Annotated in this window: 82 protein-coding genes (1 of these 82 cut by a window edge); 10 read left to right on the top strand and 72 right to left on the bottom strand. The window is 50.0% G+C overall.

The window, feature by feature from the left end:
- The first annotated feature begins 21 nt into the window (after positions 1-21).
- Entirely contained in the window at positions 22-336 is a 315-nt protein-coding gene (locus ACI48K_RS19105; protein ID WP_475029214.1) for a putative quinol monooxygenase, read from the top strand.
- 45 nt (positions 337-381) lie between these two features.
- On the opposite strand, the gene ACI48K_RS19100 is transcribed toward ACI48K_RS19105, so the two are convergent.
- The 5 genes from ACI48K_RS19100 to ACI48K_RS19080 form a co-directional block, all read right to left on the bottom strand.
- A complete protein-coding gene (locus tag ACI48K_RS19100; RefSeq protein ID WP_475029213.1) occupies positions 382-618 on the bottom strand; it encodes a YuzB family protein in 237 nt (78 codons plus the stop codon).
- Positions 619-648: 30 nt separating this feature from the next.
- Positions 649-951, bottom strand: coding sequence for an iron-sulfur cluster assembly accessory protein (locus ACI48K_RS19095; RefSeq protein ID WP_475029212.1), 303 nt, complete (start codon positions 949-951; stop codon positions 649-651).
- 131 nt (positions 952-1082) lie between these two features.
- Positions 1083-1322 (bottom strand): hypothetical protein, encoded by a 240-nt coding sequence (locus ACI48K_RS19090; RefSeq protein ID WP_475029211.1) that lies wholly within the window; start codon positions 1320-1322, stop codon positions 1083-1085.
- An 84-nt stretch (positions 1323-1406) separates the two neighbouring features.
- Positions 1407-2306, bottom strand: a complete 900-nt coding sequence (locus tag ACI48K_RS19085; RefSeq protein ID WP_475029210.1) for a M14 family metallopeptidase — start codon at positions 2304-2306, stop codon at positions 1407-1409.
- Between the two features lie 21 nt (positions 2307-2327).
- Positions 2328-2957 (bottom strand): TraX family protein, encoded by a 630-nt coding sequence (locus ACI48K_RS19080; protein ID WP_475029209.1) that lies wholly within the window; start codon positions 2955-2957, stop codon positions 2328-2330.
- A 112-nt stretch (positions 2958-3069) separates the two neighbouring features.
- On the opposite strand from ACI48K_RS19080, the gene ACI48K_RS19075 reads away from it, so the two are divergent.
- Positions 3070-3972: a diacylglycerol/lipid kinase family protein gene (locus tag ACI48K_RS19075; protein WP_475029208.1), complete on the top strand. Its 903-nt coding sequence runs from the start codon at positions 3070-3072 to the stop codon at positions 3970-3972.
- Between the two features lie 82 nt (positions 3973-4054).
- Here ACI48K_RS19075 and racE read toward each other — a convergent pair whose 3' ends face one another.
- From racE to ACI48K_RS19055, 4 genes are all read right to left on the bottom strand, one after another.
- Complete coding sequence (gene racE / locus ACI48K_RS19070; protein WP_475029207.1) at positions 4055-4870, bottom strand: glutamate racemase; 816 nt, start codon at positions 4868-4870, stop codon at positions 4055-4057.
- Positions 4871-5065: 195 nt separating this feature from the next.
- Positions 5066-5455: a YtxH domain-containing protein gene (locus ACI48K_RS19065; protein ID WP_475029206.1), complete on the bottom strand. Its 390-nt coding sequence runs from the start codon at positions 5453-5455 to the stop codon at positions 5066-5068.
- Positions 5456-5595: 140 nt separating this feature from the next.
- Positions 5596-6024: a DUF86 domain-containing protein gene (locus tag ACI48K_RS19060; RefSeq protein ID WP_475029205.1), complete on the bottom strand. Its 429-nt coding sequence runs from the start codon at positions 6022-6024 to the stop codon at positions 5596-5598.
- Between the two features lie 19 nt (positions 6025-6043).
- A complete protein-coding gene (locus ACI48K_RS19055; RefSeq protein WP_475029204.1) occupies positions 6044-6331 on the bottom strand; it encodes a Dabb family protein in 288 nt (95 codons plus the stop codon).
- 182 nt (positions 6332-6513) lie between these two features.
- Here ACI48K_RS19055 and ACI48K_RS19050 point away from each other — a divergent pair, with 182 nt between their 5' ends.
- Positions 6514-6825, top strand: a complete 312-nt coding sequence (locus ACI48K_RS19050) for a hypothetical protein (protein WP_475029203.1) — start codon at positions 6514-6516, stop codon at positions 6823-6825.
- A gap of 228 nt (positions 6826-7053) precedes the next feature.
- On the opposite strand, the gene ACI48K_RS19045 is transcribed toward ACI48K_RS19050, so the two are convergent.
- The 33 genes from ACI48K_RS19045 to ACI48K_RS18885 all read right to left on the bottom strand — a co-directional run bounded on the left by ACI48K_RS19045 (position 7054) and on the right by ACI48K_RS18885 (position 27912).
- Entirely contained in the window at positions 7054-7245 is a 192-nt protein-coding gene (locus ACI48K_RS19045; RefSeq protein ID WP_475029202.1) for a hypothetical protein, read from the bottom strand.
- Positions 7246-7258: 13 nt separating this feature from the next.
- The gene (locus ACI48K_RS19040) at positions 7259-7723 is read right to left on the bottom strand and encodes an ArpU family phage packaging/lysis transcriptional regulator (RefSeq protein WP_475029233.1); all 465 of its coding nucleotides are present in this window, start codon (positions 7721-7723) and stop codon (positions 7259-7261) included.
- A 64-nt stretch (positions 7724-7787) separates the two neighbouring features.
- A complete protein-coding gene (locus ACI48K_RS19035; RefSeq protein WP_475029201.1) occupies positions 7788-8279 on the bottom strand; it encodes a hypothetical protein in 492 nt (163 codons plus the stop codon).
- A gap of 44 nt (positions 8280-8323) precedes the next feature.
- A complete protein-coding gene (locus ACI48K_RS19030) occupies positions 8324-8734 on the bottom strand; it encodes a hypothetical protein (RefSeq protein WP_475029200.1) in 411 nt (136 codons plus the stop codon).
- The gene (locus ACI48K_RS19025; protein ID WP_475029199.1) at positions 8731-8895 is read right to left on the bottom strand and encodes a hypothetical protein; all 165 of its coding nucleotides are present in this window, start codon (positions 8893-8895) and stop codon (positions 8731-8733) included. The genes ACI48K_RS19030 and ACI48K_RS19025 overlap by 4 nt, the downstream gene beginning before the upstream one ends.
- Entirely contained in the window at positions 8883-9281 is a 399-nt protein-coding gene (locus ACI48K_RS19020) for a hypothetical protein (RefSeq protein WP_475029198.1), read from the bottom strand. Before ACI48K_RS19020 ends, ACI48K_RS19025 begins: the two co-directional genes overlap by 13 nt.
- A complete protein-coding gene (locus ACI48K_RS19015) occupies positions 9278-9667 on the bottom strand; it encodes a nucleoside triphosphate pyrophosphohydrolase family protein (protein ID WP_475029197.1) in 390 nt (129 codons plus the stop codon). Before ACI48K_RS19015 ends, ACI48K_RS19020 begins: the two co-directional genes overlap by 4 nt.
- A gap of 293 nt (positions 9668-9960) precedes the next feature.
- Entirely contained in the window at positions 9961-10416 is a 456-nt protein-coding gene (locus ACI48K_RS19010) for an XF1762 family protein (RefSeq protein ID WP_475029196.1), read from the bottom strand.
- A gap of 16 nt (positions 10417-10432) precedes the next feature.
- The gene (locus ACI48K_RS19005) at positions 10433-10702 is read right to left on the bottom strand and encodes a hypothetical protein (protein ID WP_475029195.1); all 270 of its coding nucleotides are present in this window, start codon (positions 10700-10702) and stop codon (positions 10433-10435) included.
- Positions 10699-13206 carry a DNA methyltransferase gene (locus ACI48K_RS19000; protein WP_475029194.1) on the bottom strand — a complete coding sequence of 836 codons (2508 nt, stop codon included), beginning with the start codon at positions 13204-13206 and terminating at the stop codon, positions 10699-10701. Before ACI48K_RS19000 ends, ACI48K_RS19005 begins: the two co-directional genes overlap by 4 nt.
- 14 nt (positions 13207-13220) lie before the next feature.
- Positions 13221-15140 carry a class I SAM-dependent methyltransferase gene (locus ACI48K_RS18995; RefSeq protein ID WP_475029193.1) on the bottom strand — a complete coding sequence of 640 codons (1920 nt, stop codon included), beginning with the start codon at positions 15138-15140 and terminating at the stop codon, positions 13221-13223.
- A gap of 263 nt (positions 15141-15403) precedes the next feature.
- Positions 15404-16279 carry a hypothetical protein gene (locus tag ACI48K_RS18990; protein ID WP_475029192.1) on the bottom strand — a complete coding sequence of 292 codons (876 nt, stop codon included), beginning with the start codon at positions 16277-16279 and terminating at the stop codon, positions 15404-15406.
- Entirely contained in the window at positions 16279-17406 is a 1128-nt protein-coding gene (gene dnaN, locus ACI48K_RS18985; protein ID WP_475029191.1) for a DNA polymerase III subunit beta, read from the bottom strand. The genes ACI48K_RS18990 and dnaN overlap by 1 nt, the downstream gene beginning before the upstream one ends.
- A gap of 408 nt (positions 17407-17814) precedes the next feature.
- On the bottom strand, positions 17815-18165 hold the full coding sequence (locus tag ACI48K_RS18980; RefSeq protein ID WP_475029190.1) for a hypothetical protein: 351 nt from the start codon (positions 18163-18165) through the stop codon (positions 17815-17817).
- Entirely contained in the window at positions 18149-19483 is a 1335-nt protein-coding gene (gene dnaB / locus ACI48K_RS18975) for a replicative DNA helicase (protein WP_475029189.1), read from the bottom strand. The genes ACI48K_RS18980 and dnaB overlap by 17 nt, the downstream gene beginning before the upstream one ends.
- Positions 19480-19821 (bottom strand): hypothetical protein, encoded by a 342-nt coding sequence (locus ACI48K_RS18970; RefSeq protein WP_475029188.1) that lies wholly within the window; start codon positions 19819-19821, stop codon positions 19480-19482. Before ACI48K_RS18970 ends, dnaB begins: the two co-directional genes overlap by 4 nt.
- A complete protein-coding gene (locus ACI48K_RS18965; protein WP_475029187.1) occupies positions 19748-20605 on the bottom strand; it encodes a replication protein in 858 nt (285 codons plus the stop codon). The genes ACI48K_RS18970 and ACI48K_RS18965 overlap by 74 nt, the downstream gene beginning before the upstream one ends.
- A 14-nt stretch (positions 20606-20619) precedes the next feature.
- Positions 20620-21048, bottom strand: coding sequence for an HNH endonuclease (locus ACI48K_RS18960; RefSeq protein ID WP_475029186.1), 429 nt, complete (start codon positions 21046-21048; stop codon positions 20620-20622).
- A 14-nt stretch (positions 21049-21062) separates the two neighbouring features.
- Positions 21063-21728 carry a hypothetical protein gene (locus tag ACI48K_RS18955; RefSeq protein ID WP_475029185.1) on the bottom strand — a complete coding sequence of 222 codons (666 nt, stop codon included), beginning with the start codon at positions 21726-21728 and terminating at the stop codon, positions 21063-21065.
- Positions 21725-21886 carry a hypothetical protein gene (locus tag ACI48K_RS18950; protein ID WP_475029184.1) on the bottom strand — a complete coding sequence of 54 codons (162 nt, stop codon included), beginning with the start codon at positions 21884-21886 and terminating at the stop codon, positions 21725-21727. The genes ACI48K_RS18955 and ACI48K_RS18950 overlap by 4 nt, the downstream gene beginning before the upstream one ends.
- A 12-nt stretch (positions 21887-21898) precedes the next feature.
- Positions 21899-22051 (bottom strand): DUF6906 family protein, encoded by a 153-nt coding sequence (locus ACI48K_RS18945; protein WP_475029183.1) that lies wholly within the window; start codon positions 22049-22051, stop codon positions 21899-21901.
- A gap of 5 nt (positions 22052-22056) precedes the next feature.
- Positions 22057-22332, bottom strand: coding sequence for a hypothetical protein (locus ACI48K_RS18940; RefSeq protein ID WP_475029182.1), 276 nt, complete (start codon positions 22330-22332; stop codon positions 22057-22059).
- A 24-nt stretch (positions 22333-22356) separates the two neighbouring features.
- Positions 22357-23157 (bottom strand): PD-(D/E)XK nuclease-like domain-containing protein, encoded by an 801-nt coding sequence (locus tag ACI48K_RS18935; RefSeq protein ID WP_475029181.1) that lies wholly within the window; start codon positions 23155-23157, stop codon positions 22357-22359.
- Complete coding sequence (locus tag ACI48K_RS18930; RefSeq protein ID WP_475029180.1) at positions 23117-24028, bottom strand: hypothetical protein; 912 nt, start codon at positions 24026-24028, stop codon at positions 23117-23119. The genes ACI48K_RS18935 and ACI48K_RS18930 overlap by 41 nt, the downstream gene beginning before the upstream one ends.
- 238 nt (positions 24029-24266) lie before the next feature.
- Positions 24267-24608, bottom strand: coding sequence for a hypothetical protein (locus tag ACI48K_RS18925; RefSeq protein WP_475029179.1), 342 nt, complete (start codon positions 24606-24608; stop codon positions 24267-24269).
- 59 nt (positions 24609-24667) lie between these two features.
- Positions 24668-24838, bottom strand: coding sequence for a hypothetical protein (locus ACI48K_RS18920; protein ID WP_475029178.1), 171 nt, complete (start codon positions 24836-24838; stop codon positions 24668-24670).
- Positions 24819-24977 carry a hypothetical protein gene (locus ACI48K_RS18915; RefSeq protein WP_475029177.1) on the bottom strand — a complete coding sequence of 53 codons (159 nt, stop codon included), beginning with the start codon at positions 24975-24977 and terminating at the stop codon, positions 24819-24821. Before ACI48K_RS18915 ends, ACI48K_RS18920 begins: the two co-directional genes overlap by 20 nt.
- Positions 24970-25719, bottom strand: a complete 750-nt coding sequence (locus ACI48K_RS18910; protein ID WP_475029176.1) for a hypothetical protein — start codon at positions 25717-25719, stop codon at positions 24970-24972. Before ACI48K_RS18910 ends, ACI48K_RS18915 begins: the two co-directional genes overlap by 8 nt.
- A 17-nt stretch (positions 25720-25736) precedes the next feature.
- Positions 25737-25991, bottom strand: a complete 255-nt coding sequence (locus tag ACI48K_RS18905; RefSeq protein ID WP_475029175.1) for a hypothetical protein — start codon at positions 25989-25991, stop codon at positions 25737-25739.
- Entirely contained in the window at positions 25988-26230 is a 243-nt protein-coding gene (locus tag ACI48K_RS18900) for a DUF7667 family protein (protein WP_475029174.1), read from the bottom strand. The genes ACI48K_RS18905 and ACI48K_RS18900 overlap by 4 nt, the downstream gene beginning before the upstream one ends.
- 231 nt (positions 26231-26461) lie before the next feature.
- Positions 26462-26887: a hypothetical protein gene (locus ACI48K_RS18895; protein WP_475029173.1), complete on the bottom strand. Its 426-nt coding sequence runs from the start codon at positions 26885-26887 to the stop codon at positions 26462-26464.
- Between the two features lie 58 nt (positions 26888-26945).
- Complete coding sequence (locus tag ACI48K_RS18890; RefSeq protein ID WP_475029172.1) at positions 26946-27698, bottom strand: phage antirepressor KilAC domain-containing protein; 753 nt, start codon at positions 27696-27698, stop codon at positions 26946-26948.
- On the bottom strand, positions 27676-27912 hold the full coding sequence (locus ACI48K_RS18885) for a helix-turn-helix domain-containing protein (protein ID WP_475029171.1): 237 nt from the start codon (positions 27910-27912) through the stop codon (positions 27676-27678). Before ACI48K_RS18885 ends, ACI48K_RS18890 begins: the two co-directional genes overlap by 23 nt.
- Positions 27913-28147: 235 nt before the next feature.
- Between ACI48K_RS18885 and ACI48K_RS18880 the strand changes: the two genes are divergently transcribed.
- Together ACI48K_RS18880 and ACI48K_RS18875 are read left to right on the top strand one after the other, a co-directional pair.
- Positions 28148-28537: a helix-turn-helix domain-containing protein gene (locus ACI48K_RS18880; protein WP_475029170.1), complete on the top strand. Its 390-nt coding sequence runs from the start codon at positions 28148-28150 to the stop codon at positions 28535-28537.
- 217 nt (positions 28538-28754) lie between these two features.
- Complete coding sequence (locus tag ACI48K_RS18875) at positions 28755-28973, top strand: helix-turn-helix transcriptional regulator (RefSeq protein ID WP_475029169.1); 219 nt, start codon at positions 28755-28757, stop codon at positions 28971-28973.
- A 155-nt stretch (positions 28974-29128) separates the two neighbouring features.
- Here the strand turns inward: ACI48K_RS18875 and ACI48K_RS18870 are convergent, their stop codons facing one another.
- Positions 29129-29479: a LytTR family DNA-binding domain-containing protein gene (locus tag ACI48K_RS18870; RefSeq protein ID WP_475029168.1), complete on the bottom strand. Its 351-nt coding sequence runs from the start codon at positions 29477-29479 to the stop codon at positions 29129-29131.
- A gap of 97 nt (positions 29480-29576) precedes the next feature.
- Here ACI48K_RS18870 and ACI48K_RS18865 point away from each other — a divergent pair, with 97 nt between their 5' ends.
- Positions 29577-30257, top strand: coding sequence for a hypothetical protein (locus ACI48K_RS18865; RefSeq protein ID WP_475029167.1), 681 nt, complete (start codon positions 29577-29579; stop codon positions 30255-30257).
- Between the two features lie 29 nt (positions 30258-30286).
- Here the strand turns inward: ACI48K_RS18865 and ACI48K_RS18860 are convergent, their stop codons facing one another.
- Together ACI48K_RS18860 and ACI48K_RS18855 are read right to left on the bottom strand one after the other, a co-directional pair.
- Positions 30287-30613, bottom strand: coding sequence for a YolD-like family protein (locus tag ACI48K_RS18860; RefSeq protein ID WP_475029166.1), 327 nt, complete (start codon positions 30611-30613; stop codon positions 30287-30289).
- An 11-nt stretch (positions 30614-30624) separates the two neighbouring features.
- Entirely contained in the window at positions 30625-30903 is a 279-nt protein-coding gene (locus ACI48K_RS18855) for a hypothetical protein (protein WP_475029165.1), read from the bottom strand.
- A 201-nt stretch (positions 30904-31104) separates the two neighbouring features.
- Between ACI48K_RS18855 and ACI48K_RS18850 the strand changes: the two genes are divergently transcribed.
- From ACI48K_RS18850 to ACI48K_RS18835, 4 genes are all read left to right on the top strand, one after another.
- A complete protein-coding gene (locus ACI48K_RS18850; protein ID WP_475029164.1) occupies positions 31105-31323 on the top strand; it encodes a hypothetical protein in 219 nt (72 codons plus the stop codon).
- Between the two features lie 183 nt (positions 31324-31506).
- Positions 31507-32175 (top strand): hypothetical protein, encoded by a 669-nt coding sequence (locus ACI48K_RS18845; protein ID WP_475029163.1) that lies wholly within the window; start codon positions 31507-31509, stop codon positions 32173-32175.
- A gap of 76 nt (positions 32176-32251) precedes the next feature.
- Positions 32252-32644 carry a NucA/NucB deoxyribonuclease domain-containing protein gene (locus tag ACI48K_RS18840; protein WP_475029232.1) on the top strand — a complete coding sequence of 131 codons (393 nt, stop codon included), beginning with the start codon at positions 32252-32254 and terminating at the stop codon, positions 32642-32644.
- 22 nt (positions 32645-32666) lie between these two features.
- The gene (locus tag ACI48K_RS18835; RefSeq protein WP_475029162.1) at positions 32667-32939 is read left to right on the top strand and encodes a hypothetical protein; all 273 of its coding nucleotides are present in this window, start codon (positions 32667-32669) and stop codon (positions 32937-32939) included.
- Between the two features lie 119 nt (positions 32940-33058).
- On the opposite strand, the gene ACI48K_RS18830 is transcribed toward ACI48K_RS18835, so the two are convergent.
- The 27 genes from ACI48K_RS18830 to ACI48K_RS18700 form a co-directional block, all read right to left on the bottom strand.
- Positions 33059-33277: a phage holin gene (locus ACI48K_RS18830; protein ID WP_475029161.1), complete on the bottom strand. Its 219-nt coding sequence runs from the start codon at positions 33275-33277 to the stop codon at positions 33059-33061.
- A 2-nt stretch (positions 33278-33279) separates the two neighbouring features.
- A complete protein-coding gene (locus ACI48K_RS18825) occupies positions 33280-34224 on the bottom strand; it encodes a glycoside hydrolase family 25 protein (RefSeq protein ID WP_475029160.1) in 945 nt (314 codons plus the stop codon).
- A gap of 1 nt (position 34225) precedes the next feature.
- The gene (locus ACI48K_RS18820; RefSeq protein ID WP_475029159.1) at positions 34226-34531 is read right to left on the bottom strand and encodes a hypothetical protein; all 306 of its coding nucleotides are present in this window, start codon (positions 34529-34531) and stop codon (positions 34226-34228) included.
- Between the two features lie 88 nt (positions 34532-34619).
- On the bottom strand, positions 34620-34760 hold the full coding sequence (locus tag ACI48K_RS18815; RefSeq protein ID WP_475029158.1) for a hypothetical protein: 141 nt from the start codon (positions 34758-34760) through the stop codon (positions 34620-34622).
- A gap of 16 nt (positions 34761-34776) precedes the next feature.
- Positions 34777-35172 (bottom strand): hypothetical protein, encoded by a 396-nt coding sequence (locus ACI48K_RS18810; protein WP_475029157.1) that lies wholly within the window; start codon positions 35170-35172, stop codon positions 34777-34779.
- A gap of 12 nt (positions 35173-35184) precedes the next feature.
- Positions 35185-36450 carry a phage tail protein gene (locus tag ACI48K_RS18805; protein WP_475029156.1) on the bottom strand — a complete coding sequence of 422 codons (1266 nt, stop codon included), beginning with the start codon at positions 36448-36450 and terminating at the stop codon, positions 35185-35187.
- 13 nt (positions 36451-36463) lie between these two features.
- Positions 36464-37048 (bottom strand): phage tail protein I, encoded by a 585-nt coding sequence (locus ACI48K_RS18800; RefSeq protein WP_475029155.1) that lies wholly within the window; start codon positions 37046-37048, stop codon positions 36464-36466.
- A gap of 58 nt (positions 37049-37106) precedes the next feature.
- Complete coding sequence (locus ACI48K_RS18795) at positions 37107-38099, bottom strand: baseplate assembly protein (protein ID WP_475029154.1); 993 nt, start codon at positions 38097-38099, stop codon at positions 37107-37109.
- 122 nt (positions 38100-38221) lie between these two features.
- Positions 38222-38542, bottom strand: a complete 321-nt coding sequence (locus ACI48K_RS18790) for a lysozyme (RefSeq protein WP_475029153.1) — start codon at positions 38540-38542, stop codon at positions 38222-38224.
- The gene (locus tag ACI48K_RS18785; RefSeq protein ID WP_475029152.1) at positions 38539-38937 is read right to left on the bottom strand and encodes a phage tail protein; all 399 of its coding nucleotides are present in this window, start codon (positions 38935-38937) and stop codon (positions 38539-38541) included. Before ACI48K_RS18785 ends, ACI48K_RS18790 begins: the two co-directional genes overlap by 4 nt.
- Positions 38934-39347, bottom strand: a complete 414-nt coding sequence (locus tag ACI48K_RS18780) for a phage baseplate assembly protein V (protein ID WP_475029151.1) — start codon at positions 39345-39347, stop codon at positions 38934-38936. Before ACI48K_RS18780 ends, ACI48K_RS18785 begins: the two co-directional genes overlap by 4 nt.
- A 2-nt stretch (positions 39348-39349) precedes the next feature.
- The gene (locus tag ACI48K_RS18775) at positions 39350-40381 is read right to left on the bottom strand and encodes a phage late control D family protein (RefSeq protein WP_475029150.1); all 1032 of its coding nucleotides are present in this window, start codon (positions 40379-40381) and stop codon (positions 39350-39352) included.
- Positions 40382-40383: 2 nt separating this feature from the next.
- Positions 40384-40587 carry a tail protein X gene (locus ACI48K_RS18770; protein ID WP_475029149.1) on the bottom strand — a complete coding sequence of 68 codons (204 nt, stop codon included), beginning with the start codon at positions 40585-40587 and terminating at the stop codon, positions 40384-40386.
- Positions 40584-42977, bottom strand: a complete 2394-nt coding sequence (locus ACI48K_RS18765) for a phage tail tape measure protein (protein WP_475029148.1) — start codon at positions 42975-42977, stop codon at positions 40584-40586. The genes ACI48K_RS18770 and ACI48K_RS18765 overlap by 4 nt, the downstream gene beginning before the upstream one ends.
- Before the next feature lie 200 nt (positions 42978-43177).
- The gene (locus tag ACI48K_RS18760) at positions 43178-43513 is read right to left on the bottom strand and encodes a phage tail assembly protein (protein WP_475029147.1); all 336 of its coding nucleotides are present in this window, start codon (positions 43511-43513) and stop codon (positions 43178-43180) included.
- 11 nt (positions 43514-43524) lie between these two features.
- Positions 43525-44049, bottom strand: coding sequence for a phage major tail tube protein (locus tag ACI48K_RS18755; RefSeq protein ID WP_475029146.1), 525 nt, complete (start codon positions 44047-44049; stop codon positions 43525-43527).
- Between the two features lie 13 nt (positions 44050-44062).
- Positions 44063-45511: a phage tail sheath family protein gene (locus tag ACI48K_RS18750; protein WP_475029145.1), complete on the bottom strand. Its 1449-nt coding sequence runs from the start codon at positions 45509-45511 to the stop codon at positions 44063-44065.
- Positions 45512-45514: 3 nt separating this feature from the next.
- Positions 45515-45814: a hypothetical protein gene (locus tag ACI48K_RS18745; protein WP_475029144.1), complete on the bottom strand. Its 300-nt coding sequence runs from the start codon at positions 45812-45814 to the stop codon at positions 45515-45517.
- Positions 45811-46281, bottom strand: coding sequence for a hypothetical protein (locus tag ACI48K_RS18740; protein WP_475029143.1), 471 nt, complete (start codon positions 46279-46281; stop codon positions 45811-45813). Before ACI48K_RS18740 ends, ACI48K_RS18745 begins: the two co-directional genes overlap by 4 nt.
- A complete protein-coding gene (locus tag ACI48K_RS18735) occupies positions 46281-46871 on the bottom strand; it encodes a phage tail protein (RefSeq protein ID WP_475029142.1) in 591 nt (196 codons plus the stop codon). The genes ACI48K_RS18740 and ACI48K_RS18735 overlap by 1 nt, the downstream gene beginning before the upstream one ends.
- Positions 46868-47221 (bottom strand): hypothetical protein, encoded by a 354-nt coding sequence (locus ACI48K_RS18730; RefSeq protein WP_475029141.1) that lies wholly within the window; start codon positions 47219-47221, stop codon positions 46868-46870. The genes ACI48K_RS18735 and ACI48K_RS18730 overlap by 4 nt, the downstream gene beginning before the upstream one ends.
- Positions 47193-47537 (bottom strand): hypothetical protein, encoded by a 345-nt coding sequence (locus ACI48K_RS18725; RefSeq protein WP_475029140.1) that lies wholly within the window; start codon positions 47535-47537, stop codon positions 47193-47195. The genes ACI48K_RS18730 and ACI48K_RS18725 overlap by 29 nt, the downstream gene beginning before the upstream one ends.
- 10 nt (positions 47538-47547) lie before the next feature.
- Complete coding sequence (locus ACI48K_RS18720; protein WP_475029139.1) at positions 47548-48603, bottom strand: major capsid protein; 1056 nt, start codon at positions 48601-48603, stop codon at positions 47548-47550.
- Between the two features lie 17 nt (positions 48604-48620).
- The gene (locus tag ACI48K_RS18715; protein WP_475029138.1) at positions 48621-49004 is read right to left on the bottom strand and encodes a head decoration protein; all 384 of its coding nucleotides are present in this window, start codon (positions 49002-49004) and stop codon (positions 48621-48623) included.
- Positions 48997-50148: a head maturation protease, ClpP-related gene (locus ACI48K_RS18710; protein WP_475029137.1), complete on the bottom strand. Its 1152-nt coding sequence runs from the start codon at positions 50146-50148 to the stop codon at positions 48997-48999. Before ACI48K_RS18710 ends, ACI48K_RS18715 begins: the two co-directional genes overlap by 8 nt.
- On the bottom strand, positions 50141-51760 hold the full coding sequence (locus tag ACI48K_RS18705) for a phage portal protein (protein ID WP_475029136.1): 1620 nt from the start codon (positions 51758-51760) through the stop codon (positions 50141-50143). Before ACI48K_RS18705 ends, ACI48K_RS18710 begins: the two co-directional genes overlap by 8 nt.
- Positions 51761-51778: 18 nt before the next feature.
- Positions 51779-51966, bottom strand: partial view of a DUF6148 family protein gene (locus ACI48K_RS18700; protein ID WP_475029135.1) — the 3' portion only. Its footprint extends 46 nt past the window's final position; the window shows 188 of its 234 coding nt (coding positions 47-234); its start codon lies off the right edge, out of view; its stop codon occupies positions 51779-51781.

The following is a 51966-nucleotide window of genomic DNA, read 5'->3' as shown; positions in this document are numbered from 1 at the left end:
GCAAGGCCAAAAATAATCGAGGTGAAGAGCTTGGCAAAAACGGGGATGTATGCAAAGTTTACGGCGAAGTCCGGACAGCGGGAAGCCTTGCTGCAGATCTTGCTGGAAGCTTCGGCCGCTATGCAATCCATTGACGAATGCGAGCTGTACGTAGTGAATATTTCGGAGACGGATCCCGACTGCATATGGGTCACTGAGGTATGGAGCGATGCCTCGGCACATCAAGCTTCCCTTGAAATGGAAGAAACGAAGGCAGCCATTCAGAGGGCCATGCCGATGATCGCCGGCGTCGAACCCATCCGCATCGTGCCTGTGGGCGGCAAAGGAATAAAGTAAACAAAACCGCCGGAGAGCGCTTCTCCGGCGGTTTTGTCCTGCCATCTATTGTTCTTTCGGTTTCTTGACGAACGGCGCGGCCTTGGCCAGCACTTCATCTTCCGTAGGAGCGCTGACGTAACGGCCGTTGATATAAACGAATGCCCGTTTGCCGCAAGGGCCGCAGTAAGACTTGCAGCCGATTTTGATGTCGGCGTCCGGGGCGAGCTTTTGCAGCTTCGGCACAAAGGTCTTAATTCGGATATGATTGCATTTATCGCAAATGCGAATATCGTTTGCCATGCTTGGTCCCTTCTTTATAAGGTTGTGCTGTTAGTGGTCACCGTGGTTCCCTTGGGAAGGGTTCGTGATGACAAAACCTTCTTCCGGAAAATACAAGTAGTCGATTTTGATGCCTTGCAGGAGCGGCTCGTTCAAATCGACGATCACGTCGATTTCTTTGTCGGTCGATACGACTTGGTCCTTTTCGCCCGGCTTGACCAAATCAAGGCCATAGTGGGCATGGTCGCCATGGGAATGAGTAATGAAAACCTTCAGCACCAGACCCTTGTTCTCTTCCTTTTCCATTTCCTTCTTTATAACTTTGGCCGCATTGCGGGTAATTTTGACGCTCATATGATCTCTCCTGTCTCTAATGAACTTTACAAACTTTACAAGAGTAACTCGCTAACATTCCTATTGTAAAGAATAGGCGCTCATCGCGCAAGCATAACTCCTCGAAAAGCTCTCAAATCTTAGCTAAACCGTTAGGCCTCAGGATATTTGCGGTCCGCCCGGGCGACAAACCAGTCCATCAGGAGCAAGGTTACCGCCATGTCGTCCAAGGGAATCCAGGGCAAAACATCGGGCAGCACCCAATACAAAAGCGCGGGCGCGATTAAAAGCAGCTTATCGGCGACCGGTACGCGCGAGGAAGTGAGCAGCCTGGGAACCCGGCGAAAAATGCGGGACCACCGCCGCAGCGACCACCAATTTTTCCATTTCATTTTGAATAGATTCCCCCGCTTTCCTTTCTTTCTTATCTATAAGGTACCCGATTTCCCTGATTTCAAAAAGCAAAAAATCCGGGGTTACCCCCGGATAAAATGAACGAGAACCGGCTCCAATTGTTGATAGATCAGCTCGAAATCCCCGTAAGGTAGCGGATTGACTCCTTCTCCGGCTTCTACCGTAAACCCCGGACGCCGGAACTCCTGAATAAACCAGTCTTTGTAACCCGCGTCGCTGCCGCTCAGCTTGACAGCCCGGTATCCTCCCGCCAGAGCCATGCGTTCGGCCAACCCTTCCGCTTCCGGCGGCTCCATATCCCTGTAATTCCAATAGATTTCCTTCCCTTGCGTGTGCAGCGAAAGCACTCTGCTAAATCTCTTTTCGCGAGTCAACCCCGCTAATGCCGCTGCCTCCGGCTCGCTGAGCGGCGCGGTGCCGCCGAAGTCCTGGGGAGAAGGCCCTTCGGCCGCTCGGCGGTTATGCTCCTCTTCCCAGAACGCCGGAAACTGATCGTTCAAGTCCACGCCGCGAATGTTGGCTTTCCATCTGCTGAAATCGCCCGATTCCCCGTTCCATTCGAGCAGCTTATCCGCATACGGACATCCGGACGGAATGCCGTCCTGCGCCAAATTGGCTCCGTCCGGATTGGACAAAGGGACAAACCATAACGAATACCGGGTCAACCAATCGTTTGCACCTTCGATGCTCCGTCCCGCGAGCCGCTCCACAAATCTCAGCAGCAGCGGCGCCGTAATCCATTCATTTGCGTGGACCGCCGCGTTCAAATGCAGCAGTTCCGGACCGCCGCCAAGAACAAGAGCGTGGATCGGTTTCCCAAGCACGCTAAATCCGACTTGCTCGCGGGACATTTTCTTATATCTTTGCAGCAGCCGCTCCGAATCTTCCAGAAAACGTCCATACCTGTAACCGCCCTCAACCTGCACGATAAAAGGCTGGGCCCCTTCCGTTGCCGAACTCAATCGCCTTCCCCCTCTCCGCCGTCAAAGGTTCGCCAAATATACGATTACCGCCAAGATTGCCAAATGAGCCGGGTAAAACGCCCGCCACACCCAACGCGGCAAGCGCCAAGCCTCCAACCTTTTCCACAGTGCCGGACCATAGGCAATAAGTAAGGTCGGAACGATGCTGGCCATCTGCAGCACCCATCCGTACGAGAAAAGATAAGCGAGATTAAGCAGCAGGTGCATGACCGGCATCTCGGCGGGTCTCGCATATTTGAATATAAGCACAAGAAGCAGTCCATATGCCCCGTAATCGAAAGGAAGCACCTCCAAAAAAACGCACATAACCAAAATGATGGCGACCGAGAGAAGCCCGGGCTTTACACCGTCAAGCACCTTAAGTACCAGCGAGGCCATAAAAAGGGTCGCCACGATATTTAAGCCGTTCGTATCAAAGGCGATTTGATAAGGGATTTGCGAAAGTGCCGCAATCAGGAACAGACGGAGCACGTATTTCCCGTAGTTCTTGGTATGGGCATACCCCTGCACAAGCGCATAGGCGTAAATCGGAAAAGCGATCCGACCAACGATCCGCCACACCATCTCACCCGGAAAAAATATCAGACCGATATGATCGATCAGCATCGTGATCATGGCAATCAGCTGCATACGTCCCACTCCTTTTCAACGTTCGCCGGTTAAATTTTTTGATTTTCATTTATTTAAATATTGTTTACACTTAAATCACACCAAATGGCCTGCAAAAAATGGGGGAGTGCCAATGTATTTGTTCATCGTCAATCAAAATTCAGGCAATGGAGGGGGGCTCCGTGTCTGGAATAAAATAAGCAAGCTGCTGCAGAAAAAGGGCATCCCTTATCAGCATGCGATCACGCATAGCGCCGAGCAAGCGCATACATTTTTGCGGGAGCGGCTGTCCGAAGCGAACACTTGGCACGCGGTAGGCGTCATCGGAGGGGACGGAACCATTCACAGCCTTCTGCCTGCGCTGCGCGGTTCGGGCGTACCGCTAGCCGTCTTTCCCGCCGGGTCGGGCAATGATACGGCCCGGGGATTTCGCATCCCGAAACGCACATCCGCCGCGCTGGACGTTATGCTCAAAGGATTGCCCCGGGTAGCCGACTTGATCTCCATTTCCGGACGAAGCACGCTCACCGCCCTGGCCGTTGGATTTGACGCCGAGGTGGCGCACAACGTGAACGCCAGCAACTATAAAAAAATATGCAATTTTCTGCGTTTGGGAAGATTGGCCTATCTGATTGGCATCCTTCATACATTAATCAAATTTCGTCCCGCACCGTTAACAGTAGAATGCGACGGGGTCACTTATACTTATTCCTCCGCCTGGCTAACCGCGGTCAGCAATGTCGTCAGCTATGGAGGCGGGCTTGCCATCTGTCCTGAAGCCAGGCCGGATGACGGATTGCTGGATATCTGCATCGTTCACGATTGCTCCAAGCTAAAGCTTTTGCTGCTTTTTCCGACACTGCTCTACAAGGGACATACCAAACTTTCCTTTGTTTCGATGCTTCGCGGCAAAAACATTTCGGTTCACAGCTCGCTTCCCCGCCTTGCGCTTGGGGACGGAGAGCATGTCGCCTCCACGCCGCTTTACGCCTCGGTTGATCCAGGGGTCCTTAAAGTCATGTGTCCTTTGCCCTGACGCGAATAAACAAGCTCTTGCATTAAAGAATCAAAAAACCTTTGGGGCGGTAACCCGTCCAAAGGTTTTTTGCCGTTTTCGATTAAGAAGGCGTTGACACCTGCCAGACAATCGGCGTCAATTCAATTTGCTCGCCCAGCCAGGCCAGAGCGATTTTCCGGAACATATCGGCGTCCCCGCTGCAGAAAAACTGGTGGATCGGAAGCCTATTTCCTTTTGCCAAAAGCCCTTTTTGATGAAGCACCGTGCTGATTTCCCTTGCCGTTTCGTCAGCTGAACTAATCAGCTTCACCTTGGGCCCCATCACCTGCTGAATCTGGCTCTTAAGATACGGATAATGCGTACAGCCTAGGATCAAGCAGTCCATCGGATGATTTTTGAACTCCGCTAGCGAATCGCGAACGACCTCAAGCGCCTTGGGGGTTTCATACAGTCCTTGCTCCACCAACGGAACAAAATCAGGGCAAGCTTTACTTGTGATTTCAATCGCCGGGTTCAGCTCTCTGAGGGCTGTGGTATAGGCTCCGCTATTCACTGTGCCCACGGTGCCGATGACCCCGATTTTTCCCGTATTGGTTGAGCTGATGGCCGCGCGTGCTCCGGGATAAATCACGCCGATCACGGGGATTCTCACCTTTGCCTTGATATAATCAAGCGCGGCCGCCGTAGCGGTATTGCAGGCTATTACGACCATTTTCGGATTGTACTGAATCAAATAATCTACGATTTGCTCGGTAAACAAGCGGACTTCTTCGGCAGAACGTGGACCGTAGGGAGCTCTGGCCGTATCTCCGAAGTAAATGATTTTCTCTCTGGGAAGCTGTCGCATCACTTCTTTGCAGACAGTGAGTCCTCCCACTCCCGAGTCTAGTATTGCGATGGCTTGCTGCACGAACATACCGCTTCCTTTATGATTATTTTAAATGACTATAACGTACTTTATGTCTCCATTACATAAAGCGTACCTAAATGTTGACCTATTTGGCCATGCCGAGCCAAATCCTCCGCTTCTTTCGCACGTACGCAGAAAAAGACCCGAACCGGGTCTTTTTCGCTTGACTGGCAAAATGCCGCGAATGTAACGATGCCCAAACTACTTGGTTTCTTCTTCGATCTCCGACGCCGCCGCCGCTTCGGCCTCTTCCGAAACCTCCGGCTCTTCCGGCACGGAGGAGACTTGTGCTTCCGCTACTTCGGCCTCTTCCGACGCTTCAACCGCTTCCGTCACTTTTCCGGCTCGACGCGCTTGAAATTCGCTGACTAGGGTTTCGGCCGTTTCCTTCACCTTGTTCACGACCTGAGCGCCCTGCTCGCTGACTTTTCCGGCAACTTCCTGCGTTTTTTCACCGACTTGACGAGCTCCGTCAGCAATATCCTTGCGAAGTTCCTTCCCTGCTTTCTGGGCGAACAATAGCGCCGTTACCGATCCCACGATTGTGCCGATGGCGGCACCCCACAGCCAACCTTTGTTTCCTTTGCTCACGACTCATCTCTCCTTGTCCGGCAATCCTCTAACCTTCGGCAACGAACCGTCGATCAGGGCGAATGCCTATATGATTAATCTATTATAAGCAGTTCTTGGTTGTCCGGTCACACTTAACGGAGCTAATTTTTGATCGCTTGTCAGGAGATCGTCCCTTCACGTTCCAGATAGACGAGCACGCTTCCGGCAAAATCCTCTAGGGCCGCAGCGAGTTCTGCGGAAAGCCGGCGCACCCCGCTGCGATCCCAATCCAAATAATCCTGCACCAGCGGTTTGCGCAAGCGAACCAGCTCGGTCAGGATCAAATAGAGATGGTGATCAATGACCTGCTCGTCCCGCATAATGTCGATGATGTCCTCATAACTGCTCGCATCGCGCATGATAAAACCGTCAATCAAATAGCTGCCGACATCCGTTACAACTTCAATCGCCAAATGCAGCGCGCGTTCTTCGGCGTAACGGTTCAGCAGCGCCTGTTCCTGCGCGGATCCGGTTTCCTGCAGAACCCGAATCAACTCCGGCAGGACTTTAAGTCTGCGCTCGATTTGCTCACGGTTCACATAATACACGGCAATTTAAGCTCCCTTTTCAAAATTCAAAGTCCACCACGGCCTGGCTTTCCCTTGCTTCCTTCATAATTCCGATGACTTTTTGATGCTCCGGATGAACCTGATAGCCGTTCAAATCATCCAGAGAATCAAATGTAGCCACCAAGGCGATATCATAAGAACGTTCGGATTTGACCACATCGGATCCAATTTCGAGTTCCCGAAGCTGTTCCACTTTTCCCTTCAATCCGCGCAAAACGTTCGCTATTTTTTCAATATTTTCCGGAGTTGAATCTTTCAGTTTAAACAAAACGATATGCTTAATCATAACTTCGTTCACTCCTTATAGGTCGAATCGAAAACTCGATATGTACAAAATATAACACACATTAGGGAGACAACCAAATTGCATTTTACACTCCTCTTACCCAAACTCTATAAATCTATGAACATATGATATATTGTCTCTTTTGCTAGAGACGATTCCGGCGGGAAGGGGGTGAACTTTCGATGAGTATGCTGCGCTTCCTGCTGAACGGGCCGATGCGAAAACGTATTCGTACGCTTCACGCCGCTTTTGAACTGCTGTCAAACCGTGTGGATCTTCTCGAACAATCTTATTCCAGCGCTACCTTTCCCGACACCGAGACGAGACGCAAGCTGGCCGAGTCGCTGGAGAAAAACGTTACGATTCATACGAGCGGCGGATCCGTCCTGCAAGGAACTTTGACTTCCGTGCAGGACGATTCCCTGGAGATCAAAGATGAATCCGGACAGCTGGTCATGATTCCGGCCGCAAGAATTACGTCTATCCGCTTTTAAACGGCATCATTTCCGGCGATTTTTGCCGGACTTTTTTTTATAAATTAACAGTTGACATCATGTCCGCGATTTTATACAATATAATAGTCGTCGCTCACGGGGCCTTAGCTCAGCTGGGAGAGCTAGTGAGTTTAATGTACAACCAAAAATCATCGAAGCAAAATTTACACTAAAAATAAATGCTGGTAATATATAAAAGAAGCCCAACTTTGACGTCGGGCTTCTTTCTTATTTTTCTAAATGTTGCCTGATATATTCGTCGGTGAGCTTTTGCAAAAGTTCGTCTTCATCAACCCCATCGCCGAAAGTAATACTGACCCACATTTTCGTGCGTTTATTAAACCTTCGAATGGATTGCTTCTCGGAATCCAACAAGTAGGTATGCTTCCCAATCGTTACCTCATTCCCCGGTGGAAACATTCCTATCTCCTCCCTACACTTGATGTCCTTCGGTTGGTACCGCAATGTCCAGAGCAAGGGCGAGTTTATAAAAGGCTTTCCAGCGAATTTTCACATAATAACCTTCGCTGATAGGCGGATTAAACGTCTGATTGTAGACTGTATAATCTTTGAGGTATTCGGCCTCTCGTGTCATATACCTTTCCGTTATCAGAAACTGTTCCATCCTCGGAAGCTTGTTCACCGCTCGCTCTATCCGTTCACAATACTTTCGTCTCGATTCTTTTGTATCCACGTTGTAAATGGCGATGCTCGCCGTCTGGTCACTTGTAACATTTGTAGGAGCATGCTCCTTGAGCTCATAACCAGCAGTAGTGCTCGCTTCTCTATCGTCAAATGTTATCCATTTATAAATGCGATACTTTTCTAAAGCGTCCTCTACTGCCCACTGCGTCTTTTTCCTATCTAATTCCGGCAAAAAATCATCGCCGAGTCTCATTTGCCCCAAACGCGCTCACCTCCATCGTAGGGGATACCCCGGCCGAAGCCGGGGCCTTTCGTCATCAGAACGGCAGTTCGTCGTCGTCCGGATCCTTATCATCCACGCCATCCATTGGATCGCCATCGTCGTCAAAGTCGAGCTTCGCCTGATTTGGGTCGTCCACGTCCGCCGTGCCGTCCGGGTTGATCTTACCTTTGAGGCCTTCCCGGTAGGACTTCTGGTGCTCCTCAAACTCTTCCAGCGATTCATCAGATTCAGTGATCGTCAACTCCACATCGGAGCCAGCCTTTTTGTAAAACTCGAACGCTTTTTCGGCGGAGGCGTCGCCTTTCACTTCGAAGTCCAACACAGTCTTTTTGGCATCCTTGGATGATTTCTTAAACTCAGCCGTCAGCGTATCTTCCACGCCGTCGATGCTGAGAATGACCACGGATCGCGTAAGCGCGTTGAGCTCCGGCTTCTTCTCGTCGTCGCCCTTTACGTAAAACTGCACAGATTCCTTTTTGCTGTCTTTCGTTTGCTTATTAAAACCGGCTTTTATAGTGATCGACATTTGATATTTCCCCTCTCAGGAATAATTTTGGAATAATTTCGGTGCTAATTGACAACATGCTTTGGCGCCTGGCTCATTGCTTCTGTCCATGCCGGGTTATAGTGATCGCCGCGGGATCGCGCCTGCCAGAGCAGGAATGCCTTGCAGAGTGATTCCTTCCAGTCGGACGTATAAACGAATAGCGGCTCGCCTGACTCATAGCTGGTGTCTCCGATCGTTACGAGGTGACGGATTGGTATCGGTGCGTCCATTCCCATTCGCAGCACGCCGACGCATTCCACGCTTTCAACGATTTCCCATAAATTTAAGGCGTGTTCGTCACTCCCTGAACAATTCCCAACTCCTAACAGATATAACGGGTCTTGATCATCGGTGACAAGTTCGTTGACTGCTGCTTCGACCATCTCATTCAACTTCCGACCGGGAGCCAAATTCATAATTTCGTCACTCGTCATTCCCCGCTCGCCCCTTTAATCACCTTGATAACAACGTCCGCCTGCACCTTATACTTGCGGGCATACCATTTGGAGAAACCTTCATCCGAAAAATCGGAATATATCTTTCGAAGGTCAAGTATGCTTTTACGTATTTCATCCGGAGTGCTTATTCTGGACATTGAGTATCACCGCCCTGTTCAAATCGTTGAATGATCTCTTCAACCACTTCACCAATGCCCAATTCATAGGTCCATTCCGCTTCATATTGACTCTTCGCCCATTCAAGAGCCGACCGCAGCCGCCCAATCTCCTGATTCTGCCGCTGGAACTTAGTCTCGTTGGCATGAAACTTGCAAATCCAGTGAGCGGCGTTTTCGGTGGCCTGGCGGAGCTGCTCTTGCAGGGAGACTATAAGTCGGTTTAATCGGTCAACTTCCGCCCAACCAGCCTGCTCAGAGGTGAACGTGAGCTCCAGCGGATCGCGAAGAACACTCACAAATGGGCGCCATTCGTGGATAAGGTCGCGCACCTCATTTACCTGCAGTTCCGTTAATCTTTCGCTCATCTGACCTTTCCCCCATGCCGATGCGGACGTGTCGCGTTGTACGCCATTTTCTCGGCAATCGCCTTTTCCAAATCAATGCCGTAGTAGCCGCAGGTGTCAAAGATGCGGATTATAGTATCCGCCAATTCGGAAGGTATGCCGCAGGGTTTCCATTCGCTGCCCCACTGTGATTCAGTAGTCACCGTTTCGATTTGGCCGTCATAATTTTTAGCCTCATACCAGGAATCAGTCGGCTTCTTTCCATCCCGATAGTCCTCCCAGGCCTCCGACAACTCCCCGTGCATATTGACGATCATTTCACCAAATGTAGGCTGCTTGCCGTCATACCAGCCCTTTTCCTTTGCCGCTTCGTGTGCTTCCTTCACCAATTCATTAATTGATTTCATGTCCGTTCATCCTCCCTTTTGTGTCGCTCTTTTTTTCGCAATGTTCATCATTGCTTTTTCCAAACTTCTTTTACTTCTGCGGTTCCTCCGCAATTCAAGCATTCATAAGTGGCCGAATACTTGACGGTATTCCCTATTTGTTCCGTGTGATATTCCAATCTGCAAAGTTTAGAAGAGTGACATAGGTCGCATGAACCTATAAGTCCAAATCCGTTAATATTTCTAAGCCACTTCATAAACATGTTGGCTTTATCGAAAACGGTTAATTTCCGTTTGATTGGTATCGCCCCCGCTTAACTGATTTCCCATATCGTTTTTTGTTCAGTCGGGTATCTTTCAGCCATCTTCCGGCGTCTGCTCGGTGTATCCCATCCCTGCGGCCGCGCCTGAGTCTGACCGATCACTCGCCATCCTGCTGCCTTGAGGCTCGTACCCGGCTCCGACTTTAGCGTGTAGGTGATCAGTCGGCAGTATCCGAGGTTGCGAGCTGCGCGCCAAGCTGCTGCATAAAGTTTTGAGCAGGCATCCTTGTAACCATCCAGTACACAAAGTCGGATTACCTCCAGCGTCATACCGTCATCATTGTGCCGGGCCACAGGCCGTCCGACCATTGCAACGCCGATTAACTCATCCCCGCAAGCCAGGCCGATTCGGAACTTATCCCGGTGCGGCGCCACATTATGCCGATGGTGTTTGTTTACAAATGCCTTTGCGTCCTCTAACTCAAGCGGTACAAGGTCATATTTCATGATCCTCCCCTCCTCCTCAAAACAACGTCATTTGCTCAACTGCCTGTGTAACCTGCGGCGCCCGCTGCACCGCGAACCGATCCCAGTTTGCAGCCGGCCATGCACCCGCTCTGTCCGCAGTTCGGAAATAGACCACTTCATGCCCGCTCGGGATTATCACATGATCAATGAACCGCGCAGGCCCGGGCGTAATCGTATGAAGGTCATGCGTCCAGTCGCCGGGTTGCGTTACTCTGATGTCCGCCAGCAGCGACATGCATTGTCCATGGGTAAGCTGCCGAGTCATGCCAATTCCTCAAAATCGAACAACGTTGGCATTTCGACCTCGGCTTCTGCAGCCTTCAGATACCCGATTCCGTCCCGGAAATACTCGGCGTTGAGCTCGATGCCGTACCCGCGCCGCCCCATCTTGACCGCCATGTATGGTACCGTCATCAGGCCGCCAAACGGGTCAAATACGAGGTCGCCGGGATTGCTGTACCGATTGATGATCCGCTCTACAATGTCGAGTTGGAGCGGGCAAACGTGCATTTGCTGGCGCCGCTGGCTTTGCGTAGTGTTGAGCGTCCGCATGCGGTTAATGTCGTCCCATACTTCATCAGTCCAGGATCCAGGGGCGACTACCATAAACGTTGCCGGCAGCTTGTTGTCTTGGTCGAGCTTCTTCGCGAGTTCAACGTGCTCGGCATAGTTGTACACGTTGTCCCTTGAGTATTCGCGATAGACCGCCTGCAGTTTGTTGACCGGTGTCGCGGCGAGCTCATCCTTACTTAGAAGCCGGTCGCCGCTGGATCGCCAGTACCCGTGAGCGTCTATTTGCCACTGCGCCCGAGTATATTCGTCCTTGGTTTTGGAGACAGGTTCGTCGGCGTATGCGCGGCTCGTGTCGCTCGGTAGTTTGCGGAAAAGCAGAATGTATTCCGGGCATCCTACGCCCATCTTGCTGCCATCCTTGCACTGTTCACTCCAACCGAGACGGTACGTTTGGTTGTTTTCTCGGACAACGTCGGTCACAATGGTGATCATTCCGAAATACCGGAAACCGTGCTTTTTATAATGCTTGATACAATCAGCGTGGAAGTCTTCCATCGTCGGCATACCATCGCCGGTTGCGTTACCGAATAGCACCCGATCCTTAACATGGATCGCCGCCACCCGGCCAGGCCGCAGGATCCGGAGCAGTTCCGGCGTAAGATGGTCCATTTGCTCGAAAAACCGCTCCGTGTCCTCGTTGTGGCCGAAGTCGTTATAGCTCGGCGTGTATTCGTAATGGTTTGAAAATGGGATGGACGTATGGATCAGATCGACGCTGTTGGCCGGCATACTCTCCGTTTCCAATACGCAGTCATTATTCACGGCCGTCCACCGCTCGCCTTGTAATTTCACGCGCTCAACTCCAATCGTGCGGGCTAGTTTATCAAGAACCGATGTCCCCGAAAGCCCGTATTTCTTGATGATCTCGACCATTTTGCTGACCAGGTAATCATGCTGCCGCCACTTCTCAAGCAGCGTCTTCATGATCTCGGATTCCGATTCCATGTAAATAAAATGGATGATACAGCGGTGTTGCTGCTGGAAGCGGTGAATCCGGTGAACCGCCTGAATCGTGTCGTTAAAGCTGTAATCTATCCCAGCAAAGATCGCGATATGGCTCTGCTGCAGGTTGGCTCCGGATCCTAATATCTCCGGTTTGGAAAGGAGAACGGTGTATTTTCGGGATTTCCAGTCCAATACGCGCTGCTCTTTCTCGTCATGCGACAGGCTGCCGTAGACAGAGGCGACGGTGATCCCTTCGGCGGTTAATGCCCGCTCGATGGCGTCTTGCTCGTCGTTGAGATGACACCAGACCACGATCTGCTCCGGAAGGTTCGCCTTGACGATCTCCACCACCCGGGCGACCCGCTGCCCGATGCTCTCTCGCTTCTCTCGCGCTGCATCTTTGAGCCCTATCGCCGCATCGCGGAGCAAGATCAGCTGACCATCCCGCTCGGCGCCAGCCTCGCTGTGATCGACTGGCAACTCGTGGTACTGGATGTTCAGCGGTGGCAGATCATAGCCCTCGTCGGAATATCCAAGGTCTGAAGGCTTCGCGATGAACAGCGCCCAGGTCGATACCCATAGCCAAAACTCATCTTCCTTATGCGGGTACAGCGTCAGGTTGTTGGCTTTCGTACTGTCCCGCTGAAAGAATCTCGTCAGCGCCTGGCCAGTGTCCATGACCTCCAAGAATCCGGCGTAATGAATCAGCTCCTTGTATTTGTTCGGGCTCGGCGTCGCCGTGCAGACCAGTTTGAACGGTACGCCTTTGAACTTGTCGAGGAACGTTTGATAGGTCTTGGTACCGTAGCCGCGCAGCACGCTCGCCTCGTCCAGCACACAGGCAGTGAAGTAAGCAGGGTCGATATCACCGTCGCGGACCCGTTCGTAATTCGTCAGGAGGATGGTTCCGGTGGCGGATTCAACCTCAGCCATAGTCCGGACGTACTCCGGTTTCTCCATCTCGAGCAACTTCAACGCATCGCTTTCGAATTCCAACTTCACACCGAGCGGGAGGACGATCAACGCACGGCCACCCCGGTGTTTAACAACCAGCCTGCTGAACTCCAACTCCTGAATGGTTTTGCCAAGCCCAAAGGCTTCGAACAGCGCCCGGCATCCGCCGCGCAGAGCCCAGACAACGCCATCCCGCTGATGTGGCTTTAAAACAGAATTTATTTCATCCGGGGAAACCGCGAATCCGGTCTCCCTGGCTATCTCAATTTTGGTTTTGAGGAAGTCGATGTATTGCATATCCCCCACCCTTCCTAATGCACAATTGCCGGCTGCTCTTCGCCATGCGGTGCCACCCATATCGGGTCCCAACTCATTTGGAATGTTTCTCGGGCTTCTGCCTGCGCCGCCGCCAACAGGACCGTATTTCCCATTGCCTCGGCTGCGTCGCAAGGAACAGCGTTTCCGATGTACTCCCGGGCCTTAGCGTCACTGCATCCCTCAAGTTGAAACGGTCGTCCGTCCGGAAGATACCGCGGGAATGTCTGCAACATCGCGAGCTCATACGTGGTAAGCGGACGGTGCCAAGTTCCATCTTCTGCAATCAGCAACCAAGCGCCACGGTCATTGTCGGCAGGGATTCGTGGGTCCGCCACTGCGGCCGATCCGGAATGAACATCTCCAGAACCAGTGACGGTTTTGCCGGGCGTATTCCATTCCTGAACGCCGTATGATCCTGACCGGGGCGAGCATCCAAGCCTCGAATCTGCAACAAGCGGTGCTCCCGCCTGAACATCCGAAACGCCTGTCACCGTCGCGGCCGCTTCGTCCATCTTCTGCATCCGATATTTGTCTGAATAGCGATTCTTGAGGTCTGATAGGCGCGGGTCGCTAATGCTGGCCGGGCTGTTCATAATGCGACTTGCTCCACGCACCGTCTTGCCTGTTTCGTCCCAACTTTGGACGCCGTAGCTATCCGGCATAAGGCTGGTGTTTACTCTCGGGTCAGAGACAGCCAGGGCGCCGCTTCCGAATCTGGTCCCGGTCACGCATGGCGCCGGTTCATCAGTCCGGACGATCCGGTATACTCCCGGGTGCCTGCCTTCTCTGTCCTTCAGCCGCGGGTCCGAAATCGATATGGCTCCGTTGTTCGGTCCGTGCGCCCCAGTAACGGTCGGCCCGGGTTGATCATTCCGGCAAACCCGGTAAATCGCCCCGTGGGTATTCTCCTTAAAGTTCACTCTGGGATCTGAAACGGCAGCAGCTCCATTACTTCGTCCTGGGCCGGCTGTTCCCGTAACGGTCCGGCTTGTCTTGTCCCATTCTTCGATGGCGAAGGCGCCACCGCGGGGCTCATGGACAATGCGATATTGTTCGTACGGAACGTCCTGCAGGTCTCTCCAATCTCCGCCCGCTTTGATCAGAGCTAACCGCACCCATGTTTTCCACTGCAGGTTTGGCAACCGATGGAGCGGTCCGCCCGCATCCGTGTCCCCGGGCATCGGCAGCGAACCAATAACGTCGCCAATCGTTTTAAGCGGCTTCTCCTCCGGGTAGTAAATGAAGTTTGGCACTTGCTCTTGGTCCCGAGACATAACCAGGAATCGGACTCTATCTGCTCCCAAACCGCCAATTTTCCCGAGGTTGTGATCTCCGCGCATGCTGACCGCAAAGCCGTACTTTTCAAGCATTTTTTTGATTTGCTTGAGAAGGTCTTTCCCACGTGTCCGAATTCGCGGGACATTCTCCAATTGGATAATCGCTGGGATACTGTCTCCGTAAAGTCTGCATGCTTGAAGCACAAGCCATATGCCGCGAACAGTAAGTTCGTTAAGTGCCTGATACTTGGCTGTCTTGGCTGATTTTTCCGGCAGTAAACCGCTCAGTCCTTTGCATGGGGGGCTAGTAAAAAGGAAGTATGGAACCTGCTGCCCCATAGCCACCCACATGTCCCAAGGGGTGACTTCTTTCCACTCGGGCGGCGGCTCTTTTCCATTCCAAGCAATGTACTGCTCTCGGGTGAAGAGGTCCATGCAAATTGAAGTCTTTTCGCCGGTGATTAAATCATGGTTATGACAGGCTACTGGATCGAAATCAACTGAACCAAGAATCTTGAATCGGTATACTTTGCCTCCGTATTCCAATTGAGATTTTTTTAAGCCCTTGCTTTCTCCGCCGATACCGCCGAATAGAATAAATGCCGTTTTATATTGGACTGTCTCTTGAACTTGCAATCTTTGAACCTCCCTTCAATTCTTCCGATCGATGCCGAGCGCGATTGCCATTTTGATCACATCAGATTTGCTCCGACCGAGCTTCTTAGCGACGGCTGTCCGTTTATGCTTCCGATAGTTTTTTATCATCCATTCCCGCTCTTCATCGCTTATTTGGACGCGAATGTTTTGGTTTGGCTTACGCCATGAAATCAGATCGCTGATATCATCAACGAGGCTATATTTTCCGTTCGCATCAGGGTTGACTAAAATGTGCCGCCGTTTCATCCCGGAAATGCTGCCGATTGCTGCCTTCGTTTCCACCCCAGCAGCTGCGGCGATTTCCTTATTTGTGTCGTATAGGAAATATGCTGTGAGAAGGTTGGCTTGAGTCTCTGAAATACATCCTTCGCTATAAAGCAAGTTGATTTTATCCAAATGGTCAGGCTCGTTTTCCGGCATGCTGACCTCTCCTTTCCTCGAAATAAGAACGCCTGTTCCGTCGATTGGGTGTGACCGCCCGCCGCCGCAGGTGTTCCCCGGCGTTTGCTCGTTTTCGGTTTTTGCCTTTTCTTTAGGTACTCTTTGTACCCGGCCGGATCGATGATAGACCATATGACCTCGCGCTGGTAAAGCAGGGGGTAATCGTCCATATTGCCCCCGTTTCGCGCCTTGTAGACGGCCTCGCCGATCTTCGCGATGATGTAGGCGTCCACTACGTCATTGCTAGGGTGCTGGTATCCGAAATGCTCGAGCGCAGCTGCGGCCATTGCTTCCTTTTTGGACTTCCCTTTGATCCGTTCCTTGCTTCCTTTCTCACCAATCCAGTTGCTAACGCCCACAAACTTTTTCACGGCGTCCGGGGCTACTTCATCAAAAGTGAGGCCTTTCCGGGTGATCATACTCTCCAGGCCACCGTGTATTTTTGCGGTAGTAACCACCCGCTCCGTGGCATAGCCGATGCCCTCTTTCATGACCTCGTCCCCGGGCTGTAGGATCCGGAATAGTTGATTTTCGAGTGAGACGCGCTGCTCTTGTGTAATCCCTCCCGGGGCCGACCTGCCTTTACCGACAAGCACCGTTTCAATGATCGGGTTCCCCTCGGCGTCCAGGACCACCACGCCGGTATGCGTCGCCGGATCGATCCCCACGAATCGCATCAGTTTGCCATCCTGTACGGCAGAATCAGGTACAGGCTATCTTGGTCGCCGCCAGGCTTGATGATGATCGGACTCATAGCGCCAGTAAATCCGATATGCAGCTGCTCGCTGTCGATCACCTTGAGCGCGTCCAACAGGTATTTGGAGTTGAAGCCGATTCTGATTGGTTCGCCCGCTATCTTTTCTGCTTCCAGTTGTTCAAAAACCTTGCCGATTTCAGATTGAGTTGATTCGATCCGCATCGCGCCGTCCTCCGCCGCTTCGAGCCGGACGATATTCGTTTTTTCTTCCCGAGCCAGCAGGTACGCCCGATCGATGGATTCCTCGAAAGCTTTCAAGTTAACATCCAGTTCGGTTTTAAACGTGGTTGGGATGATCTTCGACGTGTCCGGGTAGCTGCCGTCCAGCAGCCGGGTGAAGAATTGAACGGAACCGGAGCGGAATAATACTGTGCTGGCGCCAACTGAAATTTCCACGTCCTTATCAGAGATAATCTTGCTTACCTCGTTCAGCGCCTTTCCGGAGATAACGACGTTTTGAAAGCTAATTCCTGCGGCTACTTCGATGTCCGTAGCGGTGCTCGCCAGTCGGTGACGGTCGGTCGCCAGCAACTTCAGACGGCCGTTTTCGAGCCCCCATAGCACGCCGGTAAGGAGCGGACTGTTTTCGTTGGTCGAAATCGCGAACACCGTGGACCGGATCATTTCCTTGATCTTGCTTCCCGGGATGGTAAAACTCAGGTCGTCGTCCACAAGCGGCGTCGCCGGGAACTCTTCCGGATCCATTCCGACCAAATTGATTTTGGACTTGCCCGAAGTAATCAGCGTCGCGAACCCCGGCTCTACTTCAATGTCCACCGTCTCTTTCGGCAGCTTCTTGATGATGTCCACGAAGAACTTGGCCGGGAGAACCACGCTGCCGGCTTCGTGTACCGTGACAGTGTCGGCTTCCGGCGGGATATCTGTCCGAATTGTCGTGTCGATGTCGCTCGCCGTGAGCGTGACGCCCCAACCACTGACATCCATCTTGATCCCGCTGAGGATCGGAATGGTGGTCTTGTTATTGACTGCCTTGGCTACGTGCTGTATGGCTTCGTTCAATGCGTTTTTCAGGATGGTGATTTTCATGCTCGTTTTACCCTCCTTTGCTGACTTTTCGATTTGCGATATGCCAATTTTCGAATTCTCTTGCAACGATTCTTGTAAGATGTGGCCGCCGACAACCATTCCGCTCTGAGTCTTTCAACCTCATCACTAGGCGTTTTGTGGTTATAACTTGCCTCAAATTCCCCAGCAATCAAGTCGGTGTAACCGTACGAAAAATGATTTTTAAAATGAGTTCTGTCAAAAGATCGACCGCATTGGGTTATCGTTTCTACAACGCCCCAATGATCCTCGCTCCATGAGTTGTGATAGAGCTCTCGCCCGCAGATAGGGCAACTGTCATAGCCATACTTACGCCGGTATTTCAGATGGTTGAGGTCATATTGCAACTCAATCCTTTCGTCCTCCGGCTTAGAGCGAAGTTTAATAAGCTTACGAATTGAAACGTCTCTCATCCGTGCACCTTCCTTTCTCAGTCCAGCCAATCAGATATATCGATCTTTTTACCTTCAAGCGGTTCGTCCGGCGGCAGCGTCGTCGCGGGTGCGGTTTCAGGTAGCGGAGAAGCGGAGAAGCGGAGCCAGGGTAAAAGCTCACTCCCCGATCCCGCAGCCGATACTCTTCGCACACCTTCCACATGCGGTCATAGGCAGCGTGATAGGCTTCCCGCTCTTTTGGCGTGGTTAATGGGTCCTCTTCAATGAGCACCGCGCATTTAACCATCCGCGCACACAACTCGTTAAACTCCTCATCGCTGTCGATCCGATCAGGAATTTTTGCCATTTCCACCACCCGCTTTCATCTCAGGATTTTCATCAGAAAATTTTGAGAACTGGCGGAGGAACCACATTTCAACAGTACCTGTTCCGATGTTCCGGCCTTTGGCAACGATCACCTCGGCGATCCCCTTCTTTTCGGAATCCTTGTTGTAGTAGTCGTCCCGGTACAGAAAGGTGATAATGTCCGCGTCCTGCTCGATGGCGCCGGATTCGCGCAGGTCCGAAAGCATTGGCCGCTTATCTGGCCGCTGTTCGACGCCACGGCTGAGCTGGGACAGGGCCACAATCGTAATGCCATATTGCCGGGCCATGAGCTTTAAGCTGCGGCTGACATATTCGACTTCCTCGCGTCGATTCTGGAACTTCATGCCGGCTGGTATGAGTTGCAGATAGTCGATGTAGACCACCATCCGTTTCCCTGGGTGTTCTTTAACCATCCGTTTTATCTCGCCACGGATATGCTGTAGCGTCATTCCCGGAGTTTCGTCGATATAGATAGGCAGTTTGTCGAGTTCATCCAGCGCATAGCTATATTTCTCCCAATCAGTATCCGCAAAGCCGCCTGACCGCATCTTGTGGCTGTCGATGTTTCCCAGGGAACATACAAATCTCTCGGCAACGGTCAGCGAAGCCATTTCCGCCGAAAATATTGGGACGACTGCTCCTGATCGAGCGGCAGCTATTGCGTCGTTTCCCATGTACGCCGTCTTGCCCATACTCGGCCGGGCCGCGATGATCTCGAAATCACCTTTTTGGTGCCCCCCGGTCATCCTGTCGAGCTTCTTTGAAAGCGTGGGCGGTCCGGTCATACCCTTCTTTGCGGCGCGCCCTTGAATATCATCGACATGTCCGTAAAACAAATCGGTCATCTTGACCATTCCGGATCCTTTTGCTTTGGGCGCAAGTTCGGCAAGTTCATCCAGTTGGGCTCGCGCTTCGGCTAGATGTTTCTGGACGTCAATCCCATCCTGTTGACTTTTAGCAGCCATTGCCTCCATCAATTCGGCCGATTTACGTTGGATATAAGAGTTCCGGACAATCGCCTGATACCGTTCAAAGCCCGCAGCGGATGGAACGCCTTGCGTTATGTCCAGCAGATACGGAAGCCCTCCCATACGCTGGAGCTTGTTCCCGGACCGCGCAGCCATAAGCGTTAAATCAATCGTTCCGTCCTGCTCATAGACAAACCGCATGTAACGGAAAATCAACGAGTGCCTGTCATCTGCGAAATCGTCGGCCGTTAGATAGCATTCATCCATCAAGTCTGGCTGAAGAATAAAGCATCCAAGGACCGTCGTTTCTGCTTCATAAAGTCCGTTCATCGCCGCGCCCCCCATTTCTTGACGATGTGATCCGGCGGCGGAGCGGCATTCTCCCACCACTCCTCTTTTAACTCGAGGAGAAGGGTCGTTTCTTGCTTCTGCTGCTCCGAATCGGTTTGCTCTTCCAGGTCAGCGCGGACGATATCGGAGATTTCTGGGAAGAAGTGCTTCGTCTGAATGTAATGGTGCAGGTTTCGAAGCGCTCGTTCCCCGTCGATGCCGGCAAGCATTTCACACCAAAGGCGATGAATGCCGGGGTTCCTGCTAAGATTCGGGGCGCTGTTCGGGAAGGCCGCGGAAGCCTTCGCCAGAATTAAGCTGACCTCGTTCTCCGTCACCGCCGCCACCCCCTATTTGATTTTTTAAAAAGTTCAGATTGTCCGATAGAGTATCGCTATTGCTCAAAGCTAATCCTTCAGGGTCGATTAAACGGTAATCTTTCCATCGTTCTTGGTTTAAATAGGTTGAGGCATGCGGTATGAATTTTTGTCCGGTTTCTAATAGTTTGCATGTCTCAACAAAATTCAGGGTATTAGTGATAACGATGTCTGGATCGAACGATTCGTTTTTGCAGAGCTTACTCCATGTTTTTGATGCGTAGCTCTTATTCGCTTTTCTGGGGTATAAAGAGAAGAAGTTTTCAAACATAATCTCCTTTTCTTTAAAACCTTTCTTTAAATACTTTCTTTGTTGGGTGTCTAATCCGACACCACTAGAAGTCCCTAGAGGTGTCTTTTTAGACATCTCAGGGGTGTCTAATTCGTCATCACTAAATAATTCGAGTTGAGATGTCTGATTAGTCACCTCTACCACCTGCCACGATTCATAGTCTTTGTTAAATCGAATAACTCTTGAACGGGTACCTTTTTGTTCAGAAATAACCTGGACAACATTCATTTCAATTAACTTAGCCAACTCACGGGTAACTTGGCGCTTAATCATGCCGGTTGCCTCAACCAAGAATGAAATTGATATTTCCGATTCCTTCTTCCCGAACCCGTAGGTGTAGCGCCAAATGATTAGCATTATCCGGAGTTGGGACCCATTCAGTTTGAATCTCGGAACTTGCTCCAATAATTCGTTCGATATTTTGGTGAACTTATCAGGTTGCGGATTTGCCATTTCACCTCACTCTTTCAACTGCCGAAGTCTTTCAATAACATTCCTGCTTCATCCGGTGTCCTTGCGCCCTTCTTTGAATTACACTCTGAGCAGGCGGTTGCCAAATTCTCTAAACTCGTCTCACCGCCACGGGATTCGGGAAAAATATGATCGGCGGTTAGATTCTTGTGCGATCCGCAATACCGACACCGATAACCATCCCGCTCAAATACCGCTTTCTTTAGCTTTGTTGGAATAGCCCGTTTCTGTTTAGAAGAGGTTTTCATGGAAGGCTCCTGCTGCCGGAACATTAAATCATAGGAATTCTGTAAGCATGAGGCACACAGTGTGAAGTCCCGCGCTTCCCAATAGAGATACGGTCCGGTAGTGCTCAGTTCGCATTGGTCACAAAAGTGAATATTCCGTTCCTCGTCGGCAATGACCATCGTTTCATTCGTTTTCATAGGTTCACCAACGTTCAGCTTGAAATAAGTTCCTTGGCATGCTCTACGATCTGGCCGGCGAGCTGGTTGACGAGCTCATCATCGATGGATGTACCTCTCCAGTCCTTGAGAAGGTCTTCGACCTTCGCTTGCAACCGATCCTCCGGCGTTTGCTCTGCGGTGTAGCCATAGGCCAGCGCTTGGATAAATTTATCTGGGTTATTTTGGGCATATCCCCGCATAAAGGTTTGACGATCAGTAGCATTGAGTTGGTTGGCTGCAATAATTTGTAGCGCATGTCCCGCACAGACCGTCGAATCAATCGCTTCTGCAACCACCCGCGGTAGCTCAACTTTCTTACTATCCAGTTGCCGGCGCAGCTGCACCAGCTCCTCCGCATGCCGTTTTAGATCGTCGATCGCCTTATGAAACGATTTGCGGGTTTGCTCCAGCTCTTTGTATACCGCTTCGTTTGTTTGCTGGAGCTGAGTGTATTCGGCTTCGGTGTAGGTGCGCTCCTCCGGCAATACTATGGCATGCTCGTAGGGGATGATTTTCCCGACAAACTCACCATCAAGAATTTGGTAATTGTAATAAGGATCCAGGGGTCCTTTGGGTAACATCCGAGCCTCATGGACGGTATCTTTTGCGGGCATCGGGCTTAAAGTTCTGAATTTATCAAATACGATCTTGATTTTCATCGCACCACGCCTCCGATCGTGAGCCACGCCTGTTCTGCCTCTCTGCGCTCATCCTTCGACAACTTGCCAAAGCGGAGCTGGTGGATCAGTTGCTTCCGCCGGCGTCCCCGGTCTTTGTTGACCAGGTTTTGAAGCTTGCGAAAATGGAATTTGGACATTTATAAGACCTCCTACAAGAAAATGGTTTTAAGTTCTCCGGTGTATCGCTGGACCAAGAGCCATTTATCAGACTCCCGTTTGCTGATAAGCCAGAATGATGGGGTGGCTACATGTCCGGCCAAAACTTTCAACTGACCGCGAGTTGGCTCTTTACCACGCTTCATCGCCGTCACCCCTGCGAATAGAACTTTTGAAATGGCTTGCCGCTTGCTTTAGCCAGTTCCTTCCGTTCGCGCCGAGAGAGGATCAGGCCGTGATAAGCTTCTTTGATCGCCGCGGCTACCGTAGATGGTCCCAGGCTGCCCCGCTCATACCGCTTATCCTCGTTTGCCGTCCGTTTGAATTTACGCTGAGACTTGGCAACTGCGAAATCATGAGCGGCGCCAGATTGCACTGCAGCGATCAAAGCATATTTTTTATTGGAAAAGCGATTGGTATATTTCATAGATAAGTCCTCCTAAGGTTGGTTTTAAATCAAGTCCATATAATGAGTGACGCCCGTCAGCTTTCGAGTAGACCTGCAGTAATCACACCGCTCACATCGCCGCGGCTTCTCATTTCCCTGCTTGACGGCGATGATTCGAGGCAGCTTTTCTTTGACCAATCCAATTTCCAAGTCAAAGCGACTTTCGAAACCTCCTATAACCTCGATCGCGGGGATTTCCTCTTTCGAAACGGCCACGATAGCAGGTTCGTAACGTGCCTCTCTTCCCGCTTGAAGCCGTTCAAGCTCGGCATATACTGACATCTGAAGCACGTATCCATAGGCTTCGACAAAAGAGACGTACGCGCCGTGCTCAGTGCTCCATTGTTTGGCGTAGATGTCGCGGACCGTTTTAATATCTGCGAATCGCTCTTGTTCCCTGTTCAGGACGTCAATCTTGGCTTTCCAAGGAACACCGCCAAGTGAAGCCGAGATAATGACTTCCTTATCGCCCTGAAGGGTGAACGAACAAAACGGATCGGATTCCAGAGCGTGGATCATTCTGTCGGCCACAGTGTACTTTTCGTAGAGCTCGCCTTTGCGCGGCCCCTTTGTAACAAACAAATCCGGATGTTCCGCCTTGAAATCGTCCAAAACTCCCTCAAAGTGAGCGTGGACATAGGAGCCAAGCAAGAGCGCATCTGATTCAGGCTCTTTATATTCGCCGGTGACCTTCGCATAGGCGCCGGCCTCGCATTTTAGAAAGTCTTTGTATTGCGAAACGCTCATATATTCGCGGTTGGCCTCAATCGAGTGGTAATTCTGACTCGTTAGTTCTAGCGCCACTTTGATCACCGCCAGCATTCATATTTTTTTGCGATTTTTCAAACGCCTTCTGAGTCTTGCTGTCTACCGTTTCAGGCTGCGTGGTGCCATCGCTGCCCATGTAATCCCCGAAATACTCCTCGCGCTTTGCCATGCCATCGCGAAGGGAACGGAATACATTTCCCAGCCGCCGGACATCGTTTTCGCTGAATGCTGAAGCGTTACATCCGATGTACTTTTCCAGCCATTCCTGCTTGACTTGATACAAGGAATCAAACTCGGATATCATGGCGCGGATACGATCTTTAAGGGGCACCTTATTTCCGGACGTAAGCGTCTGGCGGCATTGATTAAGCGCGGCGTCCACCACGTCCCCAGGGATTACACCTAAGATACAGGCCCTAACGCGCCGGGAGCCTTGGTTGGCAGTCATTTCATAAATATCGCGCGGATCGTCGAGGCGGTTGATCTTGCCCTTGGCCTTACGTTCATGCTTCACGACGAAGGTCATTGACCGCCGAGTATTCGTTTCGAGGTCCCAGCAATATGCGAGCATTGTGGACTCTCCATCTTTCTGCTCGACCTCAGTCACCCCATAATCGATGTTTCCCCAGGCTTGAGCCAGGACTTCTGCCAAGCGAATCGACGGGCCCGTAACCTTACTGCCACCGCGCGGGAATTCATATTCAGCAGCTTCAGCAAGAGTTTTTCTTTGGCATGCTTGCATAATCCGGGAATAAGCGGCGTTTTCGTCCCGTGGGAATTTCTTCGCCACGATCATTGCGGCCTGCACTTCCTGCGCCTGTCTGCTCACCACCGCGGCTTCCATGGCAGAATTATTGTTTTTATGTGCTACAGGGGCAAAGCCGCCATTTTGATTGTCTTCATACATTGAGTTATTCCTCCGATTCATTTGGTTTTGGATTCTCGGGCTGGAGAAGATATTGCTCGAATATATCGAGCTTCCTTACAGGTACGGGCTCGCTATTATCAACCGCGTCCAGCATGCAGGATAAACAATGTGGCTGTTCCGATCCGTAAACCGCATATTCGGCATCTAATCCGCATCCACATTTGACAGGAATCATTCCAAATCACCCGAATCTGTGTTATTTTAGGTTTGAGGTTTTTCATTGACCGCTCTCTTCTTGGGCGGCTTTTTTTATGTCTTCCGGAACTTCATCGTCTTCGATTGGCAGGATAGCAGCCAATACGGCCGGCCTGATGGCTTCCAATACATCCGCCATCGATCGCAGATTCCTGATTGCTTGGGAGACTGTCTTTTGATGATCCAAAGCATTTTGCGCTGCCCGGAAGACGTCAGACACCTCGATAGTCATCCCGATTTTGATAGGCTCTGGCATACTGTAGCTATGACCGGACACCTTGGCTATCTCTGATTCCGACATCTCTACCATCCATCTGCGGTCACCCGAATAGCCTGCTTCGCTCGTTTTTGCGATCACTTTCATCGTTTGAACGCTCCTTTCCGGGCTCAAAAACCCGATTTTGGCAAAAAAATAATAGGACCCTACGAATCCAGATCAATATCACTGTCCAACTCGGTCCAGTAGACATTGCCCATGCTGTCGCTTACCCGGATATCAACCGATCCGTCTTCTGCTTCATTTGCGTCCAACACCTCGATATGCCGGGTAACGGTTCCTTTTAACCCGATCAGGTCATTCCGCGTTTTCCCCATCGTCTCTCCCACCTCCTTTCAGGTCCTCCTCAATCCGCTCGTCACGCTCCCGCTTGTATGCGGACAATTCATCATCCTGCGGCGTTCGGCGCTCCTGCTCACCGTAGAGCGGTTGAGAGAAGCGGTCGAGGCTACTCATTCATAACACGCCCGGTGTAAAGGTCTTCGATAAAGTGGCTCTCGTTCTCTTCCATGAATTTTCGAATTACTTCAAACCGCACCGGTGCTCTTCCTACATTCATCATTCGCTTAGCTTTTTGCGTTTTGAGAAAGTCGTTTAAGTCTGAAACATTACCTCTTTTTTTGTTTAGGTAGAACGCTGTGCGATGTTTATTACAAAGCCCATTTGACATAAATGGTTCATCGCATCCATCTACTAAACAAGTATCGCTATGCGAATGGAATGGTGCTTTATACGGCGTTTCCGCAGAACCAGTTATCAAAAGGCGTTGATAATGATTGGTACAGTACCCTTTTGTTTTCGCCTTACTGGAACACCCTTCAATCGAACATGTGCCGGCGTTTTTAGAAGGCTTTTTTGAGCGTCCGCCTTCAGATGAAGTTACGCCCATGCTTTTAAGTATCTGAGAAATCCGCTGATGTGAGACGCCATAATGATTTGCGATTTCACCCGAGGTTTTTCCCGCTTTGAACATAGAAACAATCTTCTCTGCCTTCTCGTAATCTCGCGGAGAATAGTTCCGTTTAAAGCCGTTTGAAATCATTAGCGACTTGAGTTCTTTTTTTCGTAAAACTATTTGCTTTTGCAGTTTTCTAAGGGTGTCAAACTCTTTTAAATATCGTTGACGATCAAGCGGTTTAGACGGGTCCATTTCATCCAACTCGGATAACGGTTGAAGTGCTTCTTTTACGCCAACCAAGCATGCCACACTCCCCTCTATACCCGGCCGACAAAGTCCTCGAATGTGATGCCGTAGCGGGCGCCGATATTGAAGTGGATAAAGTAGTCGCTGAGCTTCGCAAAGTCCTGGTCGCCGGGAATGTGCTCCGGTTGCCGATCCACTTCGTGAGCTTTGAAAAATTCAACCATCCGAGCTGCTTCGTGACCTTTCATCAAGCCGGCTACGAAAACCGGTCCGCGGGTCAGGCCTTGTTCATGCAAGAGTGTTGCAAATTGAGAGTTTCCATTCATCGGCTCTGTGCCTCCATTTCGTATAATTTTTCGCAAAAGTACTGGACCAGGTCTTTATTCTTGACACACTGTGCTGCGTATGCTGCTTCTTTTAGTCCATCGATCCTTTGCACCAGCTCCGCATTTTCTCGCAGAGATTTCACGAGTTCCGGTCCCTGCATAGGGCTTAAAGTTCCGGCCGCATATTGCTGGTATAAGTGTGTTAGGATCCGGTGTGTTTGGTGGATAAAGATCGCCACGTTATCACGCTCCTTTCTTTTGTTTTCCTCATTCTGGTAAACTATCAACCAGAGGGGAGATGTTTACGATGAATCCAGATGTTGTAACAACGATCAAAATTCCGGACTCTGAATTTGTTTTGCAAGTTTACGCCTTTCGAAAGATTCGTCCCAACGAAATCAGAATGGTCGCGTCCATGTGGTTAAAACAAAACAAGCGCCGTACCTTTCCCAAAAGCGGAACCGGAAAGGTTATAACCATTCTTGGATTTGACGATCAAGCATAGCGATTAAAATTGCCGCTGTTTTCTCGGTAAGCCTGATAGACGTTTGACCTTCGTCTATCGGGCAAAGGATCATTGTGCGCGTCTGGTCGTCAGGTATAATAGCGAACAGTATTCCAGGCTCTTCTGTGTTGACTTCATTTGTTGAAACTACCGCTATGCGTTCCTGTGAAGCTGCTGCGGCTGCCTCCTGCGTTGTGTGAAGTAGGAGGCCTGCCCCCGGTTTCTTGTTGGCTGCAATGACCTTGATGTACTGCCCGATTTCATACAGGTCTTTTATGCTGCGGTCATCAATTAATCGAAATAATTGATATGCAACTTGGAGATTCGTTTGATTTTTCAAGGACTCTTTCGTTACCACCGTTGCCGCGGTGGTTTCTTTTTGTTGGTCCAATGTCGGACCTCCTTTCGTTTGGTTTGGATTTGGTTTTCAAGGAGCAGGTTGATTTCAATCAGGCCGTTTGTTTTGCCAACAGCAGGCGGAACGTCTCGCGCCCCTTCGGAGTAACCAGCGTTTGGGTGCCAGCTTTACCGTTGTTGCCCCATTCCTTGATATTGAAGAGGTCGGGGACATATTGCGCGTATGGTTTGAGCTTGCTGCCGGCATCACGGAAGACGTATTTGCGATCCAGCAGCCAGGCGATAAAATCACGCTCTTTGATCTGCAACTCTTTCGCGGTATCCCGGAAGTTTGTAAGCAGGTTTCTGTCAACCAATCCGTCGAAATAGTCTACCTTCGGCTGCATGATGGCGATTTGCTCATTTGCCTTGCGGACAGTTTCAAGCGTGATGCGGAACATGACTTTCGTTTGTTCGTCTGCATGCTGCAGGTAGGTCTGGATGAATAGATCGTCATTCGCCACATAACCGCCAGTGCGCCGGATCGTCGGGAGAACTTCATCGAAAATCCAACTCTCGAATTGTTCTGCCTTTGCCCTGATCGCAGGATTGCGGGACTGATCTGAAGCTTTAACGATAAGCCGGTACACGTCACCTTCTGGAATTACGTTTGTCTCTTGGATACCGCCTGGCGAAGGTATTCCCAACTTGGAAACCCCTTTGCAATGGTCGATAATCGCTTTACTTGGGTTGGAGTATTCTAGTGCCCGAGCTACATCGACACCCGCAAAGTATGGCTTTCCTTCTAACTCAATTGCCCGAATTTCTCCAAACGACTGATGATTAAATATTTGCGGTTTGTTCATTTGCATTCTCCTTTCCATCGTTTGCAGCGTTTGTGATCTCAATCTTGATTTCGAGAGCTTCACAAACCTCGTTGATGATCTTTTCGTGCCAACGACGATCGCCTTTAAGCAAATCGCTGATATATTGGTAACTCCGTCCAGTTGCTCGTGCTAGATCAGCCTTGCTCATTTCATTGGCCTCCATTGCAGTCTTTACTGCCTCTGTGAAGTTCATCTTGTTTCACCTCCATGAGTCGATAATAAGCATTTTGCTTACAACAGTAAAATAGCAAAATTAAGCATTATGTTTATATAATAAGCATTTTGCTGATAATACAAGCATAATGCTTTTAATTGCGTAGTTTTTCAACAAAATGCTGATTGTTTAATTTTTTCTGTAATGTTATGATTCTTTACAGCAAAATGCTTAAAATTATTGAAGATTCATAATTTAAGGGAGTTGTTCATTAGTGGCCGAGGTTAATCATCGTTTAAAAGAGTTACGGAAAAATTGTGGAATGAGTGGGACTAACGTGGCAAAACAGCTTGATATAACTCCTCAGTATTATTACGACATTGAAAAAGGGGAACGCCGATTAACGACTGAGATAGCGGCGAAGCTGGTTCCAATTCTGAAGGCAACAGCGGATTACATCATTGGTGTAGCGGATGTAAATTATTACAACAATGAAGCAGAAATAAAAAACCCCGATCCTCATGAGGAGTCGGAGTTGTCTGATATTCCTATTGAACGGTTAAATCAGTACAAGCTAACTTATAAAGGACACACATTAAGTAAGGATGAAGCTGATGATATTATTGAGCTTTTGGAAGCTGCTTTGAAACGTTGGAAGAAATAAGACACTCTAAATATGTAGTCGCATCTTCGATGTCAACGCCGTTTTCAGAAAATCGTCTCAAGTATTCTTCTAAGTCAACCTCAATGTTCTGAATAGGTCATCACTCCTGGTAGAAATTTTTTCCGTGGCGAGACGTTGATAAGATAATAACATAAAACAGAACACAATACCAGAACAAACGTTCCTTATCTGGTAATAACATGGAAAGGAGATTTATGTGGCATACTCCCGTGGGAGATGCCTGCTGCAATACTGGCTCGATCAAAGAGGTATGACTCAAGCGGAATTTGCGCGCCGATCTGGATGGTCTGAGCGCATGGTATCCTATTGGTGTAGTGGTGAACGCTATATGAGTGTCGAAGCCATGTACACCGCTGCTGTTATATTAGGCATCCGCATGGAGGACTTGTACCAATGGCGTATATCGGCCGGTTAAGCAGGCAGTGCGGAAAACCCGCACTCCCCCGGACAAAATCGGAACGTATACGTTCTTGACCGTGCTTATTTTTAGCATACAACTATGAAAACGTTTTGTTTGTCGAATAGAGTCGACAATAAGTGACCGATTACCCGGTGCGAACGGTTATCATATCACATGAAATCGTGTATTTTCTTCAAATTTCTTCGTGATACTTCTACTCTCTTCCCTTCTCTCAATTTGTCGAAATATACCGATTTCGTGTTTTTATCATACATTTTCACTTTTCTCATGTTCGTAACGTTAGACTTTTCTAAAGATTTAAAACCATAGGATCGAAGAATTAGTGAAAAATCCTTTAATGTGTGAGGAGGGAAATATACGGCATCCGCCGTGTGTATTAAGACTCGACTGTCTTCGGAGGATATATAGAGGATGTCTTGAATTAATAGTTCGTGTGTGGTTCCGCTGGTGCTGTGTATGGCTAGAATTTTCACTGCGATCACCTCGATGTCGAATGCCATAATACGATAAAAGTATCATTTATCACTTTTATTTTTCCATAGTAATATTTTCCTTGTTTTGATAGACTATTGTCGTAATCCATGAAATGAGGGGGATATGATGAAGAAACCTTTTTATAAGCATTGGTGGTTCTGGGCGGCAATTGTCTTTGTCTTGGTGATCTTCAATGTTATCGATAAGCCAGATGAAACCGAGTCCACCACAACCTCTGCAGTAAACACCTCTGACAAAACTCAAGAGAACAAACCTTCAACCGAGGTAAATACGGAACCAGTAAAAGAACAAGAACCATCCTTTGATTGGAGCAACGCTGAAGTCAATGAAGAGAATGTTAAGAAGGCCCTCAATGGCAAAGTTGGAGCTGCGATGGCCATACCGCTAAATGACAACACATTTCGCAAATTCGTGTCAACCACCGATACAAAAGGTGACTACATAGAAATAACGGTTAATCCAGGTCTTTTTGGCAATGAGAAGGATTTTGTCAAAAAAGCCGGCGGATCACTCATTGCATATTCGAAGGTGCTGTTTCAAAACCCTAAAGTATACGAGGTCTCAATCTCCACTAATATAGATAATGTTGGTGGTGGAGAAAACCAAGGCGTATATATTTCATGGAGAAGAGATCAGGCCGACGGAGTGGATTATGATAAGGTCCTCGACGATATGTTTGGAGATATTGCGATTCCATATCAATTGGCCCGAAAGTACACTATTCAAAAAGACCTATACGATAATTTAAAGGATTTTGAACTTCCAAAAAATAAAGACGTGTAAAATAAAAAAGCCCTGGAGAAATCCGGGGCTTAATCTATGCCTGCGCTCATAATATCCTCAATCCGGATCCAGTGCCATTCTTCCTCGCCGGTGGAGAGTTTGATCTCCCGCCGATATGTCTGCACGGCCGTGACGATTCCGCGCAGCTCCAGGTCTTGATATTCGCCAAACAGCCGGAGCGTTACCTCGCTATGTTCTCGAAATGATATGGAAATGGCTTGCTCAATGATCTCGATTTCTTGCGGATCGAGATCCGGCCGTTTCTTTTTTCTTTGTTCGAACCGCTGCTCGATCAGCGCATTATGCTGTTCTGGAAGAATAAACTTTGTTTCCCATGGTCCGTCCCTTCCAACCATCGCAATTCCTCCTAATGTTTGGTCCAGTAATCTATGTTGCCGCCGACGTATTGTTTTTTCACGCTAACCTCGCCGTCTTCCCACGCCTTCAATATCTTAATTGTTTCCAGCGATGGCCGATCCGGCCAAAAGATATATTCGTGCTGAGCGAGATTGTCCAGCGCTTTTTCGATGTCGCGGTATCGATGATTTAAGAACCGCTCAAGTTCCGTCTTTGATGGGTTCCGTCGATGTTTAAGACCAAAATTATAGAGGATACGTAGCAACTTGCGCTCCAAATCAGAAAGCATATCACCATCTCCAAATAAGAACATTTGTTTGTATTATATGCCCTCACATTGAATTATTGCAAATGAAAAATTAATCATACGTTCTCATTATGTTCGGTTTACTAAGTAAACTATACGTGATATATTTAAATCACAGCAAGGGAATACGGACGATAACCAATAAACCGGGGATGCCGGATGAGGATGAAAGGATCAATCAAAATGAAAACTTGGACTCGCGATGGATACAAAGTTGTAGAGGTTGCTTTTGATCATGATCTGCATCAATTCGAAGTAGTGCAAGAAGAAGAAACGTTGTTCACCATCACCCCTCCTGATTTGGAAAGCCAAGAGCAGATCATTTCCGATCTCGACGCCGGCGAAGACGTTAACGGTTGGGAAGATGGGAACGGCACCACGATCTATGTAGAAAAAAAGTAACACCGCCTCTCGAGTATGTCGATGCTGCTTGGTTGTCTCGCCATCGCGGGATAACCAAGCAAAGCATAGGTAAGTCGGCAAAGAGCGCGCTAAAGGACGGGTATCGGGGTTATTTTCCCCGCCCTGACGCGCTTGTCGAGGGGCGACCATTGTGGTTGAAAAGTCGGTTTGGAGTTGATGAAATTGGAGCGTACTGATCTGACGGGGCAGCGATTTGGAAAGCTTGTTGTAACAGGGAAGCATAGTGAGAAATTGTACAAAGAAGAAGCTTGGGTGTGTAAATGTGATTGCGGAGAAAACGGGGTTTTAGCCGCGCGAAGCCATCTCGTTAAAGGGCGTAAAAAGTCGTGTGGATGTTTACGCAAAGAGTCCCCGACAAATATTCTTGACATCACTGGAAATAGATACGGCATGCTAAAAGTAATTGGCCGTGCTGGACACACTGATAGATATAATGCAACATGGCTTTGCCGTTGTGATTGCGGCAATGAGGTTCCGATCAGAGGAACTTTGTTGCGCCGCGGGGATGCAGTTTCTTGCGGGTGCCAGCGACCAGAGCAAATGAAAAAGGCCCGTGATATCTTGTTTACGGAAATGTCCGTTGATGGAGTCCAAATCCCCCTCTTGACTAAAAAGGTACGTTCAGACAGTGAGACGGGGCATAAAGGCATCCGTAAGCGCACTAAAAAAGGGAGAGAATATTACGAAGCGTATATAACAGTGAAGGGGAAGCGAATTTACAGATCAGCGACTACCATGGAAGGCGCCAAAGAAAAACGCCGGCAGCTTGAGGACGAATACCATAAACCATATATCGACGGTTTAAAGGAGGATGGATTTGAAAAAGAATAACCGGGGTAGGATCGGCAAAATAGCCGGAGTGCTCATAGCGTTGGCATGCATCGCCTCTCTGGTCTTTAATGGAGACATGATCAACTGGGATTTTTTTAAGGCGCGCGGACAGGGCGAGAAAGAAGTAACGACCGTAACGACGGGTCAGGCGGTAAAGATCACTTTTCCCTCCGACAAGTATCCGGAAACGGCGCAGCACATCAAGGATGCAATTACCGACGGAGAGTCTGCTGTATGCACGATCGAGAGGGAAGACGCCGACGAAAATCGGAAAGAATCTTTGAAGGATATACCGACGAAAAAGGGGTATGACCGGGATGAATGGCCGATGGCGATGTGCGCGGAAGGTGGCGACGGAGCCAACATCGAATACATAACACCAGGAGATAACCGCGGCGCCGGCAGTTGGGTGGGAAATGCTTTGGAGGATTACCCGGACGGAACCCAAGTGGAATTTATAGTACCGTAATTTTACAGGAGGTGTGAAAATAATGCCTGATCCGGAAGTTGGTAGTATGATGTGGTTTGTTCTTCAAATTATTAAAGACGGCCCCGAGCAAATATTTTTTAATTTTGCTAATGAGGCCACGAAAATTAAAAAAACCTCGGACGAAAATCGTTTATACTTATATGACACGCTTGTGGTAGCTCTAAAAGTAGCTCTTGACAACATCGACAGCAAGTTAGAAGCTGAACTCCATTTAGCCGAAACCTATTTGGATCATATGCGAAAAACGGTTGAGAGACCGAATAACAATGACTGATAAATAGATAAAAGCCCGCCGACCAGTTAAGGTCAGGCGGGCTTTTTCACCGATTCTTTCGGATTGCACAACGGCGCGTCCGTATATGTTATAACAATTATAAACCATATATTAGGAGATTACAAGTTGTAGCCAGTGCTGTCCGGTTTGGTTGGGTTGCTGACGATCCCGAGCGTTGCCAGCAGTCCGAGGATCACGTCAACCGCGGCCAGGATGTTCTGCTTCATAAGGTCCGTCAGCTCGAAAGCTCCGGTCAGGTGGCCGATCAGCTGCGTCAGCAGCAGCACCTGCGATACGATACTGACCCACAACGCATAGTTCTTAAATCTTTTCTTCATGATCATTTCCCCTCCGGTTTATAGTTTTTCAAAAATGCGATCAGGTCTTTGTTTGTCAGCCCGACGTTGTCCAGCATCTTGATTACATTAAGCTCAAGTTTGGACTTATCGGCCGACGTTGTGATCAGGCCCGCATCCTTTGCCCGCTGACAAGCAGCCGCGTAAGCAGAGTCGCCCGCATACGTTTCCGTCCCGCTTATGTTCAGACGCTTTTCGAGCGCCGCTATCCGTTGTTCAAATTCTTCCGCCTTCGCCATATCCAAATCATCCTCCTCTTCTTTTTCCGGTTCTTGCCCGGATGCCCACGCCCGCAAGTAGTCCGGCGTACCGTTAAATTCATTCAGATCAACATATCCGCTTATGCCTGTGACCTTCCTGCTGCCGTTCTGGCGCGCTCCACCAGCCTGCCCGTCCGAATACTGCCAAAAGGTCCATTGACGCCATGCTGGGGCATCGCCGGGGCTCTCCGTCGAGTAGCGAGCGATCCAAAGTGGATATGGCCCAAACGCAACATCAAAGTTTTTGGCAAAGCTGTTGCCGGTGTAGATGATCGGTATTTGGCCAGTCAACTGGTTTAATTCCGAAAGAAACGCCGTCGCCACATCGTTGATGGCTTGTTTTGTGAGCCCGCCGGGGTTATTTTCGTAGTCCATAACCGGCGGAAGATCGAGCGTAACGTCCTTGATCGTATCGAAGAAATGACGTGCTTCGTCCCGTGCCGCCTGCATGGTTATGGCGTCAACAAAATGGTATGCTCCCACGAGCAACCCAGCCGCCCGCGCTGCCTTTGCGTTATTGATAAATGTCGGGTCAACATAGGTCTGCCCTTGAGAGGCTTTTAAAAAGACGAACGAGATTCCGTCCGCCGCCACCTTTGCCCAGTCAACCGTCCCGTTATGGTGCGAGACATCAATCCCTTGGGCGTTACCTTGCTTTCGTGCCTGCATGCTATCCTCTCCCTTCCGAACCTTCCAGCTTATCAATACGCTTGTGAGCAGACTTGTTCGACTCTTCGACGCGGGTCACGCGTTCCGCGAGCTCGTCAAACCGCTCCCCCTGCTTCCGCTGCTCGTATTTGATATCCTCGACCCCGCGCTTGATGTATTCGATATCTGCTCGTACCACGGCGTCAGAGCTTGCCTTGCTCTGCGTTTCCTGCCTCACCGATCTGGCCCGGCCCGCCCACCCCAGCACAATGCCGCTTAGTGCCGCCAGAACGGATATAACGGTCGCCAATAGATTGCTGTCCTTCATGCCCTGCTCACCTTCCGTCCAAAAGAATAGCCCCCGGGAAACCTCCCGAGGGCATAAAAATGGCGCTCCGTAAAATCCGGAACGCTGGTTAAGCTGCCGTGCCGTTTACAACTTCGGTGACCACTATCTTAAGGTTGAATAGCGCCGGTACTTGATCGAGTGTGTATGCGCCAGTGAGTACTAGGCTTACCCAAACTTTAACAAGCCCGCTGTCCTTGGTGTATGTCATGTTCTTCCCTCCTTCCTTAACCCGCCATCATTACGGCCAAAGTCATTGTGAGATCGGCAATGGCTTGTTTGTTCTCAATGTCGGCTTGCTGCAGCTCGGCGACTTGTTGAGTTAATGGCTTCTGCGGCGGCGTTACCTCCCCCGGCTGCTGCGGATCGGGATAAGAGATTGTTACTTCCTGTGTCGTTGGGTTGACTTTGGAGATGATTCCGCCGTTTTGAAAGTCCGCGTTGTACTGTCCGTATTCCAACTTCAGACATCCTACAGATTCCGGGTTACGTTCGTTAAGGGCTGTGTATGCAGCAAAGTCTTCCTCTTTTGTGGTCTCTCTCACATCACCTGACATTTCCGAAGTAATCTGAATAATCGATCCAGTTGCTTTATCATAGTAAATCTTTCTTCCGATTTGCATGTGTTATCCTCCTTATCCTAGAGCGAACCAATTATAGGTGGTAGATGTTGCTGCAACGGGTAGGATAAAACCAGTTGACGTTATAGACGCCGCCCCACTATCGCCCCTGAATGAATATAAAGTTTGAGTAGAAATACTCTGATTAAATGCGATTACTTTTATTGGTTTGGCAATTGCTGCCGTAAAAGCATCGCCGATATAATTCTGATAGAGTGTTAAATATCCGTTTGTTACATGAGCAACTATAATAAGTCTAGGGGTAAAGGTTAAACCCGTTACTTCTACAGCAGGCATTTGTACTGATCCGCCATTCGCATAAACAAACATCGGTCCGGTTGTACCAGATGTAATCCCGTTCCCGCTGGCTGTCCGAAGCGGTGTAATCAGGGCGATATCTGAAATCAACGTAGACAAGTAATTGCTTGGGCTTGCTGATGTAATACCTTTGCTAATTAAATGATTTGCCATCGCGGTTTTATCATTTTGAAGCAGTTCTATTAACTGGGCAAATGTATATTCTGGCGTGGCCGGAGAGCCAATGACGTTCGCAAGTCCAGTCTTCCCGTCATTGGCAAACGTAAAAAGTTCCGCAAGTACCGCCTCCACCGTCGTGCCCGTAAAGTGACCAGTGGAGTCTTCCAAACCAATAAGACTTGCCCCTTTTCCGGCTGCTTGAGAGGCCAAGTCCGTTTTGATCGACTTGACAGCCTTTGGCGTAGCCGCTCTATCCTCGGCGTCGCTGTCCGTATCGCTGGAGAGTTGAGTCTTACCCTTCACCATCAACGTAGCGTCCGGGATCGACACGCCTGCTATTTGCTGATCAACGTATTGTCTTGTCGCAAAGATCGCTGACGGGTCAATTTTGAGCGTTACGGTCGAAGCGTTTGAAACCTCCAAGATAATCCGAATGTACATGTCTTTAGCGCTTCCGTCTTCCATAACCGGTTTGAAGGTTTCTGGGAACTTACCAATAGCAATCATGTCTCCGTCCGCATCGAATACCCCGGCTTCGCGGACCGTAAAGCCGCCAACGTTAGCCATAATGACCATCTCGACCACAATCCAACTCGGGTTGTCGGAATCAACGCTCACCTGACTGATGTTACCGCGCCAAACCTCGTGTTTAAGCGCGGTTTGTGACTCTACCGGATTGTAATAGCTTCCAGCCCCGTCACCGACGGCCATTTGTGTAAAGGCGACCGTTTCGCCCAAAACTTGCGCGTTAGCCAACTTCGCCCGGCCGACAGCCGTCAAAATTGTATAAAATGTCTCTGCCACCTTGTCTCCTCCTTTACGGGTAAACCGTTATTACTTCACTTTGTATTGCCGTCTGTGTCACGCCGATCCGCCCACGGCTCTCAACCCCACTCACGCTCCACGGGTATACGGTCACCGTCTCCCCGCCGGAAGTATTACATGCAAAACGCATCTGCCCGCGCGAGGTTAGGTATACTCGAATGGACGTGAGCAGCGACCTGGTGTTTTTGTACTCAATGATGAGACGTTCCAGCAGTCGCAATTTTTCGCCCGTAAGGCCCTTATTCGTGACCTCCAACACCTCGATCCGAAAGGTCCCAGGATCGCCGTCATGCTCAAACCATTCGGAGATAATCGCCCGCATGCCTAGTAGATCAATCACCCGTTCCAGCGCGTACCGTGTGCCTTTGGTACGGTGGATTTCGATGGAGTTCCTGACGAGCGCTCGCTTTTCATCCAGCGTTGAAGCAAGTTCCGCGCCTTCGACGTGATCCTGCAGGAGCAGTTCGTCGATCCAATCCTCGTCCAGCGTGTCGAGGTTGGGCTTTAAAGGCAGCCTACGGGCCGCAGCTGATATCGCCTGTAGCTCGCTGTCCAATGACTGCGCCGCAGATCTCACGTTGGCATCTCTGGCCAGGTTGGGCGGCAATAAATCAAGAAGGCTGACGTGATCGATATCAATCATCACTCAGCCCTCCATAAGTTACCGTGACCTGATCAGCTACGGCAACTTCGGTATTCCCGACATCGGTGTATGTCGGAGTTGTAATTTCCACCCGGTACGCGCCGGCCTGCATGATCCTCCGGGTCAGTTCCGAGGGGTTCACATTTCGCCCAAGCTTGGACTTTTGCCATAGGACATAATCTTGCACCGCCAACTCAACAGCGGCCTGTATAGCCGTCGCAGATGCCGCAGAAGCGATATCCACCCAATAGGTCAATTCCACATCAAACGATACTGTTGTGGGCGCTGCGGCCGTCACCTGATCAGTAAGCGGGCGCTTATCGGCCGCACTGCATATCTCGATAATTCGGTCGAGTATCTCCTGCCCAGGTAGCTCACCGCCCGCAAGCAGCGGAACGATCAGCACCTCACAGGGTGCCGGGCTGGTAACAGATACATCTGCGATGAGCTGCGAAGCTGTCCGCGCCCAGAATTTATACGCTCCATCCGGGCCGGCAACTGAAAAGCTCTCTGGTGCCTCTTGAATACGTGCGCGGTATGCTTCATCTGTCTCCGTGTCCGCACCGCCCGCGCTCTCCGTCAAATTAACGGCGCTCCGGACGAACGGGAGAGGGTCTATAATCTCATTTACCTGTCCGGGTATAAAACCATTGCCAGAGGCTCCGGGAAGCGAGCATGCCGCGCCTACGCTTCCTGACAATGATCCCGCCGGAATCTCCATTGCTTCGGTTGTCGCAAAGAACAACTCGCCGCCTCCGCCTTGCGGGCCGACGCGGGTACCTACAGGAATTGTGGTCGCGGATACAAGGGGCATCGAGAGTGTAAATTGCAGTGTCGTACTCGCTGCCACCGCCTGCAGCCTCAGCGTGTCGTGATCTGCGCCGTAATCATCCAGGATGTCCCCAGTCATATATCGCAAGAGCGTTTCCCGGGCCGTTGTATTGAGAAGTGCCCGCTGCTGGATGATGATCTGTGCCAGCGACAATAAAAAAAGACGTCGTGGATCAGCATTACCTAGCTTACTACCGTTGAGCCCTTCAAAAATGGTGACGATGCTATTCTCGATAGCCGCCGCGTCTACATCAACAAAATTAAGATCGCCCAAATTTATACCTCCTCAGCCAGAACGAAACGGACAACGGGAATTAAACGGGACTCGTCGCCCTCCATAAAGTCAATGCCGGTGATCTGCGCCCGGGGCTCCTGCTCCATAATCGCTGCCATGATGACGCCACCAAGCCGAGCCTTTTGAATAAAGATTGGCTCATCGATCAAGTCCGAATATTCCGTCCCGATATTCCGTGCCCCCGGAGCTGATCCCAGATAGGTACTGATGATCGTCCGGATGTTCTGCTCGACCTCTTCGGCCTGCGTCGCCGGAGCAAAGTTCACCCAGTTGTCGGCCCCCATATCAACCGTATAGCTCATTTGACGTATTCCTCCAGCGATATATTTGCGGTGGCCGTAAGAGGGTTCCCGCGGTTGTCTACGGCTCCCCAATTTTGCTCAAGGGATGTTATTTTCCAAAGGTTTACCCCGAGCCCCTTCCCACCAATGATAAGAGGCATTGCTTTCCCCGCACGTTCCAGCTCAACCAATGCGTCAAGTTCCTTCCGGGGATTCATGCCAAATCGCACATCAAAACGAATCGAGAACGATACCGTATCAAGCCCCGGCCCGATAAATTGGGAAAGAGGCTTTTTCCCGATCACTTCGTGATTCGCCCAACGTCCTGCGCCGGATCTGGTGAGCGCATCAAACGTGCGAATAGCATCTGGACCAACAACAAACACGACACTGCCCAGATTTCCAATCTTATTCACAGCACCTCACCCGCCCTTGTAATCGACCCTGTCACCTCAAGATCACCTTCGATTTTGACCCCACTTGCCGCTTTAACCATGAGCTTTCCGGTTTGTCGATCGTAATAAACGTAGCTTCCGTCCTCAAACCATACGCCACGTTGATCTGCGGTGCCCGGCGGCATGTCCTCGTCAGTAAAATATGATCCGAGACAAAAGCCAGCCTGCATGCCGTTACCAAGAAAAACACAAAGCACGCTCTCACCGGTTCCCGGGATGGCATTGCCACGCCCCCAGCCGCCGGCAGTCAAGACAGGGAGAGCGCCGGAAACGTGATCGTCACGATCCGGGAAGGTGACTCGAACGGTGCCTGCCGCAGGATCACAACTCGATACGGTACCAGACTGAACCATGCTCTTCAAATCAACCACACTCACCACCCCAAAACTTTCCGTATGTTCAAATCAGTAGTATATCCGCTACCGCCGGGCTTGTGGCTGCAGCTCTCAATGATGTACTTGCCGTCAAATCGCCCCCAGCCTTTCACGTTGACCGTCAACCCCGTCGCCATGCGGATATCCCCGAAGAGCGACAATGTGCCTTTTCCAGCCTCCTTGTTCTTCTCCCGCAGGCTACTCTTCGCCACCCGCTGAGCTGCAGCCTGCGAATCGACCTGCTGGTTCACCTTCAGGATCGGGCCGGTTTTAGGGGCACCCGGCGGAATGTATGTCGCCTTGATTGTTTTTTTCTTCTTGGCATCGGTATAAGCTACCTCGCAGCCGCGATATGCCGCATTCGCAGTACTCCAACTGAACTGATAAGACAAGACGTTATCCTTGCCTCGCTCAATCGTTGTGATCGGCGCCTTTTTTTCATAATCCGACTGATCAAAAAGGACTAAATTACCGCCTGAAATTTTTACGTCTATTGCTTCTTGATTGGCCTGCGCAGCCAGAAAAGAGAGGTCGGACTGTTCAGTTTGATCGATCCGGTCATACGCCGGGTTAACGGAAGCCTCATAAAGTAGTCTCAAGCCCGCTTTTTTAGCAACGTCCGCCGCAATGGTTTTAAGCGTGACCTTCTCCCAGGCCTTAGTCCGCGTCTCCTGCCGAATGTTTGAACCAACCGGCAAGGAAACTGCCTTGATCGAAACGGTGTCCGGCGGTCCACCAAAGTCGAACGTATCCACTTCAAACGTTCCGAGCGGAAGTTTCTTGATCTCCCCGGGACCGCCCCAATTAATCGTCCGGATCTCGGCCTTGATTTTATCACCTTGCGCCGGCTGCCATGATCCCTGCCAATTACGCGCGCGGTCTTCCAAAGTAATTTGAATATCGTCGAGGCTTCCTGCAGGCGCATCGTTATACGTAAGATCAAGCAGCGACGCAGCTAAATCCTCAGTCACATCCTTACCGTTATATTCGATTACGACGACTACTCTGCGTGCATCCTGTGTCTGATCCATAGTCATTCCTCCCGCTTCCACGGAGGCAGTGTTTCCGCCTGTTCGATCGGGATTTCCGGGACGGTTAAAGTTGCACCAGCCTTAAAGATCACATTCTCCAATTGATCTGGATTCGCGTCCATAAGATTAACTGAAAACTTCGTCGCCCCAAAAAGTTTATAGGCGATACCATCCCAGGTATCGCCTTGAATTGTAGTATAGGTCATGCAAAACTCACCCTTTGCTGTTGTTTCTTGAGCGCCTTTAGACGTTTATCAAGATCATCATTCGAAGCAGCAGCAATTTTTTTTGCATCTTGTTCAGTAGCCGATCCGCTCAGATATATTTTTGGCGAATTCGTGATGTATATGGTCGTGCCGCCGGATCCTGCTCCGCCAGGTGCCGAACGTGATTGGAGCATACTGTCCAGTTTGGAGAGCGGTAAAAGGGCTTCGTCCTCCCGGCCCTCACCAATCATCGCCAGTGTCGGACCAGTTGCAATTGCACCTTGAGCAAGCATAGGAATTTGCGGTAAATCAAATCCCAATGTCTTCCCGCCAATCCCTGGTACCCAATCAGGAATATTTACGCTAATGGAACCGATGCTTTCAAACGCCTGATTAATCAACCCGATAATCGCATTGATCGGAGTTTTCAGGATCGCACCGAGCGTGGAGAAAATACCGGTAAAAATGCCCCGAATACCTTCCCATGCCTTGGCCCAATTGCCAGAGAAAACGCCGGTAATAAAGTCCAACACCCCGCCAAGAATGGTCATCAGCCCATTAAACACTCCAGATATCGAATGAATTACGGCAAGAACAACTGCTTTGATCGTCGGGAACGCGAAGTTAAACGCTGCAACCAATGCACCGAGAATTGGCTTCACAAAATTGAACAGTGCCGAAATGGTCTGCCCGAGTTTACCTGCAACGGTCATTATAGTTGGTAGCATCGCCGTGAAAGCCTGCGAAACGGCCGGGGCCACATCGTGGGCAAGAAAACCGAATACTTTCGAAAGGATCGGCCATAACTTTTGTTGAAGGTAGATTCCAATTGGCAAAATGGCTCTCGAAATTTTGGCAAAGGCGGTCCACAAGGTTACCCCGACTTTCATCGAGATAGGAATAAGCTGCTTTAAAATGCTTCCAATTGATCCGAAAACGCTTTTCACAGAAGGCCACAAGCTTTGGATAGCACTTATCCAATCTTTAGAGATTCCTTGGACTTCACCCAATAAATTACCGAAATCATTTCCGATATCGCCCGAGAAAAAGCCGGCTATTGTTTTGCCAATGCCACTTGCTACCGGACCGACTACTTTCCATAGGGACTTAAACGCCCCACCTACAACACCAGCCGCACCGCGAAGAGTATCACCCCATCGCTTCGCCTGGTCGCTAGACAACCACATAGTGAAATTACCAGCGAGGTCGGCAGCAGCGAGAGCCACTTTCTTTATGAGTGGCATCGTCGGCATGAGTACTGAGATTTGTAACGTCTCCATTGCACCCTTGAATTGCTCGACTGCGCCTTTGGCATTGTCCATACGTTTAGTAGCTACTTGGAGCGCAGTAACATTGCTCATTTCAGAATTGAATTCCTTGACCCCTTTGGCACCTTCACCATATAGGATGTTTGCCGCCCGGATCGCATCAGAGCCGAACATGGTTTCTAATGCCAACATGCGCTGTTGATTTGTCAACTTTTTCATGGAGCCATTTAATAGACCGGAGATATCTTCCAACGATTTCAGATTCCCGGCGGCATCAAAGAACTGGTTGGAACCATTAGCTGTGACAAGCCCCAAGGCTTTGAATTGTTTGATCTGCGCCTTGGTTGTTGGCTGTAGGTTCGAGAGCATGGTTTTAAGAGAAGTACCTGCATCAGACCCTTTTAGCCCATTGTTGGCGAACAATCCAAGAGCAATGTTTGTATCTCGAAATGTCATGCCAACGCCGGAAGCAACCGCCGACACCGCAGCGAGCGACTGACGTAAATCCTCAACGCCAGTTGCCGAAGCATTCGCAGTGCCGGCTAAAATGTTTGCGGCGTCCGCCGCGGCCATCCCATCTTTCTTAAATGCGTTCATGGCTGTGGACATAATTTCAGCAGAATCCGCAAGTCCGATTTCACCAGCTGCAGCAAGGTTCAGTGCAGCTTCAGCGCCGCCGTCCATTACCTGCTGGGCGCTCATGCCCGCTTTAATGAGTTCCTCCATGCCCTGCGCTGCTTCTAGCGCCGAATACTTCGTTTTGGCTCCCATCTCAAGTGCAAGAGCCTGGATTTTACCCATTTGCGAATCAGCCATACCGCTGACTGCTTGAATGGAGTCTATCTGAGCCTCGAAGTCCATTGCCTTGTTAACGGCTCCGGCAGCAGCTGAAATTCCACCTATTGCAATTGCCGCAGCTGTTGCGATTGCGACTGTTTTCTTGAGAGCGCCTGAGAACAGTCCAGCTCCCTTAGTAGCTTTTTGGAAGTCAGAATTGTCCTGGACTTTCTTGACCTGATCTCGAAGCTCTTGGGCAGATTGGTTCGCTTGTCCGAACGCTTTTAAGAACGTGGCATTCAGTTTTCCACCAAGCTCAAAGACTGTTTGATAAGTTTTAGCCATCTATCTTCTCACCCGCCTTGCATTGGAATAAGTGGACGATGGTTTTGTTTTTTGACGCCGTTTTTCAACCGATTCATTAGCTTCTATCCATCCGGAGAGATCAATCACAGGAAGCGAAAGCCAAAATGGGACGGTTGAACCTGGAATAGAAGAAGAAAGGGCAATCGCGTATTCACGAATGCCGTTTGGTACGTTATCCCCTATTCCTGTACGAGCAAAAAATTCTGCGCTCTCTGCGTGACCTGAGTGAAATCTTTGGCCTTGAGCGCCTGAATCAATTCTGCAGGAACACCGGCAGCTTTAGCAGCTACAGCCACTTGATAGGACAAAGAGAGAGCTTTGATAGGCGCCACCTCATCAGGCGAAATCGACTGCGATTGGCGAGAGCATAGCAGCAAATCATTGCCGCTAAGCTCTTCGAAGTTCAAGTCGAGATCCGTCACCTCATTGCCTTCAAAAGAAATCGGCCGGAGCAGTTTATAATTCCGCACATCGACCGATTCAACAACAACTTTATCTCCTTGTGCTTTACTCATTTATTTATCCCTCACATTCCCAAATTTGCCCGCACTTCGGCGAGGTAATCCACCCCATCGATGATGCAGATAAAATTAAATTTATCGATTTCAACAACCGTCTGACCGTCATACAAAATCTTGATATAAATGATTTCCAGTTCGTTTGAATTATCCATTGTAGACCCAACGGCCAAGCTGCCCAGCGGTGTCGTTTTGGGCAACCCCCGCATTGTAACTTTGATCGGGATTTGTTTGTATCCTCCTGCAACCGGATCAAAAGCTTGAATCGAGCCGCGGAAGTCCAAGGCCTGAACTTCTTGCCGGGCAAGTTTAAAGTTTGCTCGATCCAGCACTCTCCAGTTGATAGTGGCGGTCATAGAAGCAAAGTTTCCGATCGTTGGGGAATCAATTTCACCAGCAATACCGGCACCGCTGAGAGTTTCGGTCATTGACTCTAAATCCGGGAGGTCAACATCTGCCACGCCGAGATATTCATTTCCGTTTCGATATCCGTTAAAATTGTTCAGTTTTTCTGGAATTTGTTTTCCTGGCATCCTTTTCCCTCCTCTACGCCGTGATCGCGCTGAGATACTGCGCGTCATATTCAACCACAAAATGCAGGCTGCCGCCCGGACTAGGGGGCGCTATATATACGTGGAATTTGAATTTGCCGTCCAACAAGTCGGCTGGCGGATTTTCAGCAGAATTGAATTCCACCCTACCACCGAGGATGTATCCGGATCCTGTCAGCCCATTCATCCAGATATTTGCATCGTCGGTTACCGCTTCGATGAGTCGTTTCGTACCCGGGTCATCAACATTTTTCCAGTACCGCAGCACCAGCGAATTACGCACCCAGTTGAACATACGGCGAACCGGGATGAATGTTGTTTGCGGGTCCGTCTTCTCTGGATATGCCCCCGTGCGGCTCCCCCAGGACTTCCATCCGCCTACAAAGTTGATAGCGGTCATGATCCCCTGGGAATTGAGATAAGCAGCTTCGTCGACGCCAAGGGTGACCTCTGTTCCATCGTCGAGCACGGCGCCATCAATAGATAGCAACTTATTGGACGGCGATCGGTAAGGGACAAAAGTGCTTTCCGAATCTGTTGCGCAAATTGCCCCAGCGATGTGCGTCGAGAGGTGATATTTGCGGCCTTTATACGTCACGCGAGGCCACGTGTTGATCTGGCTGTCACCCGTGTAGGCATTGTCCTTTTTCCACGTCGGAACGGCCGTATATTGTGAGTCAGCCGGCAAATCTGTGATAGCCGTCGCTAGGAAGTGGCTGTTGATCAGCGCCGCTTTTGCTACAAGCACAGGGCCGATAACTGGATCGTCCGAGAAACCCGGGGCAAGAACCACGCCAGCCACGAGTTGGAAACGAGGAAACACCTGCTTGATCAACTCCAAGCCCGTTGCTTTGCCGGTTATCGCATCGGTACCACCGATGAAATCAGTGCTCGTCACCTTTGTGCGGTCCAGTTTATCGTAGCCAACTTTTACGTCTGACGTATTTGTGAGCGTTCCGCCATCTTTAACGGCAATAACCAGTTTCCCAGATGCATCAAAGACCAAACTGTAATCTTCGTCGAGTACGTAGGTCGTTAAGTCGTCGGGGCTTGTAATGACCACAGAGCTTTTAATAATTCCAGACGCGTCAATGGTTGCGATTCCATCCGCAAACTTATTCGCAGCAGCGGGAACGGCTGTCTTGTGCTCAACCGGATCCATAATGTTTACAAATACAACCGGGGCCTGCTTGTAAAGTTGGAAATGCGAATACATGAATTCGCAGAGTGTAAACGAATCCCAATCGTCCGAATAACCCAAGGCATCTACTGCTTCTTCCCAACTCGTCGCGAGAATTGGAACGTTCACCGGCGGTGTGCCTGATTTTGAAAGGTTGATCGGTGCCGTACCAAATACGACCGGGATTGTTGCATCCGCGAAAGACGGGGTGATCGGTTTAAACGGGATTTCTTCGGTCGATACGCCATGATTTTCAATCGCCATCGTCTATTTGACCTCCTTCATTTTGGTTTTTACGGCCATATATGCCGTGTGGAGCTGCGTGCCAGGCTGATTTATATCTGCTTGTCGCCGCGAAAACTCCTTTACAGATACAAAAAGCGCCCCCAATTCCGGGATGCGCTCAAAGGTTTCTTTCAAATGCTCCGGTTTTCCGCCACGAAACAAAGAAAATTGGTTGAGAATGTAAGGAAGCGTTGGACCGATGTAAATCAAATGCTCTGTTTCCTTTGCCTGCTCTTCTCGCTTCGCCACTTCCTTTGTCGTTCTTTCCTTTGCTATAGTCAAAGTTCATCACACTCCGTTTCTTTAAGAACCGCTGGAATAGTCCAGGTTGTATCTGCACCGCCAAAATAATAAGGGAAGGTATCCTCATCATAGATCGCCCAGTCATAGGGATATTGAATTTCGTACTGGCCCGCTAAAATCCGTTGAGATAAAAGGTGCGTCTCCAACTTTCGCAAGGCATTCATGATATCCTTATATCCCTGATAATTGGTATCCTCGTCGATGAGTCCAAAAAATATCAACGCCCTGCAGTTAGGGGGTTCGTCATTGGAAACTACCCCGCCGCCAGGAACACGGACGATACAATATGGAAAATGTTCATCGTCATTTTCCGTTCGTTTAGCCGGCAGGTACTGGGGATAGACGTTTAGCTCGGCGTCTTCCCCGTCAGCATTTTTAAACGTTGTCTTAGCAAAAATAGCCTTGATCTCAGAAACCAAAGCATCTTGTAGCAAAAATGGAGTCATTAAGAGCCGCCTCCAAACATTCGATTGACTTCATGTTCCAGGCGCTTATTAAACGTATCATCCGCCTGCGTTTCTAACTTGTTCCATACTTCCTGATTGCTCAGCATTTCCGGTACCGGTGGACCAAAAAGGCGCTGGATCGGAAGTTCCGTCCAACGCCCTGATCTACCTTTTACATGCTTCGAACCTGGAGACCGCTTAAATACTTTACCGCCGTTTACCTCCGCAACGAAACTCCCCAGGACCTTTTTCAGAGAGCTGTCTTTTTTTACTCGAGCTTTTAAAGCTTTTGGTCGCTTATTGGGGCGCGCCTGTGACGGGCTTACCCGAAATTTTTCAAGCCCAATGGCATTACCTTTGGAGATTACGGCAGCGGCGATCCGCTTGCTGGTTGCTCGCTTAATGGATATCGTTTCTTTAACGTCTCCAGCCTTGACGATGTATTTTTGCCGTACTTCCTTGGATGCGTTCGTCCGGAGGCTTGAAGCGGCTCTGTTTAATGCCCTGTACAAAACAATGGGCATCTTTTTGCGGTATTCTCCCAGTTGCTTTTCGAGCTCTTTTATGCGTGTATCATCTACGGTAATCATGAGCCTCGCCGTCCTAGCGTGATGAGGTACATCCCCGTAACGTCCTGTACATCATCGACGACAAACCTATTTGAATCAACTTTCATACGGTTACCAATGACAGGCTTTTGTTCAAAATCTTCAATGGCAGCAAGGAAAATAAATGCTACGTCGTAAATCCCATCTGCATTACTTTGTCGCGACACAAACGTTCTTCGTTTTTCGATACGATCGTCGTCGACTATGATTGTGATATCACGTCCGTCGATAATGTGTTTTTCCCCGAGCTCATCCTGATTTAGGAAGACTTTCTGCACGTCCCGAGCAAGTTGGTCCTTAAACTTACTCATTGCCGCCGGCTGCCCGCTCATCGTACCACTCGCGGTACTGCGCGATGCGTTCCTCTTCCTTGCTGGCCGGATCGATCCGCAGAGCTTCCAGGCTCTCCTTTTGCTCCGGAGCATGGAGGTCTGCGAACTGCTCGGGAGAGAGGATCAGGCCAAAGAGCGGGAGTTGGTCATCATCGTCTTCCTGGTCATCAGCTTCATCGGAACCCGGCCCAAATTCCACAACGCCAAGCGCCCGCAGACGCGCAACCTCTTTTTTATCCAGCGCGGGAAGCACGTCCCCGGGATAATAGATTTTTTTACCGTCATTTACGCTGTACTTTTTAACAATTAAGCTCATGTCGCACCTCCTACAAAACTTTGGCCGAATACCAGTCATCAATGACGAATGGTTTCGGAACTGGACGACTGGAAAGACGAACCAACAACTGATCGCTGCCGACTTCTGCCCACACCTTCGGAACGCTTCTTGCTTCGTAGGTATGGAACTGCTGATCGTTTTCCATTTGAGTTACAGCACCATACAAGATCTCGCCGATATTCGGACGAATGAGGACGACATGGTCTTCCGGCATAACCGGTTTTTCAATGTCGTCATCATCGATGTACCAATCGTTGTACGTGTAAAGGTCAAGGCCGAGTTCTGGCAGCCGTCCGAGATAGGTAAGTGCATCATTCTTGATAGTCGGGCGGAGCTCCGCAAACAAGCCATTAAATTGCTTCAACTTATCAACAATATCCGGATCATTAATAAATGCAGTTGCAGCATCTTTACCGAAGAGGGCCATCGTCGGTGCCACACCACTGGATTGAATTACTTGAAGTCTCCAACGCTTCAAATCCTCATACTTTTTGGATGTCGAAGCTGACCAAAGGGCCGCACCGGACAAGATCTCTTTATTGGTCAACCCAAAGTCCAATTCTTGCTCCACATAGTTTTGAGAATTTCCGTCTCCAAAATATCCTTTCATGATCGCCTTGCCGTCGATAATGACATCCCGGCAAGTAATCTCGCATCTTCTCCAGCTGTATTCGTCCAGTTCAGACAAGTCCTTTGCAAGCAACTCTTGTTGTCTTTGGGCTGGAGTTCTTTGGCTATACACATTCTCGCCAATACCGCGATTAACAAGGTCATCAATGGTAAGCGGACGTTGTGGAGCAATACGAGGCGCCGCATATTCATCCGTCCGGAATCCTTGACGATCCATCGTGATACCACCGACTCGTGGGGCCACATATGGAGCCATCTTCCGTTTCCCCTTGCGGTAGTCCATCTGCACTTTCTCCGTAACAAAAGTCTGCATGCCCGGGAAAAAAGTGTCACAGAAAAACGTCCGCAGCGGCAAAAATCGTTCAACCATCCCCAGCAAAGTTTGAGTTTGATAAATATTCATGTTAAGTGGCAAATGAATGACCTCCCTTATTAATAGGCAATATTGCCTTTAAGATAAATTCCGAGTTCGCGCAGCCGCGTTGCATGCTTATCCGCCGTGTCGGTTCCGCCGAAAGTTAGAGCAGCGCTGTTGAATTCGCCGGAAGAATATGCTGCGATTACCACATCGCCGGCCGTCGTGTCTGCATCATCTGTCAGGATGCTATCAGCCGTTTGGCTGCCATCAGTCTTCGAGCTGTCAACCTTGACCGCCTTACCGTCAGCAGTCAGAATCCCAAGCACAGTACCCCGCTTGAGAATGCCTTGTCCAGATTTGAGTGTTACGGCTTTGACGTCCACGGGATGCAGAATACCGGCGATCAGATTGTCGTATTCGAACGTGTCCGCTGCTTTCGTGTACAAATCTTTACTCATCTTTGCCAGCTCCTTTCCGGTTTTTATTTACAATCGACGCGACATAATCGATAGCGCCTGCAGCTTCAACTTTTGCCGGATCCTGATCTGTAGGATTATTTGCGGGAGGAACCGCCGCGGCGTTTTTAAGCTCTTCCTGCCGGGCATTTACAAAAGCCGCTCCGCGTCCAGCATCATCCTTCAAGGCCTGAACAGCCAACGTACCGGCGTCCATCGGCTCCGCATACTTTGCTTTGTTGACCAGTTCTGGATCGATCGTAGCGGAAATGTCGTCGATTTCCTGCAGGCGTTTACGTTCGGTATCGGTTGCGTTTTTGGTCACCTGCTCGACGAGTTGGTTATACAACTGCGGGTACTCATTTTTCAGTTCTTCGATATTCGTGATAGGCACGTTGTCACTCTCCTCTTTATGTTGATTTTTTGGTTCTTCCTTTTGGTGTACGGCCGCGATTGGTTGCGGTGTTTGTTGAAACATTGGCGTAGCCGCGAGCGTCGGGCGTGTATTGAAACTAGATAGATCGATGGCTATAGAGTTGACTACCATAAACCGATTGTCTTTGGTCATGCTGGCTTCAACAATCACATCGTCCATGATTTCGTCTACAAACCCTTCCGACTTCGCTTCCTCAGCCGTCATCCACTTTTCTTGATCCATCAGAGCCGACAGTTCCTCGGCAGTGCGCCCAGTTTTGTTAATGTAACCATTGATAATGCTTGCCTTAACGGTATCCAGCACATCACCGACCTTTTCGAGGTCTTTCTTGTTGTAGTAGCCCATCAGCCCTGCCAGAGGATCATGCACCATTACAGTCGCATTACTCCAAGCCTTCACGATGTCACATGCAGCTAAGAGGATCGTGGCTGCGCTCGCTGCAGCCCCTTCGATAATTCCGGTAACTTTGGCTGCATGAGATTTCAGTTGAGCGTAAATCGCATTAGCTGCAAAGACGTCCCCGCCGCCGGAATTAATCCGCATGGTCAAGTGAGTGATATTACCAAGCGCCTTGAGGTCTTTCGTAAACTGGTTGGCATAGATGCCTTCTCCTTCATCGGCCCACCAAGGCTTTGCCGATGCGATCGGACCGTAAAGAATTAACTCTCCTTCGGTGTCGCTGACATTTTTAAATTCCCAGAAGTTACTCATTTTTTTTGTTCACCTCCTCTCCCGCGTCCGGTGATTTAGATGGCTGCGGCGCCACGGTCGGAGTAAGCCCAGCTTTCTTCATAGCCGCCTCTTCGATCTGCAGGTGTTCCAGGTTCGTCCAAAAATCGCTCCCGTTCGTCTCGATTGCTTCCCGCTCGCGCGTACTTAAACCAAGAGCGATACGGCGCTCAGCCGCTTCGACCTCTTTGACCGGATCGAGTTGCCCCGGAGCCGGGCCATTCCACTCCGCCTGACACCATGCCTTACGTATTCTGGGATCGCCAAAGAACCCGGGCGCGCGTATGCGACCGAGTGCAACAGCTTCGGCGAGCCATTCCTCATATACCGGCTGACAAAACTCTTTCGCCGTCCAGATCCGGCGCATCCGGAACATCTTCCACGCTTCGAGCAGCGCGGCCCGCGACGCAGAGTAGGACGATTGAAAGTTTTTAAGCAGCAGCTCATACGGAACTTCGATGGCCGCGCCGATGTACAGGCAAAGTGATTTGACGAACGGGTCGAAACTGGAGTTTGGCCGCTTCGGGTCAGCAAGTTCAATTTCTTCGTTCGGCCCTAATATGTTGATTGCTCCTGTGCCCATTTCATAATTGTTCGGGTCCGCACTGACCTGTTGGCTTTGATTAAGCATGTCGCCAAGCGGATTTTCGTTGGTTGGTCCGCTTGTTTTAATGAACACCGTGAACATGGATGATATGACGGCCGCCATCAGTTCAGCTTCGGTGTAACGTGTGATCTGCTTCAGCGTCTCGATGACCGGAGCCAGCAGAGGGACGCCGCGGCGCTGCTCCGCACGCTCTGAATCAAACAGGTGGAGCACATTGGGACGCCCGGTGGACGCGCCATATGCATCGATCCTGGTCCACTTCCGGATCTGAGTTAGGTTCGATTCGATCGGGTAGGTATTCGAAATGTGGTAGGCGAGCAGCGCCCCATCGCTATCGATTTCTACCCCGGAGATGATCCGATTCCCATTCTCGGCCTTACCCTCTACAACATTGCCGATTACCCCGGCACCGAGCGGCGTTGATATGCGATCGGCCTCGATCAGATGGATTCGCAAAGCGTAGGGCATCCACGGTGTTCGCTTGCTTTGCTTAAAGACGGTGAAAGAATCGCCGTTCATCAGCATGCCGAGGAAGGCAACACCTTGCTGGTCGTAAAAATCATTCATACGTAGCGCGTCAGAATGCTTGCTCTCGGCCCACAACGCGAACTCCTTCTCAACCTTACCTGCCCATGCGTCCGCCTCCTCTGGCGTCATACCGAGCGTGTCAGTGTCGATTCTCGCTTTTAGTCGCAGTCCAGGCCCGATTACGTTCGTGCGCGTCGTTTTCAGCGCCGATGCACCGATTGGACCATTCATATACAAGTCCCGTGAACGGCTACGCAGCGTATCAAGGCTATGGTCAATGTCGTCCTTTGGGCTTCTTGACCCGGTTATCCATCCGCGCATACTCTTCTTCTGGTGGCTGGCGCCGCCTTGATCATAACCATTAATAACTTCGGTGACTCGGCGAGCTGCGGTCCGCCGCATGCCGGCCTCCGGATTAAAAAACGATACGACTCGATCTGTGATATTGATGTTGATCACCCCCTCTCAGTGCAGAAATTAAAAATCCCGGGGAATGATGCCGATCGTCTTGTTTCGGCCACTCCCGCGGGATCGCGATTCCTCCGCTGCTACTTCTTTTTCCAGATACTTGATCGTTGCGGATATTTCCGAAAGGTTCGCTCTCGTCACATTCCGTCCGGCAATCGAATAAGATTGTGCACCGTCCAAAACAGCGGATTCGGCGG

The sequence above is a fragment of the Paenibacillus terrisolis genome (assembly GCF_056171975.1).
This window is presented reverse-complemented; position numbering and strand designations above follow the sequence as displayed.

Bases quoted from the DNA above. Each gene is read 5' to 3' on its own strand.
- ACI48K_RS18820 (WP_475029159.1), bottom strand. From the start codon at position 34,531: ATGAAGGACAGCAATCTATTGGCGACCGTTATATCCGTTCTGGCGGCA.
- ACI48K_RS19025 (WP_475029199.1), bottom strand. From the start codon at position 8,895: ATGTCCAGAATAAGCACTCCGGATGAAATACGTAAAAGCATACTTGAC.
- ACI48K_RS18965 (WP_475029187.1), bottom strand. From the start codon at position 20,605: ATGGCAAATCCGCAACCTGATAAGTTCACCAAAATATCGAACGAATTA.
- ACI48K_RS18980 (WP_475029190.1), bottom strand. From the start codon at position 18,165: ATGGCAAAAATTCCTGATCGGATCGACAGCGATGAGGAGTTTAACGAG.
- ACI48K_RS18840 (WP_475029232.1), top strand. From the start codon at position 32,252: ATGATCAACTGGGATTTTTTTAAGGCGCGCGGACAGGGCGAGAAAGAA.
- ACI48K_RS18735 (WP_475029142.1), bottom strand. From the start codon at position 46,871: ATGATTACCGTAGATGATACACGCATAAAAGAGCTCGAAAAGCAACTG.
- ACI48K_RS18725 (WP_475029140.1), bottom strand. From the start codon at position 47,537: ATGAGCTTAATTGTTAAAAAGTACAGCGTAAATGACGGTAAAAAAATC.
- ACI48K_RS19005 (WP_475029195.1), bottom strand. From the start codon at position 10,702: ATGACTCGGCAGCTTACCCATGGACAATGCATGTCGCTGCTGGCGGAC.
- ACI48K_RS19050 (WP_475029203.1), top strand. From the start codon at position 6,514: ATGAGTATGCTGCGCTTCCTGCTGAACGGGCCGATGCGAAAACGTATT.
- ACI48K_RS18835 (WP_475029162.1), top strand. From the start codon at position 32,667: ATGCCTGATCCGGAAGTTGGTAGTATGATGTGGTTTGTTCTTCAAATT.
- ACI48K_RS18850 (WP_475029164.1), top strand. From the start codon at position 31,105: ATGAAAACTTGGACTCGCGATGGATACAAAGTTGTAGAGGTTGCTTTT.
- ACI48K_RS18790 (WP_475029153.1), bottom strand. From the start codon at position 38,542: ATGAGCTATACGGTTGATATGGGGGCCGACAACTGGGTGAACTTTGCT.
- ACI48K_RS18860 (WP_475029166.1), bottom strand. From the start codon at position 30,613: ATGGTTGGAAGGGACGGACCATGGGAAACAAAGTTTATTCTTCCAGAA.
- ACI48K_RS19000 (WP_475029194.1), bottom strand. From the start codon at position 13,206: ATGCAATACATCGACTTCCTCAAAACCAAAATTGAGATAGCCAGGGAG.
- ACI48K_RS18925 (WP_475029179.1), bottom strand. From the start codon at position 24,608: ATGAAAGTGATCGCAAAAACGAGCGAAGCAGGCTATTCGGGTGACCGC.
- ACI48K_RS19100 (WP_475029213.1), bottom strand. From the start codon at position 618: ATGGCAAACGATATTCGCATTTGCGATAAATGCAATCATATCCGAATT.
- ACI48K_RS18905 (WP_475029175.1), bottom strand. From the start codon at position 25,991: ATGAATGGAAACTCTCAATTTGCAACACTCTTGCATGAACAAGGCCTG.
- ACI48K_RS18920 (WP_475029178.1), bottom strand. From the start codon at position 24,838: ATGGGGAAAACGCGGAATGACCTGATCGGGTTAAAAGGAACCGTTACC.
- ACI48K_RS18825 (WP_475029160.1), bottom strand. From the start codon at position 34,224: ATGCAGGCACGAAAGCAAGGTAACGCCCAAGGGATTGATGTCTCGCAC.
- ACI48K_RS19080 (WP_475029209.1), bottom strand. From the start codon at position 2,957: ATGCAGCTGATTGCCATGATCACGATGCTGATCGATCATATCGGTCTG.
- ACI48K_RS19030 (WP_475029200.1), bottom strand. From the start codon at position 8,734: ATGACGAGTGACGAAATTATGAATTTGGCTCCCGGTCGGAAGTTGAAT.
- ACI48K_RS18830 (WP_475029161.1), bottom strand. From the start codon at position 33,277: ATGAAGAAAAGATTTAAGAACTATGCGTTGTGGGTCAGTATCGTATCG.
- ACI48K_RS18740 (WP_475029143.1), bottom strand. From the start codon at position 46,281: ATGACTCCATTTTTGCTACAAGATGCTTTGGTTTCTGAGATCAAGGCT.
- dnaN (WP_475029191.1), bottom strand. From the start codon at position 17,406: ATGAAAATCACCATCCTGAAAAACGCATTGAACGAAGCCATACAGCAC.
- ACI48K_RS18770 (WP_475029149.1), bottom strand. From the start codon at position 40,587: ATGACCTATACTACAATTCAAGGCGATACCTGGGATGGTATCGCCTAT.
- ACI48K_RS19015 (WP_475029197.1), bottom strand. From the start codon at position 9,667: ATGAAATCAATTAATGAATTGGTGAAGGAAGCACACGAAGCGGCAAAG.
- ACI48K_RS18810 (WP_475029157.1), bottom strand. From the start codon at position 35,172: ATGCAAATCGGAAGAAAGATTTACTATGATAAAGCAACTGGATCGATT.
- ACI48K_RS19055 (WP_475029204.1), bottom strand. From the start codon at position 6,331: ATGATTAAGCATATCGTTTTGTTTAAACTGAAAGATTCAACTCCGGAA.
- ACI48K_RS18945 (WP_475029183.1), bottom strand. From the start codon at position 22,051: ATGAAGCGTGGTAAAGAGCCAACTCGCGGTCAGTTGAAAGTTTTGGCC.
- ACI48K_RS18930 (WP_475029180.1), bottom strand. From the start codon at position 24,028: ATGTATGAAGACAATCAAAATGGCGGCTTTGCCCCTGTAGCACATAAA.
- ACI48K_RS18755 (WP_475029146.1), bottom strand. From the start codon at position 44,049: ATGCCAGGAAAACAAATTCCAGAAAAACTGAACAATTTTAACGGATAT.
- ACI48K_RS18885 (WP_475029171.1), bottom strand. From the start codon at position 27,912: ATGAACTTCACAGAGGCAGTAAAGACTGCAATGGAGGCCAATGAAATG.
- ACI48K_RS18775 (WP_475029150.1), bottom strand. From the start codon at position 40,381: ATGGATCAGACACAGGATGCACGCAGAGTAGTCGTCGTAATCGAATAT.
- ACI48K_RS19095 (WP_475029212.1), bottom strand. From the start codon at position 951: ATGAGCGTCAAAATTACCCGCAATGCGGCCAAAGTTATAAAGAAGGAA.
- ACI48K_RS18730 (WP_475029141.1), bottom strand. From the start codon at position 47,221: ATGAGCGGGCAGCCGGCGGCAATGAGTAAGTTTAAGGACCAACTTGCT.
- ACI48K_RS18760 (WP_475029147.1), bottom strand. From the start codon at position 43,513: ATGAGTAAAGCACAAGGAGATAAAGTTGTTGTTGAATCGGTCGATGTG.
- ACI48K_RS18710 (WP_475029137.1), bottom strand. From the start codon at position 50,148: ATGAGTAACTTCTGGGAATTTAAAAATGTCAGCGACACCGAAGGAGAG.
- ACI48K_RS18990 (WP_475029192.1), bottom strand. From the start codon at position 16,279: ATGCGATTCGTGGGGATCGATCCGGCGACGCATACCGGCGTGGTGGTC.
- ACI48K_RS18765 (WP_475029148.1), bottom strand. From the start codon at position 42,977: ATGGCTAAAACTTATCAAACAGTCTTTGAGCTTGGTGGAAAACTGAAT.
- ACI48K_RS18955 (WP_475029185.1), bottom strand. From the start codon at position 21,728: ATGAAAATCAAGATCGTATTTGATAAATTCAGAACTTTAAGCCCGATG.
- ACI48K_RS18950 (WP_475029184.1), bottom strand. From the start codon at position 21,886: ATGTCCAAATTCCATTTTCGCAAGCTTCAAAACCTGGTCAACAAAGAC.
- ACI48K_RS19020 (WP_475029198.1), bottom strand. From the start codon at position 9,281: ATGAGCGAAAGATTAACGGAACTGCAGGTAAATGAGGTGCGCGACCTT.
- racE (WP_475029207.1), bottom strand. From the start codon at position 4,870: ATGTTCGTGCAGCAAGCCATCGCAATACTAGACTCGGGAGTGGGAGGA.
- ACI48K_RS18715 (WP_475029138.1), bottom strand. From the start codon at position 49,004: ATGAGTAAAGATTTGTACACGAAAGCAGCGGACACGTTCGAATACGAC.
- ACI48K_RS18890 (WP_475029172.1), bottom strand. From the start codon at position 27,698: ATGAACAAACCGCAAATATTTAATCATCAGTCGTTTGGAGAAATTCGG.
- ACI48K_RS18940 (WP_475029182.1), bottom strand. From the start codon at position 22,332: ATGAAATATACCAATCGCTTTTCCAATAAAAAATATGCTTTGATCGCT.
- ACI48K_RS18865 (WP_475029167.1), top strand. From the start codon at position 29,577: ATGATGAAGAAACCTTTTTATAAGCATTGGTGGTTCTGGGCGGCAATT.
- ACI48K_RS19040 (WP_475029233.1), bottom strand. From the start codon at position 7,723: ATGAGACTCGGCGATGATTTTTTGCCGGAATTAGATAGGAAAAAGACG.
- ACI48K_RS18815 (WP_475029158.1), bottom strand. From the start codon at position 34,760: ATGACATACACCAAGGACAGCGGGCTTGTTAAAGTTTGGGTAAGCCTA.
- ACI48K_RS19010 (WP_475029196.1), bottom strand. From the start codon at position 10,416: ATGAAATATGACCTTGTACCGCTTGAGTTAGAGGACGCAAAGGCATTT.
- ACI48K_RS19090 (WP_475029211.1), bottom strand. From the start codon at position 1,322: ATGAAATGGAAAAATTGGTGGTCGCTGCGGCGGTGGTCCCGCATTTTT.
- ACI48K_RS19045 (WP_475029202.1), bottom strand. From the start codon at position 7,245: ATGTTTCCACCGGGGAATGAGGTAACGATTGGGAAGCATACCTACTTG.
- ACI48K_RS18915 (WP_475029177.1), bottom strand. From the start codon at position 24,977: ATGAGTAGCCTCGACCGCTTCTCTCAACCGCTCTACGGTGAGCAGGAG.
- ACI48K_RS18750 (WP_475029145.1), bottom strand. From the start codon at position 45,511: ATGGCGATTGAAAATCATGGCGTATCGACCGAAGAAATCCCGTTTAAA.
- ACI48K_RS19075 (WP_475029208.1), top strand. From the start codon at position 3,070: ATGTATTTGTTCATCGTCAATCAAAATTCAGGCAATGGAGGGGGGCTC.
- ACI48K_RS18855 (WP_475029165.1), bottom strand. From the start codon at position 30,903: ATGCTTTCTGATTTGGAGCGCAAGTTGCTACGTATCCTCTATAATTTT.
- ACI48K_RS18870 (WP_475029168.1), bottom strand. From the start codon at position 29,479: ATGGCATTCGACATCGAGGTGATCGCAGTGAAAATTCTAGCCATACAC.
- ACI48K_RS18960 (WP_475029186.1), bottom strand. From the start codon at position 21,048: ATGAAAACGAATGAAACGATGGTCATTGCCGACGAGGAACGGAATATT.
- dnaB (WP_475029189.1), bottom strand. From the start codon at position 19,483: ATGAACGGACTTTATGAAGCAGAAACGACGGTCCTTGGATGCTTTATT.
- ACI48K_RS19035 (WP_475029201.1), bottom strand. From the start codon at position 8,279: ATGTCGATCACTATAAAAGCCGGTTTTAATAAGCAAACGAAAGACAGC.